The sequence below is a fragment of the Planktothrix sp. genome (genome assembly GCF_046067725.1).
Taxonomy (GTDB): domain Bacteria; phylum Cyanobacteriota; class Cyanobacteriia; order Cyanobacteriales; family Microcoleaceae; genus Planktothrix.
In genome coordinates this window covers 1-41,522 of record NZ_JBJUDF010000326.1, presented here as the reverse complement: position 1 = coordinate 41,522, position 41,522 = coordinate 1, and the positions used below count along the sequence as shown (strand labels likewise).

The window sequence follows — 41,522 nt, the reverse complement described above, 5'->3', positions numbered from 1 at the left end:
GGTGGCCCTGCTAAGTCCCAACTCGTCCATGAAGTCGATGCTTTGGGGGGGGAAATTGGCAAAATGGCCGACCGTACCTATTTGCAAAAACGGGTACTGAATATTTCTCGTGGCCCTGCGGTGTGGGCTTTACGGGCTCAAACGGATAAACGGGAATACGCCGCCGTGATGAAAAATATTATTGAAAATCAGGATAATTTGACTGTCCGAGAAGGGATGGTAACGGATTTAATTTTAGGTAAAAATGATGAAATTATTGGGGTACAAACTTATTTTGGAGTTGCCTTTAAATGCAAAGCGGTTATTTTAACAACGGGTACATTTTTAGGCGGAATAATTTGGGTTGGGAATAAATCGATGGCGGCGGGACGAGCGGGAGAATTTGCGGCTATTGGGTTAACAGAAACCCTCAACCGTTTAGGGTTTGAAACAGGACGATTAAAAACTGGAACTCCGGCGCGAGTCGATAAACGGTCTGTAGATTATTCAAAATTAGAACCGCAACCCGGAGATACAGAAGTGCGCTGGTTTAGTTTCGACCCAGAAGTACAAATTGAACGGGAACAAATGTGTTGTCATTTGACTCGAACGACGCCAGAAACTCACCGAATTATTCGAGAAAATTTGCATTTATCTCCCGTTTATGGCGGTTGGGTGGATGCGAAGGGCCCCCGTTATTGTCCGAGTATTGAAGATAAAATTGTGCGGTTTGCGGATAAGGAAAGTCATCAAATTTTTATTGAACCGGAAGGTCGAGATATTCCTGAGTTGTATATTCAAGGATTTTCGACGGGTTTACCAGAAACATTACAATTACAAATGTTACGAAGTCTTCCGGGGTTAGAACATTGTACGATGTTGCGTCCAGCCTATGCGGTGGAATACGATTATTTACCTGCAACTCAATGTTATCCTACGTTGATGACGAAGAAAATTGAGGGGCTATTTTGTGCCGGACAAATTAATGGCACAACGGGCTATGAAGAAGCGGCAGCGCAAGGTTTTATTGCGGGTATTAATGCGGTGAGATTGGTTAAACATCAAGAAATGATTGTATTTCCCCGTGAACAAAGTTATATCGGAACCTTAATTGATGATTTGTGTACCAAAGATTTACGAGAACCTTATCGAATGTTAACCAGTCGGTCGGAATATCGGTTATTATTACGGTCTGATAATGCCGATGAACGGTTAACGCCTTTGGGTCGAGAAATTGGGTTAATTGATGACCGTCGCTGGGAATTATTCCAACGGAAACAAGAAAATATTATTGCTGAAAAAGAACGGTTATATTCGACTCGAATTAAAGAAAATGATGAGGTAGGAATTTCGATTACGAATGATACCCAACAAAAAATTAAAGGGTCGATTACCTTAGCAGATTTGTTGCGTCGTCCAGGGTTTCATTACGTTGATTTAGAACGGTATAATTTAGGCAACTCTAACCTCAACCCAATCGAAAAAGAAGGTGCAGAAATTGAGATTAAATATTCAGGATATCTGCAACGCCAACAAAACCAAATTGACCAAATAAGTCGCCAATCCAATCGAGCGTTACCGGAAGATTTGGACTACATGAAAATTGAAACGTTGTCGATGGAAGCACGAGAAAAGTTAATGAAAGTTAAACCCTTAACACTAGGTCAAGCGTCGAGAATTGGTGGGGTTAATCCGGCTGATATTAATGCGTTGTTGATTTATTTAGAAGTCCGAAATCGTCAGCAACCTATGATAGTAGGGAACACTTCGACAGGCTCAGTGCTGCGCAGGGAATAGGGAGGAAAAAAGTTCTCTTTTAGCATCAATCTATGTTCTAACTGCTGGGCGTGGTTGCTATAATTCTTAGTGAAACTGAGGAATAAAAAAGAGATAAAAAAATGAACCCTGAAGGGTTCACTTGCCTTTAGGCGAGAAACCTGACGGGGTTCACAACGAAATTTTAACGGCGTCTTCTGCTTCCTGTTCCAAAGGAGGAACGACTGCGGGAACCTGTACCAAAACTGGGTTTGCGTTGTTGAGTTGAACCTTTATTGGGGTTGGAACGCAAATCCGTTGCTCCAAAGCCTGAACCCGTTGAGCGACTGGAATTCGGGGATGTACGGCGATTAACGGAGGAATTCGGGTTGGAGCGGATATTTCCGGTGGTGCGTAAGGTGGTGCGATTTTTTACCGCCGGAGGAGTGGTATTGTAACGGGTACGATATTGATTAACCGCTTGGTCATAACTGGAACCATAACCACCATAGCCGACTAACGCGCTTCCGGGTTGATACACCGGAGGCACATAATAACGGGGAGCAAATAAACTATTGGCAATGGCACTACCCGCAAAGGAAGCCGCAAAGGGTGTCCAGAAACTTGATTCTTGACGGACAACAATGGTTTGGGGTTGACCTGTGGCGGGGTCGGGTTGAGTTTCTGTTACATTATGAACGTATTCAATGCGGAAATCCGGCGTTAAATACAAAATAGGTTGACTATTACTAATATTTAACTGGCTTTTTTCTCCCGCTTTGATTTGCTCATCAGTTAACTGCGCCATCTGTAAATTTGTGGTTTGATAGGTGGAAGATTTACCCGCAGGAGTATTTAACAACATTAGGGTATATGACCCATCCACATCATTATATTGCGCTTGTTGAACGGGATATTGACCCTCTGTAACTTGATTTTTGGGTGCTGATACCACTGACGTTGATTGTTGTGACATGGAGGAAGTGGTGGAACTTCCACAAGCAACGGTTGTCCAACAAAAGGTGAAGGAAATCAACAGAATTAAAACTTTTTTCCACATAAATTGATTCGCTTTTGTCAACATGAATTTGCTCCAGTTTTTGTTAAACACCGTGTTGTCATGACTGCTATAATCGTTAGGAAAACCGATCTTATTGTTTACAGGGGAACCAATTCAGGAAAATTCTGTAACAATTGATCTCCGTTTAATTCATCCCCTAAACGAGCCGGGGAAAAATGAACTTGAATGCCTCTGAGTCTATGTTGATAGTGAAGATTAATGATCGCTTTTAACCCTTCCTTCATGGCTTCAACACTAGATAAATCTGTTTCTAAATCGGGAACTTCCCCTTCTGCTACTATTGTAATCATGACCACTAAATTTCGAGTCATGGGTAACGATAAAGGTTGATGCTCATCGACCGAGTGAGAGAAATCCGGTTGACTCAAATAGCGTTGGCCAGAGTCGGTGAACAGTTCGTTAAAATACTCCGCCGCTTCTCCCTCATTCCAAATCACATCTCCTTCATTGGAAGCGGACAGCCAGTAAATGTCATACTGAAGCAGACTTTGGCAAATATCCACTAAGGCTTCCCCAGTCACTTCCAAGTCTCCCTCTGCGTCAATGGCAGTCCTAGCGGCTTGGTTGAGTACCCCCAATAGAGGTGCGACCTCTGCACCGCCTAAATGCAGAAATACACGACAGACGACAAATCGGGTTTTTCCGATCATGCGATTAAAGCGATCGCCTAAAGCAGCCATAATTGGATCACTCCCAAATCATTCTTGCTATTAATTAGGATATCGTTTTAGGCTATCCTGTTGTCAGCCATCGGTTCTGGATTGAAAGATGGCAATCATCTTTGATATTAATTTTTATGCACTCAAGCCCTTCTTCAACGCTTCCCCCGCCTAAAAAACTGAATTTTTGGACAAAATTAGCCTTTGGTGCAGGAGATTTAGGCCCCGCAATTACGGCAAATATTTCTGTGTTTTTTGTTCTGGTTTTTCTGACGAATGTTGCGGGTTTACCTGCGGGATTAGCAGGAAGTGTATTAATGGTGGGGAAAATTTGGGATGCAATTAATGATCCAATTGTTGGGGTTTTAAGCGATCGCACGGTTCACCCTTGGGGACGTCGTTATCCTTGGATGGTTTTTGGGGCAATTCCCTTTGGAATTTTATTTTTTTTACAATGGATTGTTCCAGGTAATAACACCTCATTTCTATTTTGGTATTATGTGATCATTGCCATTCTTTTTAATACGGCTTACACCGTTGTTAATTTACCTTATACCGCTTTAACCCCTGAATTAACCACAGATTATAACGAACGAACCAGCCTCAATAGTTTTCGATTTGCTTTCTCCATCGGGGGGAGTATTTTTTCTTTAATATTAGCTCAAATTATTTTTAGTTTTTTTCCCAATAATCCCTATGAACGCTATGGAGTTTTAGGTGCTATTTGTGGGATTTTATCTGTTATTCCGCTTTTTTGGTGTTTTTTAGGAACTCGTCATCAAGTTTTATCTGGGCAGTCTGGAGAGGTTGATGAGGATGATTCCGTTAATTTACCCGTTGCTGAACAAATTAAAATCGCTTTTAGTAATCGACCGTTTCTATTAGTAATTGGAATTTATCTTTGTTCCTGGTTAGGCGTTCAATTAACCGCTTCTATTTTGCCGTATTTTGTGGTGAATTGGATGCAACTTCCTGAAGCGACTTTTCCCCAAGTGGCGATCGCGGTTCAAGGAACAGCGTTAGTGATGTTATTTGTCTGGAATTTAGTGAGTCAACGCTATGGAAAAAAAGTAGTTTATTTTATGGGAATGGGGTTATGGATTATTACCCAAGCCGGTTTATTTTTCCTACAACCCGGACAAATTAGTTTAATGTATATTCTAGCAATTTTAGCTGGATGTGGCGTAGCAACGGCTTACTTAGTGCCTTGGTCAATGATTCCTGATGTAATTGATTTAGATGAATTAAATACTGGACAACGACGAGAAGGTGTTTTTTATTCGTTTATGGTGTTATTACAAAAAATTGGATTAGCCATTGGTTTATTTCTTGTGGGACAAGCATTAGAAATGGCTGGGTTTATTTCCACTATTCCAGGTCAACCCGCACCCATACAACCCGACTCCGCTTTGTTCGCCATTCGGTTGGCGATTGGCCCTTTACCCACTCTTGTGCTGATGATTGGGATGGTTTTTGCCTATTTATATCCTATTACTCAAGAAGTTCATGCAGATATTTTGTTGAGACTCACGGAGCGAGAAAACAACGAGAACTTGGATGAGAATCCGTAATTAGTTATCAGTTATTAATCTGAATTTAAGAACTGATAAGTTTAGGATATAGATCTTGATCTAGTTATATTTTTTTATTAGATTCAAGACTTGCTCAGGGATCATTGTTTTAAATTTATTAAACAATATGGTAATATAGTAAAAAAGTTGTATCAACATCGCCATTGAGTTCCCACAATGACAAACACCACTTTAAAATCCGTGCAACCGACTTCAAACTGCGACTATTTACAGTTATCTCCAGCCGCCTTAGCGTTAATGGCAGATTTTTTTAAAGTGTTATCGGAAGTCAGCCGATTACAAATTGTTTGTTGTTTAAAATCTGGAGCTAAAAATGTCACCCAAATTATTGAAGCCACCGGGTTAGGACAGGCAAATGTGTCTAAACATTTAAAAGTATTAGCTCAAGCTGGAATTGTAACCCGGACTCAACAAGGGGTTAGCGTTTATTATGAAATTACAAATCCTTTTTTATTTGAAGTCTGTGATTTAGTCTGTGAATCTTTAGTGGCTCAAATGCAGCAACAAAATCAACAGTTAGAACAACTCCGAGCGTTAAAAACTGCTGTTTAGCGTTGGTTATTACCCCTTGTACTTAATATTATTATGAATGTCGATGAATTTCTCCGAAGATATGCAGCCGCCGAACGCAACTTTCCTGATATTGATTTATCGTCCGTTGATTTACAAGAAGCCAATTTAGTCAATTTGAATCTGAGCCGAGCTAATTTGAGTTATGCGGATTTACGAGAAGCTAGATTAGGGAAAGCCAAGCTAACTAAAGCGAATCTATTTCGAGCCAATTTAAGTGAAACCATTCTCTGGGGTGCCGATTTAAGCGAAGCGAATTTACATCAAGCTGAGTTACGAGAAGCGGATTTAACAGGTGCAAAACTGATTAAAGCGTCGTTAGAAGAAAGCCAATTAATGAAAGCTTGTTTATCAGGATGTAATTTAAAAAATGCCAATCTTTCCCAAGCTATTCTATTTGAGGCTAATTTGCGTCCGAATCATAATCAACAAACGGATTTAAGCTATGCAATTCTAACCCAAGCCGATTTAAGTTATGCTAATTTTAGCGGGGCGATTTTACATCAAGCCAATTTAGAAAAAGCAAAGCTCTGTCACGCCATTTTTGGAGTTTCAGGTTTAGGACTTTTAAGCTCTGAACAAAGCTATCATACGACCTTGATTGAAGCTAATTTAAAAGGGGCTGATTTGAGTTATGCGGATTTAAGTGGAGCTAATTTATGCAATGCTGATTTGCGTGGAGCCGATTTAACCCGCACGATTTTAACAGATGCCAATCTCAATGGAGCAATTATGCCCGATGGGACAATTCATGATTAATTGTTGTTGAGCCTATCTTAAAAATTTAAAGGTTTATTATTAGGCTTTATCCCGATTTTCAAGACTCAAGCTTAACCCTAAATCCTTTGAGAAAACCCAACTCAAGATCACAGGGTAAAACTTCTGATGTTGTTTTTTATCTCAGGAGTTATATAAAACCCCCAATTTTTGCTAGATATTCTTCGTGGAGGAACTTAGGGAAGAATATCTGTAGCATCGATAATTAGATTTCATATTAGAAATCAGGGGAGCCAAATCAAAGCCATCATTGATAACCTAATTTTGACTTCAATTGCTATCAATCAACATCAGAAGTTTTTCAGTTTGTTAAATGTCTCGGAAAGCCACATCAAGAGATTGATTCTCTCACCATCAAATTCAACCTAATTAGGGTTAAAACTTAACTTAATGCCAGTTTAGCCAAACGTTGATTTCGCTCTTTAAAAAGGTTGAAAGCCTGACGCGCAGAAGGGTTAAGTTGACGATTAACCATTTCCAAGGAAAAATTAGGCATTTCTTGATGGCAAGAAGGACAGTACCAATAGACTCGGTTATGTTCAATATGACGTAGCATTGAAGAAGAGCAGCAAGGGCAGTCATTCATGGATATCATTCTCCTTATGAAAAAATTAAACAAGATGAACTCAAGATTACAGAGCAGAGATATAAACAAAGTCTTTTAAACAGGTTTTTGGATTCAACAATTAAGTCCTTACCGAGAAATCTGGAACAGATTGCATTGATGTTGTGATCAAAATTTGTGATTTGCTTAGTTCAATTGGTTCATTCTCGATTTGAATCAAGAGCATTTTCAACATTTCAGAAACTTTGAGTTTAAATTTAAGGCGAAAGATCAAGACTGAAGAAATTCTGAAGCCAACCTTAACGTTTTAAATTGATCCGGTCTTCATCATCCAACTTCAGCATTAAGCTTGACCTCCCGTTTTAGCTTCCATGATAAATTTTCTTCACTTGAGAGGCAAATTACATCTTCCTTTTGGGAGGTATTCGTAAACTTAGATCAGTTTATGAGTTAATCAGTCTGAACTTAGCTGACTTTCTTAAGTATTGTAACAATTTAGAATTCTCAACAGTTGAGTTGTGCCTACCTGATTTAAAAGAGATTTGGCACTTTCAACCTGAACTGAGACAATGAAGAAATCCATTGAAGATTCAAATCCATGAGACCTAAAATTAAAGATCAAATGGCTTGGCAGCAAGCTGAACTACTGATGCAGCCTGCTTTTATTCGTCTTCTTGACAACATCCGTCAACAATTAGATGAATCGAGTTGGACAGGAACCTATGAAGAAATCCAAGATCCCTTCCCAGGATATCGACTCAACCTACAGCATAATGGTCAACAAGTGAGTCTGGATATTTGGGAATTGTGTTATCAAATTTGTTTTCAAAACTATCAACCGACTCATGGGTCTCAAGAAAGTTTTGAAGTTGAAATTGATACCCACTTAATTGTTCAAGAAACCGGGGATGTTCATTGGCAAAATCTCGAATCTAAAACTCGTCAAATTATTGAAAATTTATTTGCAAACTTGCCCGATGCAGCCACCCATTTTCCCGCTTAATTGACTATAATCATCAATGTTGAAACCCTTTTAATCATCAAATGCAAACCATGACTTCAGACTTACAAAATTTACAAGCCGAGATGGGTGCTATTTTGGAAACCTCCAGTCTAGGCTCAGTCATTCCGATGAGTTTTAAAAATGATCCTGAAGCCATTGAAGCCACTCAAAAAAGTGTTGCTATCTATGATCGATCTCATTGGGGACTGTTAAAAATTTCTGGGGAAGACCGACTGCGATTTTTACATAATCAAAGTACCAATTCTATTCAGATTCTCAAACCCGGACAAGGTTGCGATACAGTATTTGTAACTTCAACGGCGAGAACCCTCGACCTAGCAACAGTATTAATCACAGAAGATACTATTCTGGTGTTAATTTCACCCAACCGTCATCAGCAGTTAATCCAGTGGTTAGATCGTTATATTTTTCCGATGGATCAAATCCAATTGCAGGATATTAGCAGCGATTATGCTATTTTTAATATTTTAGGCCCCAATAGTTCCAACCTTCTGAATCAGTTGGGTGTACAAGACCTTCAACAACAACCCTACGGCTGTCATCAAATATTAGAAATAGCGGGTTCATCCCTCCTTGTGGCGGTAGGAAGTGGTTTATCAACTGAGGGTTATACCTTGATTATTCCTACTTCTATTGCTGCATCGGTCTGGAAAATTTTAACTGAGAAAGGTGCTGTACCCTTGGGTGAAATTGTTTGGCAACATTTACGCATTCGCCAAGGTCGTCCCGTACCTGATGCGGAATTAACAGAAGATTACAATCCTTTGGAAGCGGGTTTATGGCAAACCCTATCCTTTGATAAAGGGTGTTACATTGGTCAAGAAACCATTGCTCGTCTTAATACTTATAAAGGGGTAAAACAACTGCTTTGGGGGTTGCGTTTAAGTGGGTCAGTTTCACCCGAAACACCGATTTATATTGATGAGGCTAAAGCTGGAAAATTAACCAGTTATACGAACCTCGATGGAGAACATTTTGGCTTAGGTTATATTCGCAAAAAAGCGGGTGGATTAGGTTCAAAAGTTAAGGTGGGTGACATAGAGGCAGAAGTGGTTAATGTTCCTTTTTTAAATCATCCGCCTCTATAGGATTGTGTTAAAAGGAAACAGTCTGACGGGGTACTTTCCCCGTTGAAATTTTGATCAAATCAAGGCTATATTTTTGATTTTAGTAGAGTGATAAGATTTGTGATCAAGCTCTAAAAAATGTTAGAATAAAAACAAGCAAGTTCTATAATAAAAATAAGTAATTCTGCCATGAAAACGTTAGCAAAATGGTCTGTAGAGGATTATCACCAGATGATTGATGCTGGAATTTTGCGTGATCGAAACGTTGAACTATTAACAGGTGAGATTGTTGAAATGAGCCCTGAAACTCCCATTCATTATTATACTGCTGAGGAAGGTACAGAATACTTACAAACTTTGTTAGCAAATCAAGCTCATGTTCGGTTTAATGGCCCCATTACCCTTTCTGACTCGGAACCTGAACCGGATATTGCCATTGTCCGACTTCCGAAGTCTATGTATAAAGATCATCATCCCTATGCTGAGGATATTTTTTGGATCATAGAAGTCGCTAAAAGTAGTTTAAAAAAAGATTTAGAATTAAAATTATCAATTTACGCTCAAGCTCAAATTCAAGAATATTGGGTTTTAGATTTATCCCAAAAACAATTAATCATCTTTCGAGAACCTGAAAATAACAGTTATTTGACTCAACAGACCTTAAATCAAGGGAACGTCAACCCTCTGGCTTTTCCCAATATTGAGATATCTGTTGAACGATTACTCAATTAAAGATTATAATAAGCTCTGATACAAAATGATTGGCACTGTCATTCTGAATAAAGTGATAGCGGAATGAAGAATCTGGTCATTATCAGTCGGCAACTTATTTTTTTTTACTGCTTATTAATAGCGGTTTTCTTCTTTTTTTAAAGATAAATTTATAAAAATAAAAGAACCACAATTTAATGAATGTGGCTCTTTTATTTAGGTTATCTTTACTTTATTAATAGTTGATTAATATTAGCTGACTAGCTAACAACTTGTTGTGTGTTTCTTTGGCGATGTAAGGCATAAAGTTGGAAGAAGATAATCATCCCTAAAACAAAACAACCGACAACGGCAATGGTTGTGTTAACTGGTAAATTATTTTTGAAGACCGCCAGCAACACAATCATTAATAAAAGAACCGTTGGAACTTCATTTAATCCTCGGAATTGTTGACTGGTGAACATAATTTTATTGGTGGCTAATTGTCGCATAATCCAACCACAATAAAAATGATAAGCAACTAAAAGCGCAACTAATCCTAACTTCAGATGCAGCCAGATATCTTTTAATAGACTGGGTTCTGTAATTAAAAGTGCGATCGCCATTGTTACAGTTACCACCATTCCTGGGGTTGTAATAATCCCATAAAGGCGTTTTTCCATCAATTGATATTGTTCTTTTAAAATGCTGCGAGCGGGTTCAGGTTTATCTTCAGCTTCAGCATGATAGACAAATAATCGCACCAGATAAAATAAACCCGCAAACCAGACAACAATTCCGATCAAATGAAAGGATTTAAACCAAAAATAAGCCATAGATCCAATGACAACCTAAAAATAAAGGTGGGCATAACCCACCTTAGCGGATTCTGGACAATCTGGCAATTAAATCGCCCTGGATAATCGTTGTTGCTGTTGAGCAGCAGTATGGGTATCAAACAAAAAGGCAATATTTCTTACTAACAGTCTGCCTAAGTTTGTCACTACAATCGAATCATAATTGGATTGAACTAACCCATCTGCAATTAATGGACTCATCCGCATTAATTCTTCAGCAAAGTAGGTATCAAAATCGAGATGATATTTAGATTCAATTTGAGATTTGTCTAAGTAGAAATTAGACATAATTTGCATAATCACATCTCGTCTGAGAACATCATCTCGGCTTAATTTAAACCCTTTGCTAACAGGTAAAATCCCTTGATCAATTGCTTGATAATACTCTTTTAAGCGTTTATAGTTTTGAGCATAGGTATCTTCTAACATACTAATAGAAGTTAACCCAAATCCATACAGTTCAGCTTCGGGTTTGGTTGTATAGCCTTGAAAATTCCGTTTTAAGGCTGAATTTTGTTGAGCGATCGCTAATTCATCATTAGGTTTTGCAAAGTGATCCATGCCAATAAATACATAACCTTGTTCGGTTAATTCTTGAATAGACATTTGCCAAATTTCTAATTTTTCATGGGGTTTCGGTAAAGCAAATTCAGGAATATTTTTCTGGACAGGTTTCATCCAGGGAACATAAGCAAAATTAAAAATTGCAATCCGAGCTGGATCGAGTTTAATCGTTTTTTGAATCGTTTCTTTAAAACTATGCAGCGTTTGAAAAGGTAAACCATAAATTAAGTCCACATTCACACTTTCAAACCCCGCATCTTTAATCCATTCCATCACATTAAACAGTAAAGATTCCGGTTGCACCCGATTCACTGCTTCTTGAACTTGAGGATTAAAATCTTGAATGCCAAAACTAATCCGATTAAACCCAATCTCTTTCAAGAAAAAGATATAGTTTTTATCAACATATCGAGGATTAATCTCAATAGAAATTTCGGCTTTATCAGCAAACTTAAAATGCTGGTTAATGTTTTCCCATAAGGAATCTACCTGTTCTAAAGATAAGTAATTCGGTGTTCCTCCGCCCCAGTGCAGTTGCGTTACTGGGCGACGAGTATCAATAAATTGGGAGGTAAAATCAATTTCTTTTGACAAATAATCAATATAGCTTTTTGCTGCATTTTTACTATTAGTAACAATCACATTACAGCCACAGAAATAACAAGCACTTTGACAAAAGGGGATATGGAAATAAAGCGATAAGGGCGATTGACGTTGATTGGATTCAGTGATAGCAAATTCCCAATCTAAGGAACTAAAGTCATCTTTTAATTCCGTTGCTGGGGGATAGCTTGTATAACGAGGAACTGCATTATCATATTTCTGAATTAAATCAAAATCAAACGCCACATTCGCTACCGAAAAAACCATTGATAGAGTCTCCTAAATCAGTTGTAATTGCAGATTATAAAAAAATGAATTAAACGGTTACTGGACTTTGGGTTTGTCCTAAATCTCTCAACATAGCAATATTGAGGGTAAAAGCGTTATTGGCTTCTACTACAATTTGATCTTGTAGTTCTTCATTCAAGATTAATTCATTTAATTTTTGACGATATTGGGTTTTAAATTCATTCACATCAGGAATTTGATCAAATTCATAGAAACAAATGCCTTGATGTTCTTCTAAATGAAAAATAGATTGGGCAATTTTCTTTAAGCTTTGACCCCCAGATAAATCACCCATGTAGCGAGTATAAGCATGAGCAATTAATAAAACGGGTTCGGTGGCAGACAGTTCACGCAGTCGGGAAACATAAGCTTGTGCGGCTGGAGACGGAGCAATATTATTTTGCCAATGATCTCCATAATAAAAGGTTAAGTCTTTTTCTAAATTGGCTTTGCGATTTAGTTCTGGACAATAAATTTTGCTAATAATGGGATGGGTTTGATGGCATTGCAATTCGGATTCTAATTGACGATAAACAAAGTATAAATTACTTAACAGTTGACAAAAAGAATCTCGACTCACACCCCCTGATAAAAAGTTTTTCATAAATCCGGTATGTTCCGCATTACTATGGGATTGTTGGGTTCCGAGTTTGAGTTTTTCAGCTAAGTTTGTCATGGTTTTATCAAGGGATTTAAGATGAAACTTCTCTGAAGACTTAACCCATTCCCAACAGAGGAAAACAAGGTTTTGTCTTCACTACTCGAATGAGTATATCACTATATCGCTGATTGGTTATATATTCTTTACAATTCTTTACAGGCAAAAAAAATAACCCAGGGTACTAGACAAAACCGGAGTCATATAGTTTAATAACTAATCAGTAATATTTAAGGACTCGCAGCGATGGTGAATACTGTCCAAAACCCCGGAACTCAAGAACTGCGCCCCGGTATTAAAAATCCTGTTAAAGAAACATTGCTAACTCCCCGCTTCTACACCACAGATTTTGAAGCGATGGCGAACCTAGACTTATCCGCCTATGAGGAAGAATTTTCAGCCGTTTTACAGGAATTACGGTCAGACTATAACCGTCATCATTTTGTTCGGGATGAAGAATTTGAACAAAGTTGGGAACAAATTGATGAGAGAACAAGGCTGGCATTTGTTGACTTTTTAGAACGGTCTTGTACGTCTGAATTTTCTGGATTTTTATTATTTAAAGAGTTATCCCGTCAACTTAAAGATCGCAATCCTGTGTTAGCAGAAGCCTTTCATTTATTAGCCAGAGATGAAGCGCGTCATGCTGGATTTATTAATAAAGCCATGTCGGATTTTAACTTATCCTTAGATTTAGGATATTTAACCAAAAACCGGACGTATACTTTCTTTAAACCGGAGTGGATTATTTATGCAGTTTATTTGTCCGAAAAAATTGGCTATTGGCGTTATATTACGGTTTTTCGCCATTTAGAAACTCATCCCGAACATCAATATTATCCCCTATTTCGTTATTTTGAAAGTTGGTGTCAAGATGAGAACCGACATGGAGATTTCTTTAAGGTTTTATTACGTTCTCAACCTCAAATGTGGCAAGGTTGGCAAGGCAGATTATGGGCTCGATTTTTCCTGTTAACCGTGTTTGCAACCCATACCTTAACCGTTGATGAACGGGCGGATTTCTATGAAACTTTAGGGTTAGATGCAAAAGAATATAATCGTCATGTTGTTCGCAAAACGAATGAAACCTCGTTAAGAGCATTTCCAGAAGTATTAGATACAGAACATCCCGAATTTTTCCGTAGACTAGAAAAATGTTCTGAGAATAATATGAAAAACCAAAAAATTGATGCCAGAAACCAACCGAAATGGGTTAAATTCTTATTGAAATTACCCTCTAACTGTTCAACGTTATGGAATTTATTTAGAATTTATATCACCAAACCCATTGATGCAGAAGCATTACGGGGAGAAGTCCATTAAGTTAAGCTTCTCAAGCGTTGTTCTTGGGTGAATCTAATATGAAATCCTGAAAAGAATGCTACAAAAGGCAATGGGGAATTACAAATTACGAATTACGAATTACGAATAGGGAAGCGGCACTTTTGCAATGGGCAATTTTTCTGCTTCACGCGCTCTCTAATTATCTGTAGCAAAGATTTAAGGATTTCATATAACCAATTATTCTTCCACGTCGTGATTAAACAGGTGATGTTCCTTGCTCTCTCTTGATTTCAAAAGGTGATCATCTGCTTTCGCTTCATCGTGGCGATAGATAAAGGGGATGGTGAGTTCCATACCCTAAAATAACCTTCTATGACCCTACTCGGTAAAATATTCCTAGTAGGGTTTTATAGTAGGAAGCAGAAGCCAGAACTCAGGAGATAGAAACACCCTGCTTGAAAATTGAGGCTTAAAGCGATGATTAATATCCTAACGTTCTGGGTAACTGCCGTAAAATGAACTGAATCAACTATCAATTTGATATAATGTTAGAACTATCCGCCTTGGGGCTATTACAGCGAGAACCTTTACATGGTTATCGACTGAAACAGCGACTGGAGTTGTTTCTCAGTAGTTCTATGAGTGTCAACTATGGAGCGATTTATCCTTTACTCAAACGTTTAGAAGATCGGGGTCACATCCAGGTCTTGCTAGAAGAGTCTGGGGATGCGGGAGTGAGTCGCAGAATTTATGCCATTACTCCGAGTGGCTGCATTCGTTGGCGGGAGAAAATGTTAGAACATCCTCAAGAAAGTTGGGTGAAAAGTCGCTCTCGATTTTTAGTCAAATATTTCTTTTTTGGGGATTTAGAGTCTTCAGAACGAATACAACTCATTGAAAATCGCTTAAGAGTTTGTCATCAACGACAAGCTTATTTAGAGAGTCAAGAAATGGGTAATTTGGTGACAGACTCTTTTCAAGCTGCTAGTTGGGAACGTGCAAAATCGATGCTTCAATCTGAAATGGAGTGGTTGTATCAATGTTTGGAAAAAGAAACGTTTTCTCATTGTACCTCTACCTCTGGAAAGATGTTGGGTGAATTTAACAAATTGTAACGTTTAGTTAAATTCTGAATTTATCTTCATTTTCTCATGATTCTGCTCCGTAAAAAAGACCTCAATTTTGGTTGAACCATGTCTTATTCGCAATTCCCTAAATCTACCACAAAAGAGCAGGATAAAGAGTGGACTGGGCAGGAAAATCCTGCCATCAAAACCGATCTCCATCCTCAAGCTTTACCTTTAAAAACGGCTACAGAACCTGCCAGTTCTAAACAAAGTGGATTACAAATACTCCTAGTTACCTTAATAGCATTAGGTCTAGGTTTTGTCGGAGGACAATGGTGGCAAGCAACCCCAAAAAATGAGCAAAATCCAATGGCAGACACATCCAAGACTCGCCGAGGAAATGCTGTTAGAATTGCTGCGGTAGAAACGGAAAATTTGTCAGAAACCTCAGAATTTGTCGGAACATTAGAGGCAAAACGGGCAGTCGATATTAAACCCGAAATTGAAGGGCGAATTACTCAAATCTTAGTTGAATCTGGGCAGATGATTCAACAGGGAGATGCGATCGCTCGCTTAAAAAGTGATAATGTTGAAGCCAGTTTAACGCAAACCAAAGCAAATTTAGTTCGCGCTCAAGCTCGTTTAGCAGAATTACAAGCTGGAAGTCGCCCAGAAGAAATTGCTCAGGGACGGGCAAAATTAGCCGAAGCAAAAGCGAGATTAGCAGATGCAGAATCGGGGAGTTTATTAGCAGAAATTAATCAAGCTAAATCTCAAATAGATTCCATTCAAGCTGAAGCAGAATTAGCTCAAAACCGAGTGAATCGATTTGAAGAATTAAGCCGTTCTGGGGCAATTTCTCAAGATGAATTTGATGCTTTAATCTCTCAAAAAAATAGTTCTGATGCCAATTTACAAGCGGCTCAACGTCGTTTAGAACAATTACAAAAAAACCGAAAATCAGAAATTAATTTACGTCGGGCGGTTGTAGAACAGGAAGAACAAGCATTAAGACAATTAGAAAACGGAACTCGGATTCAAGAAATTCAACAAGCGGAAGCTCAAGTCGCAGAAGCCGCCGCACAAGTTCGCAGTATTGAAGTTCAATTGCAAGAAACCGCCATTTTAGCCCCCTTTACTGGCATTGTTGGAGATGTGGATATTAAAGTCGGAGATTATGTCGGTAAAGGGGATATTCTCACCCGTTTAACCACCAATGATCAATTAGAATTACGTTTACCGATTTCCTTAGAACACAAAGCCGATTTAAAAATAGGATTACCCGTGCAAATGGTTGATGCTCAGGGAAAAGTTTTAGCAACCGGACGAATGAGTTTTATTTCGCCGTCAGTTAATCAAGACTCTCAAACGATTTTAGCTAAAGCAACCTTTGATAATCGCCAAGGATTATTTAAAGATGGTCAATTTGTTACGGCTCAAGTAGTTTGGAATCAGAAACAAAATGCCGTTGTCATTCCGATGACCGCCGTTAGATTTCAAGGCGATCAACGCTTTGTCTTTCTTGCAGAAGGACAAGACAAATTAACCGCTAAAAGACAACCGGTTAAATTAGGTTTAATTCAAGGCGATCGCGCTGAAATTTTAGAAGGACTTCAACCCGGACAACAACTCATTATTTCCGGTACACAAAAATTATCCGATGGTGTAGCCATTAATATTTTATCTCCTAATTCTGCACCCAATTCCACAGGTCAACGTTAGAAAGTAGTGATCACTGATAACTCATAACTGATATTATGTTTACAAACTTTTTCATCAAAAGACCTGTTTTTGCGTCCGTTTGTTCCTTGCTAATTATTATTTTAGGAGTGGTGGGTTATACTCGCCTTCCGGTGCAGGAATATCCTAAAATTGATCCCCCTATTGTAACCGTCAGTACCAGTTATCCAGGGGCTAGTCCCCTGGTAGTAGAAACGGAAGTTACAGAAATTTTAGAAGCTCAAATTAATGGAATTGCTGGCATCAAAACCTTAACCTCAAATAGTCGAGAAGGAAGCAGTTCTATTTCTGTACAATTTGAATTAAATCGAGATTTAGAAGTCGCCGCCCAAGAAGTGAGAAGTCGGGTAGCCAGAGGGGCGAGAAGCTTACCCAATGAAGTCGATGAACCCATTGTAGAAAAACGTTCTGGAGATGATGAAAGAATTTTATGGGTTGCCTTATTTTCTGACAATTTATCTCCGTTAGAATTAAGCAATTATGCCGATATTTATATTAAAAATGCTTTAGAAACTGTTGATGGTGTGAATAGTATTTTTATTGCGGGAGAACGCCGTTATGCCATGCGATTATGGTTAGATCCGGTGAAAATGGCAGCCCGTCAAATTACCGCCTTAGATGTTGAACAAGCCTTAAGAAGACAAAACGTTGAAATTCCTAGTGGTCGCATTGAAGGAAAAGAAACAGAATATCCCGTCCGCACCTTGGGAAGATTACAAACCCCCCAAGATTATGAAGACTTAATCATTAAACGCAATGACAATGGAGCGCAAGTTAAAATTAGAGATATTGGACGGGCAGAAATTGGGGCAGAAAATGATCGAGTCATTGCCCGTTTTAAAGGAACTCCTGCGGTTTCATTAGGAATTAGTAAACTTGCAGATGCTAATTTAATTGAAGTTGCGAATGGAATTAAATCTAAATTAGCAGAACTTAAAAAAAGTTTTCCTGAAGGAGTTAGCTATCAAATCGCCGTTGATTATTCCGAGTTTGTCAAACTGGCGATTGAAGAAGTCTGGATCAGCTTGTTAATTTCGATTGGGTTGGTCGTCTTAATTATCTTTTTATTCCTAAGAAATTGGAGAGCCACTTTAATTCCAGCCATTACCATTCCCATTTCTTTAATTGGGGCATTTAGTGTCATGTTTTTTATGGGATTTTCCATTAATACCTTAACCCTATTTGCCTTAACCTTAGCAACTGGTTTAGTCGTGGATGATACGATTGTGGTCTTAGAAAATATCATCCGTTATATGGAAGAAAAACGCCTAGATGCGTTTCCAGCGACGTTTGCCGCCGTGGGAGAAGTTGTTTTTGCCGTGATTGCAACCACAGTGGTTTTAGTTGCGGTATTTGTTCCCGTTGCCTTTGCTGGAGGAGCAACCGGACGATTATTTAATGAATTTTCCTTAACCTTAGCGGGTTCAGTCGTATTTTCCACGATTGTTGCTTTAACTTTAGCTCCGCCTCTTTCTGCTCGTTTATTGCGTCATGAAACCCAGCCCAAGGGATTGATGAAACTGTTATCTTTTCCTTTGGATGTATTTGAATGGGTTTTAAATAAAATTACTAGCATTTATGCTTGGACGCTCCAGATCTTAATGGAAATTAAGCCGGTATTAATCTTAGGATTTATTGCGGCTTTAGGCTTAACATTTTGGTTATTCTTACAATTACCCCAAGGATTTTTACCAACGGAAGATCGAGGACGAATTTTTACTCCGATTTCCGCTCCTGAAGGAGTGAGTTTAAACTATACAAATCGGGTGGTGGAGCAGGTTGAGAAAATTTTCAGTCAAGTTCCAGAAATTGAAAGTTATTTTGCTATTGCAGGTTCTAGTCGGGGAGTATCTCAAGCCAATTCAGGGTTTTCTTTTGCCCGTTTAATTCCCTGGTCTGAACGAACCCAACCCGAACAATCTCAACAATCGATTGTCAAAAAATTATTAGGGAAATTTTCAAGCATTACTGATGCTTTAGTTTTCCCAACCAATCCAGGGGGATTACCTGGCGGCGGTCAAGGTCAACCCATACAATTTGTTTTACAAGGGAATGATTTAGAACAATTGGCCCAAGTTTCTCAAGATTTTGTGATTCGGGCTAGAGATTTACCCGAATTAGTGAATATTGATACTAATTTAAAATTGAATAAACCGGAATTAACCCTTAGCGTTGATCGTTCTCAAGCTGGTAATTTAGGGGTTTCAGTCCAAGATATTGCCCGAACTTTACAAATTTTAGTCGGAGGGCAAGAAATTACTAACTTTAATCAAGGAAATCAACGTTATGAAGTCATCGTTCGGGCTGATGAAAAATATCGAGCCAATCCTGAAGATTTAAAAGAATTATATGTGCGTTCTCAACAGGGAGAAATGATTCCATTGAGTAATTTAGTCACCATTTCCACATCAACAACCCCGCCCCAAATTAATCATTTTAATCGCTTTCGGTCTGCAACGTTAGAAGGAAGTCCAGCACCCGGTGTCAGTTTAGGACAAGCGTTAAAAGCATTAGAAAATCTAGCTCAAGAAATTTTACCGCCTGAAATGCGAACGTCTTACTCTGGAGAATCTTTAGAATTTCGAGAAGCCGGTCAAGCGACTAACTTTATTTTTGCTCTCGCTCTCATCTTTATTTTCCTCACCTTAGCTGCCCAATTTGAAAGTTATATTGACCCGATTATTATTTTATTAGCAGTTCCTCTGTCTTTATTAGGAGCCTTCGGTGCTTTGTGGTTAGCACAACTTGACTTAAATGCTTATAGTCGGATTGGGTTAATTATGTTAATCGGGTTAGCCACGAAAAACTCAATTTTAATTGTAGAGTTTGCCAACCAATTACGAGAACAAGGATTATCGATTCAACAGGCAGCCTTAGAAGCCTGTCGATTAAGATTTCGACCGATTATGATGACCGCATTATCAACGATTTTAGGGGTTTTACCCTTGGCTGTTGCTACAGGTGCAGGGGCTGCGAGTCGGGTCGCCATTGGGATGGCGGTCATGGGGGGAATGTTTGTTTCCACGTTCTTGAGTCTCTATATTATTCCGGTTTTTTATGTAATTGCCACCCGTCTTCAATCCGGTTTGATGAGACATGATTCTCAACCGAAAGATTTAGAAAATGTTGCGCTGTATACAGACAACCACTTTTATTCTCAGGGGAATGGAAAGAGTAATGGTAAGGTTAAGGTTCAGGAGACTCTATCCTATGGAGATTCGTCTACAAAGCCTACACACAGTGCTGATAAAAGCAAAAGTTTATAAAGGAATCTTGTTGACGATTCTGACAACTTTTCCGTTGTTGCAACTCAATTAATAAGTGTATAATTTAGTTAACATAACTTAATTCATAAATGGTTAAGTTATGATGATTCTATAACATCATCAGATTAACAATTCTAATCAGGGTTGCACCGAATCATCGGGAGGAGTCTATCTCATGTCAGTCAAAATAAATACCATTTTCGATTTTTAATCGATGTCTGGGATCTGTCTCCTTGACCTGCATCTTAGCTAAATCGTTAATCTTTTTCACAACTGTCCTTTAAAACTTCACTTTAATAAACCATCATGCAAACCGTCAATTTACCTGTAGAGTCAACTAAGACTGAAATTTTATGCAGTTATAAGAATCCCACCAAACAGGTGCAAGTTCTTCGGATGGAAAGTACCGTTCGCGGATATTTTGAACGGGTTGTTTTTCCAGGAGAATATTGTTTATTTGTTGGAGAGTCTAATGCCGATTTAGAGGTTTATTCCAGTGGAGATCCTACCCGCATTGAGTTAGAAAAAATTCCTTGTGATACGTTGAAAGTTGAAGAAACTGAATAATTTTCTAACTTTGTTGTTAGGAGTTGACACCTTAATTCCCTAATTTCATCATTAGACTCAATCCGGTTCTTCGAGTTTCGTCGCTGAAATTCTTAATCAAAGAACCGGATTTAAAATATTTTCAGATTTTCCCCCATGCTAATATGAAATCTTTGAAATGTTTGCTAAGCATCCGTTCCTTGTAGAGACGTTGCATGCAACGTCTCTACAGGAGGTTTAGGGTTATTAATCTGTAGCATCGATTTCAGGATTTCATATAATCCCTCTTTTATAACTACAGGAAGAGTAAAAGAGGAAATCATACCCTCGCATAGCCAGAGTACCAATAACCGATTATCCTATAGCTATTGCCTATTGCCTATTGCCTAATGTTAAGAAAATTGTAGATAGAGTTGATCAATGTTCGCTGTGAGTATATACTGATTAGCGTCAAAAGTTTAGATAAATTTGGCAATGTACACCATCATATAGAGATTTCAAACTTAATCATAAAGAAATCTCTCTGATGCGTTGTATTAAAAGCTTTTAGAGATTTATCTATAACTAGGGAGTAGACCTGATTACCGCAAGTTGGAGGTTTTAAGGGATTCAGTATAGCGACTCCAAACGCACCAACACGATTAAAACAGTGTTGACTCAAGTTACACTTGAAAACTCTGAGTAGGGGTGGGTCAAAAACTATCCCTCTATAGTGCAACAATTAGCTTTCATAAACTTGAAAAAAGCTTTTGATACAGGCATGAATCCTCATCCAAAAGCTCATTCCGTGACACCGAAATGACCGATACAGCACCGCTTCCACAAACAGAAAATGATATCTAAAGATCGTGCTGATGTGGTTTTATCATGCTGACAATCAAGTCTTTAATTCATTACTAAGGGTCATCACATTTCTCCCTGGTTTTTTCTCTATGAGCTCATGACTGATAATGCACCTAAGTTGAGGATTTTATGCAATGAGTCTGAGAGGCTTAATATTCAATAAAAACCAACTAAAATTCTTAGTCATTCTATGGGTGACGCTTTTGAGCGTTCACAGTGTAGTATGGGCTGATGAAGCAGTACCCAAACTAGAGGGTTATGGAGCAGATTTAAGTCAAACCTCTGTCTCTGGTCTGTCCTCTGGTGGCTTCATGACGGCTCAATTCCATGTTGCTTATTCAGATCGACTGGTTGGAGCAGGTATAATCGCAGGTGGGCCGTTTTATTGTGTCGGTTCCTACGAGACAAATCCAAGTAAATTTTTGCAACAGGCTACCGCAACTTGTAATACTCCTGCAACGGCTTTTGTGGCGCCAGACGGTAAAGGATTATTTAAAAAAGCCTCTCAGTTTGCAGCAGACAAGAAAATTGCTGATCTCAACAACTTAAAAGATGATCGAGTCTACATCTTTACGGGTTCAAAGGATCAAGTGGTTAAAACCGAAGTTGTTGACCAAGTTGCAAAATTTTATCAAGCTGCGGGATTAAAACCCGAACAAATCAAATATGATCGTGATTCGGTTAATGCTGGTCATGCGATTATTGTTCAACAGGGATCAGTGGGTTGTTCAGATACGAACACACCCTATATTAATGACTGCGATTTCATGCAATCTCAGCGAGTTTTGGAACAGATTTATGGAAAATTAAATCCACCGGCTGATCAACCAACGGGTAAGATTATTAAGTTTGATCAGAGCGAGTTTATTCAGGCTAAAAATACAAGTATGAGTAAGGAAGCTTATGCTTATGTGCCAAAAGTCTGTGAAACAGAAAGCTGCAAAGTTCATGTTGCGATTCATGGCTGTGAACAAGGAGCTAAACTAATTGGTAACAATTACTATAGCCTTACGGGTTATAATGAAATAGCCGACACAAATAACATGATCGTTCTATATCCACAGGTTGAGCCTTCAAATGCAACTCCCTATAATCCTAAAGGATGTTGGGATTTTTGGGGATATTCTAGTGCAGATCCGGCTAATCCTGTTTTCTATACCAGAGAATCTCCTCAGATGAAAGCGATTATTGGAATGATCGATCGCCTCGGTGAATCCCGTTCTAAATAACTCAAAAATTTCCTGTGAGATTATTTGTCAGTTGCTAGTTATCAGTTTTTAATTCCAACTCAATGAGGAAAAATTATGGCTACGCAAAATCCTTTCATTCAACAATGGATAGAATTTAACAAGTTAGCAATAGATTCTTTTAAGCAGGTTGCTAACGCCAATGTAGAAGGGACGAATCAAGCCTTAACCAGTGTGATCGATCCCAGTGGAGCCGCCGAACTGACCCAGAGTTATATCACACTGTTTAAAGATCTAGGACAGGTTTACACCGATAGTATTAATAATATCTTCAGAACTCAGGTGGAAGTTATGAATTTACAAACTACATCTGAAGCTTATCAGAATTTCTGGGATATTTATTTGTCTTCGATGAAAGATCTAGGAGAAAAACAAGTAGAATTGATGCAGTTGTACATCAATGCGACCAGTAGTTACTTGAATCAAGTCAATAATGCTAAAAAAGTAGAGGATCTCGGTGCTGTACAAACCAGTGTCTTAACAGAATTTCAAGACAACGCGAAGAAAAATATGGAAGCAACCCTCGGTGTTTTGAATGCTTTGAATCAAGGAATAGAAGTTTGGACAACAAAAAGCCTCAATGCTATGGTAGAGGGTAATAATTAATTCAGTTCCTCGATTTCCATCTAGGGGCGAGGTTCCCTCGCCCTTACGATAATTTGGGAATCAAAACAGTTGTACAATTGATTGAGACTGACTATATAAGGTTTTGTAACCATTAACTCTTTTCTAGGGTTAATATTTTCTGACAATATTGATAGGTAGAATAAGCTAAAGTTACCACTCCGGTGAGAATTGCAGATTCATCAATTTCAAATTTTGGATGATGTAAAGGATAATTTTGTTTGTTTTTGTGTCCCACACCTAAACGAAACATCATTCCGGGTGCATAATCTAAATAAACAGAAAAATCTTCTGCTCCTAAAGACGGTTCAGGTAAATTCACAATTGCTTCAGCACCAAAAGCTTCTCGCACTGTTTCTTCTACAATTTGAGTTAATATGGGATCATTTTGCACTGAAGGCACACCCCGACGATAATTTAACTCATAATTTGCCCCATACATTTGACAGACATTAGCCACAATTTGTTCAATCCAATTAGGTAAAGCTTCGTAGGTTTCAGGATGAAGCGATCGCACCGTTCCTAATAATTTAACTTGATCGGCAATAATATTAGGAGCCCGTCCCCCCATAATTTGACCAATGGATAAAACCACAGGTCTTAACGGATTTTGAGTCCGACTAATCGCCTGTTGTAACATGGTAATTACCTGCGCTGCGATCCAAATAGCATCCTTAGCTTCATGGGGTCGTGCTCCATGACCCGACTCCCCAATAATGGTTAATTCCAAATCATCCGCCGCCGCCGTTAACGCTCCCTGTCGCACGCCCACACACCCGGCTGGAATACTGGGGAATACATGAACCCCCAAAATCGCCGCCACATCCTCCATGACGTTATCATGTACCATCCAGGTCGCCCCTTTAGCAATTTCCTCCGCAGGTTGGAATAAAAACCTCACTTTTCCAGTAAAATCCTGATCTAACTGAGATAGCACCATCGCTGTTCCGAGTCCCAAGGTGGTGTGCAGGTCATGTCCACAGGCGTGCATGACTCCCATCTGTCGAGAAGCATACTCTAACCCGGTTAATTCGGTCATGGGTAAAGCGTCCATATCGGTACGAATAGCAAACCAACGGGACGCCGTAGTCTTTCCCTTGAGTTCTCCGATAACTCCCGTTTTTCCCACCCCTTCTTGAACTTTAATTCCACAGGAAGACAAAACCCCAGCGACATAAGCAGAGGTTTGATATTCTTGACCACTGAGTTCTGGATGAGCATGAATGTGGCGACGAATTTCAATTAACCGAGGTGCTAAAGCAGTCGCAATCTCTTTAATTTTTTCCAGGATAGATGGGGAAGTCTGGGTCATAGGATGCAATGAAATTACCAAATATTTAATTAAAGTCAATTCTTTATTATAGGGTAATTTTCTAATCTCAGGGCATGGTATTTCCATACCCTGACATTGCATTTCTATCCCTGAAGCTCCCTAAGAATTAGCTAAAATTAACCCTTGACGAGGAGGCAAATACACCTCTAATTCTGTTCGATCTTCTTCTTGTTTCCAACTGAATTTACCTTCGCCATAAATCAACCGATTCGGACAGGTTTTCAACTGGGTCACTTTAAAATTAATATGGGCTGGTTCCGTTCCCGAATTGACAAAAATGATCAATTCTTCGTTTTCTAAACATCGAGCAAATCCATAAACAATGCCCTTCGCATATAAGATTTTGTAGGAACCGATGCGTAAAGCTGCATAATGATGACGAATAGCAATCAGTTTTTTATGATAGTCTAAAACATCTTGATGCCAAGACTCTTTCATCGGGAAAGCACGACGACAATCTGGATCAAGCTGTCCTTCTAACCCGACTTCATCTCCATAATAAATACTGGGGGCACCTGGAAACGTAAATAATAATAAGGTCGCTAATTGAACCGTAGCTTTATCGCCACCAGCAATACTAATTAATCGGGCGGTATCATGACTGTCGAGTAAATTCAATTGGGTTAGTTGAATTTCCCAAGGATATAACTCTAATAAGGCTTGAATTTTTTCTCCATATTCTTTAGCGAATAAAGGCGGATAAGGAAAATAAGAAGGGCTTTCGACTAATTCCATTTTAACACGATCGCCTGCGGTAAACGCAATAGTTGGGCCAGCAAATAAATAATTCATTACCCCATCAAATTGAGTTCCATCTAACCATTCTCTGGAATCCCCCCACACTTCTCCCACAATATAAGCTTCTGGATTAATAGCTTTAACTCGCTCTCGAAATTCCTTCCAAAACCCCGGAGTTTTCACTTCAAATGGCACATCTAAACGCCAACCATCAATGCCAAAATCAACCCAATATTCGGCAATTTCCATGATATATTCCCTAACTTCAGGATGATCATGATTAAATTGAGGTAACGCTCGAATTCCAGCCCAACCCACATAATTTGCTGGTTTACTCCCATCATAAGCTGATAACGGCCAGCCTTCAATTTTAAACCAATCTAACCAAGGAGAATGGGGGCCATTTTCTAAAATATCATGAAACTGAAAAAAGCCCCGACTAGCATGATTAAATACCCCATCCAACACAACTTTAATATTGCGTTGATGAGCCGCTTTTAGCATTTCTTCAAACGCCGGATTTCCGCCTAATATGGGGTCAATCTGATAATAATCATGGGTATGGTAACGATGATTAGAAGCCGATTGAAAAATGGGGGTAAAATAAATCGCATTAATCCCTAAATCTTGTAAATAATCTAATTGTTCAATTACGCCCCATAAATTACCTTCTTTATATCCTTGTAAACTCGGTGGTAAATCCCATTGTTCCCAGCGATCAGAACTTAACAATTTTTTGCGCGGAATGGCAGCTTGAGCAAAGCGATCGGGAAAAATTTGATAAAATACCGCGTGTTTGACCCAATCAGGCGTTTGTACAATCATAGAATCCTTATCACTCATCCAAAATACAGTAAAAGCCTCTATCCTATTTAACCTCTGACTTTAGATCTAAATTTTGGCAGCAATTCTAAAGTTAAGCAAAATTTCACAAAATTACTTCATTTAACTTAACGAAACTGAGCCGGGACATTTGTAAGTTTAGCTCTAGTTATTGTTACTTAAAAAGATCAAGCCCTCATCAAATATTGAATTTTCCTTAAGGCATCCTAAATTTCTCACTTATCCATGATAGGTTAAAAACCAATCATTGGATTTGCACCCAGAGGGATGAATGACTTAAATAGTAAATTACCATCCATTGTGTATGCGGAAGTGTCCGTCCATTCCCAAGGCGGGGTTTCCCTATTCCAATCCTCAGAACAAATTACCCATGAGAATATTAGTCAATTTTATTCTCATCCTCAACAGGTTAATTTAGCGATTCAGCGTCTACAAGCAGAAGGATTTGAAGTTTTAGAAACCGGACGAGTTACTCTCAGTATTGCAGGTTCTATTGACCTGTATGAGCGGGTTTTTAAAACAAAAATTGTTGCTAAAGACCAAACCGTTATCAAAGGAGGAGGATTAGAAAGTATCGGTACATTTTTCGATACTCCCGATACTGGTATGCTCGGTTTTGTTGATCCGTCTTCTAGTCCTTTATCCGATTTAATTGAAGGAATTGCCTTAAATGAACCTGTTTATTATACCGATGTCGGTTTACCTTCAGAATCTCCTCCAAGTCCGTCCTATTGGCATTTAATCCCCCAAGATATTGCCCATAAACTCAATGCAGTAACGGCTCATCAACAAGGAATTAAAGGTCAAGGCATTAACGTTGTCATGGTCGATTCTGGATGGTATCGTCATCCTTTTTTTGCCCGGAATGGATATCAAGGTAAAGTTATTTTAGGGGCCGGATGTATTAATCCCGAAGTTGATGAAAATGGACATGGAACTGGAGAATCTGCTAATCTATTTTCTGTGGCTCCTGAAATCAATTTTACGATGATCAAATGGAACTTCAAAAATTCCATTGCTGCCTTTAAAAAAGCGGTTGCTTTGCGTCCTGATGTTATTTCTTGTAGTTGGGGAAGTAGCAAACAATATGCGCCTTTATCCGCCTATGATATTGCCTTAACTGCTAATATTGCCGATGCAGTTTATCAGGGAATTATTGTTGTTTTTTCCGCCGGAAATGGACATTGGGGATTTCCCTCTCAACACCCAGATGTCATTGCGGCTGGAGGCGTTTATATCAATTCCGAGGGCAAATTAGAAGCGAGTAATTATGCCAGTGGTTTTAGCAGTAACATCTATTCGGGGCGAACTGTTCCTGATATTTGTGGGTTAGTGGGAAAGAAACCCAGGGCGGCTTATATTGTCTTACCTGTTCCCCCAGGAAGCACGTTAGATGCAGCTTTTGGTATACCCGGCATTCAACATCCTGACGCGGATGAAACGTCTTCAGAAGATGGTTGGGCAGCTTTTAGTGGAACATCCGCCGCAGCGCCCCAAGTGGCGGGAATTTGTGCGTTAATGAAGCAAGTTAATCCGCAATTATCGCCCCAACAAGCGAAAGAAATTTTGCAACAAACCGCCATTGATGTAATTGCAGGAAATTGCAATTCTGCAACGGGAGGACATTCGGCTAAACCCGGATTTGATTGGGCAACGGGAAGCGGTTTAGTTAATGGGTTTGAGGCGGTAAAAACAGCACAAAAATTAGCAAGAGGAGAAATAAAAAGACAAAATCAAAATTTTCAAGTTCGAGATGCACACCCAGTTTCAAAACATAAAAATATTAAACCAGTGGAGGGATTTATGAATTTTTCTGTTGATATTCAGTCTAACGAACAGCTTACCCAAAAATTGAATAAATTAGATATTAAGTGGCAACTTGACCAAAAACTGCAAGAGCTTCTAAAGGCTGCTCGCCAGAAGGATGCCGATATCCCTTATCTGGAAATTGATCAAATCAGCTTTACCATACGCTCTCCAAAAACTAATGTTGTTGCTGCACTGAAACAAGAAATTGAAGAAGTGAAAAATAGCATGAAAAATGTAGGAAAAATCAACATTCCTCTGTCGGCTTTAGTCGCGGCTGAAAGTCTATTAAAGATGGGTCAAGCCGATGATTTTGTAATTGAGTTTCTGACAGAAGTATTGGAAAAAGCTGATCGCCCAATAGCAAGATCCCGTGCAATTAAAGCGTTAGGAGAACTGAGTTCCTGTGGTTGTGGTTCAAAATCCAGTAATCCTAATGAGGATGATGAACTGATGGTACGATGCAGTGACGGTACATCTGCGGAGTGTAATATAAAAGAAAATGGAATTTGGAATGCGCGTTGCGGACGAACGCTCATTCCATGTACCCCACCCAATAGATAGAGAAAAACTTAAATCTTTGAGTTGGAGCCTGAACTTGTTCTCGTATCAAGTTCTAATAATACAAACTCAGGGATTTTTGCAGCTTTATCGTTAGCTAAACAACAATCTAGCACTGCTAATAGCAATCCTTTAATCATTTCCGGCGTACCTTGTTGTATATCGGCTTGAGCAAAAAATTCATGCCATAACTGCTCATTATTACCGCAATGTTCTACAACAAACATAGCCGCTAGGTACTCAGCTAAAGGATCAAGCACAAAGCGAATTTCAGTGTAACTAGGAGGAATAGTTTGGATGATGCAGAGACGATTTTCTAAATATTTGAGACGGACTTCTGCATCATCACTCCCTAACGCTTTAACAACAGTCTCTTTTAACGCTGTTGTCGGTCGATACGTTTGTTTTAGACATTCCCAAGCAATAATTTTAACATCCTGATGAATCTTAGAGTTTTCTGGATGATCACCTGATATATTCCCATTAATTCGATTTAAGTATTCTAAGATTAAATCAGGGATGTTTTGAGGAAATTCATCAATATTTCCTCCCGTTTTAACTGAAATAATCTGTTCAATAAAAAGTTTAGCTAACAGCACTGTAACATCTCTTTTATCGGCAATCATCAACAGTCGATCACGGGCATTAACTAATTCTTGATCTTTAAAGATATCGTGTTTTCCCCGTTGAGTAATATAAGCTTGCATAAAAGGTAATAGGCGATCTCGCTCAACTCGCATCGGTTGAAGTATCGTTTTATTCACTCCACCTAATGATTCCTCCATCCGTGATGTTACAATCAAAGCATTAACAGGAAATCCGGGTAATTCAGGACGAATTTGTTCGCGGGTTGGTGAACTCATTTCTGAGAAGTGATCCACAATTACCAGTAAACGTTGTTGAATCAGAAGTTGTTCTAAAAATTCTTCAGAAACCGGCTTCTGAGCATCGACTAAATTTTTCAATAAACCTCGGATAACCTCAAGAAAAACCTGTTTTCCTTCAGCAACTTTAACATCAAGTTCCTGTTCAACTAATATTGGCAGCATCCGATGTTTACACAGCCGTTTTTCAGGAACATCTGACATAGCCCAGCGTGCAATTTGACAGGCAAGACTTGTTTTTCCTGAACCCCCTTCACCCCAAATTAAAAGACATTCTTGTTGTTCACTAAATTTAGCTTGCAATTCCTTCGCTGTCAATTCCGCTATATCAATACCATCTAAAATGACTGGGATGGGAACATAAATACTACGCTCTTTAACCGTTGTTTTTTTGTCAAATTCTTTACGAGCTTTACCTAAATTATCTTTAACCCATGCGTCTAGTACCCTGGGGTGGTAACAAGACCGAAATAAAAGCAACCTTAATAAATCTGAAATTTTGAGATTTCCTAGAAAACTTGGTAAGGGAATATCGGTATAGCGCTGTAGAATATCATTACACCTTAACAGCCACAAAGGACGTAACCACAGAGACATTAAAACAAAATATAGCCAAGATATAATGATTAATATTGGCACGGATTCTTGAGGTTTACTGACTATCCAATCCAGTATAATTTTAGGTTCTACCGAGTCGGGTATATTATCAATATTATTGATGGCATAATTTAAAGAGTCTTTGGCTTGGGTGATATTTGATCTTGATTTTTGATCTTCACTACTATAGTTTTGATTCAAATAATCTAAAGCATCTTCCAAACCTTCTTTAGCATTGGACTTTTCTTCTTTTGTTAAGTTAGATGATTTTATTGATAATTCATCTCCTGCATAACGCAATAACGTAATTACCTCTTGTGTTATTTCTTGATCTTGTTGGTCTAATAATTGTTTAAAGGTGGTAATTGCGGTTTTAACGTCTCGACCACTACTTGCAAGAGCATAAGCAGCACCTAGTCGTACTTGCCAATCATTGCTTTTAGTTAATGCAACTGATCTCACGTCTACTAGAGCCTGTTGTAAATCTGAAGAATCAATTTTACGAAGTAGAAAATAGATAGCGCCAGCAGCGCGATAACGAACACCTTTGTTATTATCTTTCAGGGTATTTAATAAAATTTTAAGTGTCTTCTGTATTTTCTCTTGCGGTGCAATCTTGCTCAAAACATCAATAGCATAAACACGCACTAACTGATCAGGGTGACTGAGCAACTTATGATCAATGATTAAATTAGTAATATAATCAGTTTGTTGAGGCAGAATTTTAGTAGTTTGTGCAATTTCTGATAAGGCTTGGAGTACAGAGGCAATAACTTCAGGATTGTTATTATTTTCTAATTCTTGAATTAAAGTATTAACAACATCAGGAATTTTGCTTAATTGGCTAATAGCTTCTTGATCATTATCAGTATTATCATCCATCAACATCTCAATCGGCTCTTTAATTCTCGGATCAACCTGAATAGCTTCTTGCTTAACGTTCTGTTCCGCCAACCCTGCACTCGACAACAATAAAGGTAAAGAAACCCCGACTACAGCCACTTTAATTGCCTGAGAAACCTTATGCCAATATGGGTGCATCATAAATCCTCTGTTCTGAATCAAAATTGATTCTGTTTATTCTGGTATAACCTTAATTATTCAAAACAATTCCCGATTAATCCAGCAAAAAAATATAAAGAATTATCAACAACGATGCAAGTAGAAACGATTCAATTCTCAAAATTCAATCCCCGTTGAACAATTCCTTGGTCATTGTTATTCCGTCCTGTTAACTTACCCCTAACCCAAACTTAAGACAGGTTTTGCTTCTCCCCCCTTGTCAAGAGTACCGTACAGTCGGACACTGGACTTGGGAAGACTATTGGCAGTTGAGAGGTAATTTTTTGTGAAACGAGTTTTAGCAATCATTCTCGGTGGCGGTGCGGGTAGCCGCCTGTATCCTTTAACCAAAATGCGGGCCAAACCTGCGGTGCCCATTGCGGGGAAATATCGGTTAATCGACATCCCCATTAGTAACTGTATTAACTCCGAAATCCTCAAAATCTACGTTTTAACCCAGTTTAACTCAGCATCCTTAAACCGTCATATTGCTCGTGCGTATAACTTCTCTGGCTTTGATGATAGCTTTACGGAAGTGTTAGCCGCCCAACAAACCGCCCAAAATCCTAACTGGTTCCAAGGAACAGCAGATGCGGTGCGTCAATATTTGTGGCTGTTTAAAGAATGGGACGTTGATCAATATCTGATTTTATCCGGTGATCATCTTTACCGCATGGACTATCGACAATTTGTCCAACGTCATTTAGACACCAATGCAGATATTACCCTTTCGGTATTACCCATTGACGAAAAACGCGCCTCTGATTTTGGGTTAATGAAACTCGATCACTCAGGACGGGTGGTGAGTTTTAGCGAAAAACCCAAAGGAGACGCCCTCAAACAAATGCAGGTTGATACCTCCATGTTGGGTTTATCGGCTGAACAGGCGAAAGAAAATCCTTATATTGCTTCGATGGGGATTTATGTCTTTAACAAAGATGTCTTGATTAAGTTGTTAACTGATAATCCTGAACAGACCGATTTTGGTAAAGAAATTATTCCCAGCGCCTCTGGTGATCATAATGTTCAAGCCTTTTTATTTAAAGACTATTGGGAAGATATTGGAACCATTGAAGCCTTTTATAATGCCAATATTGGTTTAACTCAACAACCACAACCTCCCTTTAGTTTTTATGATGAAACGGCTCCCATTTACACCCGTTCTCGTTACTTACCTCCGACAAAAATCTTAGATTGTCACATTACTGAATCCATTGTTGCTGAGGGTTGTATTCTCAAAGAATGTCGCATTGATCATTCAGTTTTGGGGTTACGTTCCCGCGTGGAAGCTGGATGTGTGATTGAAGATACCCTGCTCATGGGTTCAGACTTTTATCAACCGTTCTCAGAACGTCAATCCGGCTTACAGGAAGGCCAAGTGCCGTTAGGTATTGGGGCTAATACTTTAATTCGTCGAGCCATTGTTGATAAAAATGCTCGCATTGGTCGCAATGTTAAAATTATCAACAAAGACAATATCCAAGAAGCAGAACGAGAAGATTTAGGATTTTATATCCGCAGTGGGATTGTTGTTGTTCTTAAAAATGCAGTGATTCCTGATGATACCGTGATTTAAGGCTGCTACGAAAATAAAACTTAACCCATTGTATTCAGAGGACTTCCTGAAAATCAGGAGTCCTTTCTTGTATAGATTCCTGTTCAAAATTGGCTGACGGCAATGACAATGCTCTACAATCAAAACAGTTTTTTTAGATAATTTTATTCTGTTGTGTTGACAACTTTTCCATCTGAATTCTTATTTGCCCTTGCGGAAGCGATGCCTTTACTGGGAAATGTTGGGCTAGATATTCTGGTTCTGGCATTCATGCTGGTTCTCTCTGCCTTTTTCTCCGGTTCCGAAACCGCTATTACCGCTCTTGATAATTTAAAACTGCGAGCTTTAATTAAAGAACAAGGTGATCCGAATGGAATGTATACCTTGGTTTTAGAAAAACGGGCAAGATTTATCACAACGCTGTTAGTCGGAAACAACTTGGTGAATAATTTCTCTGCCATTCTCACCAGTAATTTATTTGCCATCTGGTTAGGGAATGCAGGAATTGGAATTGCAACGGCTGTTGTTACCTTTTTAGTGCTAATTTTTGGAGAAATTACACCTAAATCCTTTGCGATTAACAGCGTTTTACCTATTTTTAAAGCGGTTGTTCGGCCGATTTATTGGTTATCGATTGTTATGTCTCCAGTGATTGTTTTATTAGAAACAATTACTCAAAGTATTATCCGTCTGTTTAGCCCAGGTGGAACCCAGCAGGGATTATCGGTGCAAGATTTACGACTGATGATTGAAATTTTAGGCGGTCGAGGTCAGTTAGACTGGCAAAAACATCAACTCTTGAATAAAGCCTTGATGATGGATTATTTAATGGCGCGAGAAGTCGTTAAACCGCGAATTGAGATGCGAACGATTTCCCATCAAGCCACTTTACCCGAAGTGATTGAGTTATGTTTAGAAACCGGATATTCGCGGATTCCTGTTCAGGGAGAATCCAAGGATGAAATTGTGGGGATTGTCCATCTGAAACGGGCGTTACAATTAGCCCATACCCATGAGGAGGAACGCAACAGCATTTCTGTCACCGAAGCCATGAGTCCTCCGGTTTACGTTCCCGAAACCAAACGAGTCGGGGATTTACTCAAGGAAATGCTACAACAGCGCATCCATCTTGCCATCGTGGTTGATGAATATGGCGGAACGGTGGGGTTAGTCACGTTAGAGGATATTTTAGAGGAGTTAGTGGGGGAAATTTATGATGAAAGCGATTTCCCTAGCCGCACTCAACGTCCTCGCACGGCGTCTCCTCGTTCGAGCCGAACAATAGAACAATCCCGCAGATTCCCTAACCGTCAGCGTTTTGAGCCTCCGTCTTCCTGATGAAAAAAAATTTTTCCAAAACCCCTAGACATTTTTTGAGATTGTGCTACTATATAAAATTGTTGAATAAATGGGTCGATGCCCGAGCGGTTAATGGGGGCGGACTGTAAATCCGCTGGCTACGCCTACGCTGGTTCAAATCCAGCTCGGCCCACCTCTAAAATTAACACTTAGAGATTAGGAACTCTTAAATCTTAAGGTTCAGTTCTTAATTTTTTTTGCCCGTGTAACTCAGTGGTAGAGTACCTCCTTGGTAAGGAGGAAGTCACGAGTTCAATCCTCGTCACGGGCTTTTTATAAATATTGATTACATTTTTTACTATAGCACTACTTTAACAGGGAACAGGGAACAGTAAGAAGTGAAAGGGTTTGCTGGATTCAAAAATGTCCTAACCCATCATGCGTAGCGCTATATATTAAGCTTTAGTTATACTTAAAATCCCAGTTCTGCACTCAGTTCATGACAGATGTTTTATGTTGCCAGATCGGATTCTCTCTTTATTATTAGAAAAATTAGCCAATGGAATTTATCTTTTATATAAGAAAAGTTATGAACCTGAAAGATTATCAGGTAACACTTTAGCCATATTTAAACAATTTAAAAGTGCTTATGACTCCAAAAATATCAATAGTTTTAAAAGTCTAATTTCAAATAATTATACAGGCAATTTTGGATACAACAAAGCAGAACTGTTGATTTTAATGGATCAATTCTTCCAAAGCTTTCCGCCATTGCTTAATCCTAACTTAACAATATATATCTTTCAAATTATAGAAGATAGTAATAGTATCTTTAAAGCTGTAATTCAATTCAAAACCCATTTATCCTTTACAATTGTACCTATTCGTTCCCTTGAGTTGGGCGAAGCCTATATTGAAATTACCCCAGAAATACCTTATGGAATTTGGAAAATTTCTAAAATAGAGATTCTTGAACATCAGTTGAAATAATTTTAGGGTGGGTATGCTTACCTGATTCTAGTGGATGGAAAAAGCCATTATTGTGATGAAGAATCTTATTCAAAAATCTTGAAAGAAGATCGAGATTTACGCAAAAAAGAATGGGAAGTCTTCAGAATAAGTCACTGGGATATAGAAAAGCGAGTTAACGATCTTTTAGAAGAGTTAATAGAGGCAGAGCCTCAGTATAGTATTCCCAGGCGGGAGCCTGAGAACCAGAAAATAGCAAAACTTAAGCCAGAAATCCGGTTCATTGGAGGGGTTGGTGGGGTTTTAAAGCCTCAAAAATAACCGATAACAGACGTTTCTGAATGGCGGGAGTTCTCAACACTTTTTTGTCCGCAGAAAACGGCTGCAACCCTAGCAAAACGACATCATATTTAGTTCCAATCTCCAACCCACTCGCCTCAAAAATCGGTTCGTATTCAGCAGGAACTGGGATATTTTCAATCCAATATTCACCGTGAATGGTTTGACTGTCAAAAAACGCGATGCCGAGATTACCTTCTTTGTAGCGAAAAAACTTAATTTTTCGGACTTGGCGTTCCTTGGCTCCGACCAAATCTGATACCAGATCGGCGGCTCCGAATATTTTATTCAGATCGAACATAAGTTAAACCCTCTATAGTCGTCGGTTAATACTAAGTAGCGATCGCATACTGCTATAATAATAGCAGTATTCGTTAATCCAAATTTTGTAAACTCTAGCAAAAGTATCTATTTATATTTTATCACATCCACAAATTAGCAGGATTATCTTGATCTTCATTCCATTTGGCAGGATTATTAACAATATATTCCTGAATCTTAGCTAATGATTGTTCATCTCGAATGATATGATCATAAAATCGAGGTTGCCATGCAAAATTATCGTAACCATTTTTACGGCACCAACGGGTTACAGAAGATTTATAAGCATTAATAATAGCTTGTAAGGAACCTGGTTTTAAGGGTGCAAATTTGTTAGATTCATCCGTCCCTTGTAGAGACGTGCCATGGCGCGTCTCTCCGTATTCTTCGTTCTGCGATCGCTCAATAACAATAATCCCATGTACATGATTAGGCATAATAATATAAGCATCTAGGTAAACATCCTGAAAATGATTCGGAATGTCTGACCAAAATTTATTGGCAATTTCACCAATAGCAGAAAATTGAATATTACCGGAAACGATATCACCAAAAAACCACAGTTTATCCTTTGTGCAAATGGTAACAAAATACCAGCCATTGGCAGCATAATTATGATGAGGTAATCGTGTAGATTCAATCCGATATTTATTTTTATATAATGTCATCGTTGTCCATCCTACATTTATTCTTACCCTACATCACGGCTATATTTCCTAAACCTAGTAGAGACGAGCCACGGCGCGTCTCTCTCTTAAATTAATATTTATATCAGATCACGGTGGTGTTCCCTAGATCTCGTAGAGACGAGTCACGGCGCGTCTCTCTCTTAAATTAATATTTATATCAGATCACAGTAGTGTTCCCTAGATCTCGTAGAGACGCGCCATGGCGCGTCTCTACAGGGGGTTATAGATTGTTTAAAGGGTTTTATTCAATCCCTTCAATCCGGTCTTCAACTTCTTGGTATAACTCGCGCAGACGATCTAAATTCTCTTCGCTAGTTTCCCAATAGCCACGACCATTCACCTCTAACAACGTACTGACAATCTTACGGAAAGAATGGGGATTTAAGTTCATCAAACGTTTCTGCATTTCTGCATCTTCAATAAACGTTGTATTTACATCCTCATAAACCCAATTATCAACCGCACCCGCCGTTGCACTCCATCCCATTGTATTAACAAGGCGCTTAGAAAGTTCCCGCACCCCTTCATACCCATGAGATAACATTCCTTCATACCATTTCGGGTTTAATAACTTGGTACGAGCATCCAAACGAACGGTTTCTGATAACGTCCGAACTTGAGCATTTGCTGTTGTTGTATCCGCAATATAAGAGGCTGGTTTTTTGCCATCCTTGCGTAAACTAGAGATTAATTTGGTTGGGTCAGAATCGAAATAATGGGACACATCCGTTAAACTAATTTCCGAAGAATCTAAGTTTTGGAACGTTACTTCTGCGGTTTTTAACGCCGACTCAAAGATATTTCGATCTTGTTCCATTGTCCCCGGATTATCAGAATTAAAAGCAAAAGATTTGCGTTTCAAATACATTTCTTGTAATTCTGATTCCTGTTCCCAACTGCTATTTTCAACGGCTAAATTCACGTTAGACGAATAGGAACCCGACGCATTTGTAAACACCCGTGTTGCCGCTTGTCGGACAGAAACCCCTAATTCTTTCGCTTGTTCTAAAGCGTGTTTGCGAACAAAATTCATTTCTAAGGGTTCATCTGCTTCTGCTGCCATTTTCACGGCTTTATCTAACAGCGCCATTTGGTTAATAAATAAGTCGCGGAACACCCCAGAACAGTTGATCACCACATCAATACGCGGACGTCCTAACTCTTCTAAGGATAGTAACTCCAACTTATTCACCCGTCCTAACGCATCGGGTACGGGTTTAACCCCCACCATCCACATGACTTGGGCGAGAGACTCCCCATAAGTTTTGATGTTATCGGTTCCCCAGAGGACGACGGAGATGGTTTCCGGGTAATTTCCACCATTTTCGATCTTTTGCCGTTCTAACAGCCGTTCTACGACGATTTGGGCGGACTTGACGGCGGCGGCGGTGGGGATAGACTGGGGATCGAGGGCGTGCATATTTTTGCCCGTCGGTAACACATCCGGGTTACGGATGGGGTCGCCTCCTGGGCCGGGTAAGATGTATTCCCCTTCTAAGGCGCGCAGCAGGGAACCTAACTCGTTATCGGCGCAAACCTGTTGTAAGCAGAACTCCAAATACTCAAATAACGGTTTAATGGGTTCGGGGTCAATTTTGGTGTAACCCAACTGATACAACACTTCAACCCAGGGCTCTTTTTTGCCCATATTGAAGAAATTGAGTTTGGAAACTAACGATACCCGTCCTTCGGCGTCGGTTTGTTCATGAACTAACGCACTCACCGCCGCGCGGGTGGCTTCGGTGATTTTCTGCAATAAGTCCACATCCCCTAACACGCCTAAGTTGCTATTGCGATACAGTTCTTCAATATCGCGGTTAAGGCTATTGGCAATAATGCGGGGTAAACTTTTTAAGCCTTCTTCTTCTCGGTCAATACTGGCGATATTAACTAAGGTGGCGATCGCTTCTTCAGCCGTTGGCGGTTTACCGATGACGTGCAACCCGCAAGGTAACAACCGCGACTCAATTTCCATTAACCGCCGATACACTTGTCCGACAATAGTATCTCGTTCTTCTGCGGTTAATTCCGAGGCATCTTTTTCAGGTAAAGTGACATCTTGGTCTAAATTCACCAAACGGCACTTATCCACAATGGTATTCACAATTGCCACACCCCGTCCGCTATCTTTTAAGGTTTGATAAGACCCAATTAATTCATTGAGTTCTTGCAATCCTTTATATAAGCCAGCGTTCTCCGCAGCCGGAGTTAAATAAGAAATGGTTTCGGCATAACTGCGACGTTTGGCGATGGTGGCTTCGCTGGGGTTATTGGCGGCGTAGTAATACAAGTTAGGAATACTACCGATTAAATTATCGGGGTAGCACTCTCCCGACATCCCCATTTGTTTTCCGGGCATGAATTCTAATGATCCGTGCGTGCCGAAGTGTAACACCGCGTCCGCTTGCCACACTTGTTCTAAATAGGTATAGTAGGCGGCGAAGCCATGATGGGGACTGGCTGACCGAGAGAACAATAACCGCATCGGGTCGCCTTCATAGCCGAAGGTGGGTTGAACGCCGATGAACACATTCCCGAACTGTTTTCCGAAAATCAATAAATTCTCGCCATCGCTGTTTAACGTTCCAGGTGGGGGCCCCCAATTTTCATTTAAGCGATCATAATAGGGGGTTAACCGTTCATATTCAGCCACGGACATCCGATAGGCAATATTCAGTTCGGGGCTTTGATATTGGGCGGTGGCGTCGTGGATAACTTCCTGCATCAGTTTCTCGGCGGACTCTGGCAGGTCTTGAACGTCGTAGCCATTCCCTTTTAAGGCTTTGAGCACTTCATAAATAGATCCGAACACATCCAAATAAGCCGCTGTCCCGACGTTTCCTTTATCCGGGGGGAAACTAAAAACGGTAATAGCAACTTTTTTGTCTAATTTGGGTTTTTTCCGCAGATTTGCCCATTTTAACGCTCTTTGAGCGATCGCTTCAATTCTATCTTGTAAGGCAATAGCTTTTCCCGTTGCTCCATCCCGTCCTGAAATAATAATCGGTTCAATAGCACCATCCAGTTCAGGAATAGCAATTTGCAGCGCCACTTGGATCGGATGTAACCCTAAATCGCTTTCTTCCCATTCTTCAGTGGTTTGGAAGACTAGAGGTAAGGCCACCATATAGGGACGGTTTAACCGTTTTAATGAGTCTATCGCTTTTGGGTGATCTTGTCGAGCGGGGCCTCCGACTAACGCAAACCCGGTTAAGGAGACAATAGTATCGACAATAGGTTGGGGTTGAATACCTTTGGGGGGGTTATCCCAGAAATATTCATCAATGGGTTTAGAAAAGTCTAACCCTCCTGCAAACACGGGTAACACTCGTGCTCCTAACGCTTCGAGTTCCTGTACCATTGCTACATAATGGGCATCATCTCCGGTGACGAGGTGTGTCCGTTGCAGCACTAAGCCGACACAGGGGGCGAGAGGATCTTTTTGGTCGTTGGAAATATCGTCGCGGCTATTATACCACTGAATATAATCTTTAGCATCCTCGAACATTTTCGGGGCCAGGGGATGCCAAATACCCATATCGGGATAGGTTACGGGGTCAGCAAATTGCAGTTTTTCTTTACCCGTAAACACATATTTTGACCCTAACATCAGCAGGAAGTTTTCCAAGTTTTCGGAAGATCCTCCTAACCAATATTGGAAGGATAACATAAAGTTGCGAGCGTCCTGGGCTTTGTCCATCGGTAGATATTTCAGGACTTTGGGTAAAGTTTGCAGCAACTTCAGCATCGCATCTTGGAAAGATCCCCCAGACTGTTCTTTCCGTTTTTTCATAAACTGGGCGATGGCACTTTTGCTTTGTCCCAGTTGCGCCATGGAGAATGTCCCCATTTTGTTGAGGCGCATGACTTGAGGCATGGAGGGGAAGACCACCGCCACATCGAGTTGATCTCGATAGGGGGTTACAGCCTCAACCAGTTTATCGGCTAAATCTTCAATAAAAATCAAGGAGGCGATAAAAATATTCGCGCTTGATAAATCTTGTTTAAAACTTTCGTAATTTTCGGCAGATCGTAATTCTTCGATCAAATAACCGCTAATTTCGATCGCCACATTGGGGTTATTGGCGTTAATGGACTGAACTGCCGCTGATAGGGCGCTTTGATATTGCGCTTCTAGCACCACATAAACGACTTTCATCAGTTGTCGCCCGTTCAGGTTCTCTGGCTTGATGTGTCTAATCGTGGGTTTTACATAAGTAAACATATTTTAATCGGTTCCTTTTTCGTCTGCTCTCTCTTCAGGTGATCGGCTATGGGCATCGCCAGATCATTAGGGCTTACCTTTGAGTATTGTTACCAGAAAATGGGCGTTCTGGGCAAATTTGCCCCCCATTTGCAACAATTCGACAAGAAAAATGTAATTTTTTTTCATATTTCTTGACTTTTTGCACGTTTTAATTCTCAGAAAAGATTATCAATAAGCTAGGGGAATTCATGTTTTTTTGGGATTCCTTCAAAAATCAGGAGCCACAGCACCCAGAACCACTTCTCCTCGTTTTTCTTTTTCGGCGCATTCCTGATTTAACTCTAAGAGTTTTTCTAAGAGATTATCTTCTTGTTTAAAATCATAAGCTTCCCTAACCAACTGATCGAGTTTTTGATGCAATTTATATAATTTAGAGGCAGGTTCAGGGTAATATTGATTATACAGTTGAGTTATTCCCCAGCCTTTTTTCTGCATTTCTTGACTCCGATATTCCTGTAAGTCAATCGCTGTTTTTCTAATTTTTTCTACTATCTTTTGATCCGGGTTTTGAGGAAAGGGAAAGGTTTCAAAACAAGTTGTATTAGTATACCTTGTCCGATCTTCTAATGTAGAACTTTGTGCCTTTACCCAAATTCTATGAAGGTTTGATGTTAATATTCCTAAAATATAATAATCATCTGATGCTACTATCATAATAGAATTGTTGGATAAATATTTACATAAAACAGGCATAAAAATAAACCATTTTGAATGTGCTGGAATAGCCAAATAAAAAGATTTATTATTGATAGCTTTTCTCATTTCGGGACGTTTTTCACCAAACTTCCACCAATTTAATTTAGTTGTTTTTCTTCTATTTTTATCTCTTTCTGGTTTCACATTAATTTTAATATGTTCCAAAGGTAATTGATAATTACTGGCATCCTCTAAACTCATATCATTAAAATCAATA

At 39.3% G+C, this 41,522-nt stretch carries 31 protein-coding genes and 2 tRNA genes; 20 read left to right on the top strand and 13 right to left on the bottom strand.

The features are described from left to right. Positions 1-1,776, top strand: a 1,776-nt coding sequence (gene mnmG, locus ACKPEB_RS20230; protein WP_408966797.1) for a tRNA uridine-5-carboxymethylaminomethyl(34) synthesis enzyme MnmG, incomplete at its 5' end; no start/stop codon positions are given. 163 nt (positions 1,777-1,939) lie between these two features. Here the strand turns inward: mnmG and ACKPEB_RS20225 are convergent. Beyond that, positions 1,940-2,818, bottom strand: a complete 879-nt coding sequence (locus tag ACKPEB_RS20225; protein ID WP_408966796.1) for a hypothetical protein — start codon at positions 2,816-2,818, stop codon at positions 1,940-1,942. Between the two features lie 74 nt (positions 2,819-2,892). Continuing rightward, a complete protein-coding gene (locus ACKPEB_RS20220; protein ID WP_408966795.1) occupies positions 2,893-3,495 on the bottom strand; it encodes a DUF1517 domain-containing protein in 603 nt (200 codons plus the stop codon). Between the two features lie 116 nt (positions 3,496-3,611). On the opposite strand from ACKPEB_RS20220, the gene ACKPEB_RS20215 reads away from it, so the two are divergent. From ACKPEB_RS20215 to hetL, 3 genes are all read left to right on the top strand, one after another. Beyond that, positions 3,612-5,045, top strand: a complete 1,434-nt coding sequence (locus ACKPEB_RS20215) for an MFS transporter (protein WP_408966794.1) — start codon at positions 3,612-3,614, stop codon at positions 5,043-5,045. A gap of 177 nt (positions 5,046-5,222) precedes the next feature. Beyond that, positions 5,223-5,618, top strand: coding sequence for an ArsR/SmtB family transcription factor (locus tag ACKPEB_RS20210; RefSeq protein ID WP_408966793.1), 396 nt, complete (start codon positions 5,223-5,225; stop codon positions 5,616-5,618). A gap of 33 nt (positions 5,619-5,651) precedes the next feature. After that, a complete protein-coding gene (gene hetL / locus ACKPEB_RS20205; RefSeq protein WP_408966792.1) occupies positions 5,652-6,395 on the top strand; it encodes a heterocyst differentiation pentapeptide repeat protein HetL in 744 nt (247 codons plus the stop codon). A gap of 400 nt (positions 6,396-6,795) precedes the next feature. Here hetL and ACKPEB_RS20200 read toward each other — a convergent pair whose 3' ends face one another. Continuing rightward, the gene (locus tag ACKPEB_RS20200) at positions 6,796-6,999 is read right to left on the bottom strand and encodes a hypothetical protein (RefSeq protein WP_408966791.1); all 204 of its coding nucleotides are present in this window, start codon (positions 6,997-6,999) and stop codon (positions 6,796-6,798) included. 577 nt (positions 7,000-7,576) lie between these two features. On the opposite strand from ACKPEB_RS20200, the gene ACKPEB_RS20195 reads away from it, so the two are divergent. The 3 genes from ACKPEB_RS20195 (at position 7,577) to ACKPEB_RS20185 (ending at position 9,801) form a co-directional block, all read left to right on the top strand. Continuing rightward, the gene (locus ACKPEB_RS20195) at positions 7,577-7,981 is read left to right on the top strand and encodes a hypothetical protein (protein WP_408966790.1); all 405 of its coding nucleotides are present in this window, start codon (positions 7,577-7,579) and stop codon (positions 7,979-7,981) included. 50 nt (positions 7,982-8,031) lie between these two features. Continuing rightward, entirely contained in the window at positions 8,032-9,090 is a 1,059-nt protein-coding gene (locus tag ACKPEB_RS20190; protein ID WP_408966789.1) for a YgfZ/GcvT domain-containing protein, read from the top strand. Positions 9,091-9,258: 168 nt separating this feature from the next. After that, the gene (locus ACKPEB_RS20185) at positions 9,259-9,801 is read left to right on the top strand and encodes a Uma2 family endonuclease (protein WP_408966788.1); all 543 of its coding nucleotides are present in this window, start codon (positions 9,259-9,261) and stop codon (positions 9,799-9,801) included. A gap of 239 nt (positions 9,802-10,040) precedes the next feature. Here the strand turns inward: ACKPEB_RS20185 and hemJ are convergent, their stop codons facing one another. The 3 genes from hemJ to ACKPEB_RS20170 all read right to left on the bottom strand — a co-directional run bounded on the left by hemJ (position 10,041) and on the right by ACKPEB_RS20170 (position 12,747). Continuing rightward, a complete protein-coding gene (gene hemJ / locus ACKPEB_RS20180) occupies positions 10,041-10,595 on the bottom strand; it encodes a protoporphyrinogen oxidase HemJ (protein ID WP_408966787.1) in 555 nt (184 codons plus the stop codon). Between the two features lie 69 nt (positions 10,596-10,664). Next, a complete protein-coding gene (gene hemN / locus ACKPEB_RS20175) occupies positions 10,665-12,050 on the bottom strand; it encodes an oxygen-independent coproporphyrinogen III oxidase (protein ID WP_408966786.1) in 1,386 nt (461 codons plus the stop codon). Positions 12,051-12,099: 49 nt separating this feature from the next. After that, complete coding sequence (locus tag ACKPEB_RS20170) at positions 12,100-12,747, bottom strand: heme oxygenase (biliverdin-producing) (protein ID WP_408966785.1); 648 nt, start codon at positions 12,745-12,747, stop codon at positions 12,100-12,102. A 228-nt stretch (positions 12,748-12,975) separates the two neighbouring features. Here ACKPEB_RS20170 and acsF point away from each other — a divergent pair, with 228 nt between their 5' ends. The 7 genes from acsF (at position 12,976) to ACKPEB_RS20135 (ending at position 23,328) form a co-directional block, all read left to right on the top strand. Continuing rightward, the gene (gene acsF / locus ACKPEB_RS20165; RefSeq protein WP_408966784.1) at positions 12,976-14,052 is read left to right on the top strand and encodes a magnesium-protoporphyrin IX monomethyl ester (oxidative) cyclase; all 1,077 of its coding nucleotides are present in this window, start codon (positions 12,976-12,978) and stop codon (positions 14,050-14,052) included. Positions 14,053-14,558: 506 nt separating this feature from the next. Continuing rightward, the gene (locus ACKPEB_RS20160; RefSeq protein ID WP_408966783.1) at positions 14,559-15,128 is read left to right on the top strand and encodes a PadR family transcriptional regulator; all 570 of its coding nucleotides are present in this window, start codon (positions 14,559-14,561) and stop codon (positions 15,126-15,128) included. A 78-nt stretch (positions 15,129-15,206) separates the two neighbouring features. Then, a complete protein-coding gene (locus tag ACKPEB_RS20155) occupies positions 15,207-16,802 on the top strand; it encodes an efflux RND transporter periplasmic adaptor subunit (protein ID WP_408966782.1) in 1,596 nt (531 codons plus the stop codon). 35 nt (positions 16,803-16,837) lie between these two features. After that, positions 16,838-20,086: an efflux RND transporter permease subunit gene (locus ACKPEB_RS20150; protein ID WP_408966781.1), complete on the top strand. Its 3,249-nt coding sequence runs from the start codon at positions 16,838-16,840 to the stop codon at positions 20,084-20,086. 306 nt (positions 20,087-20,392) lie between these two features. Further along, positions 20,393-20,653, top strand: a complete 261-nt coding sequence (locus tag ACKPEB_RS20145; protein ID WP_408966780.1) for a DUF1830 domain-containing protein — start codon at positions 20,393-20,395, stop codon at positions 20,651-20,653. Between the two features lie 956 nt (positions 20,654-21,609). Beyond that, positions 21,610-22,704, top strand: coding sequence for a hypothetical protein (locus tag ACKPEB_RS20140; RefSeq protein WP_408966779.1), 1,095 nt, complete (start codon positions 21,610-21,612; stop codon positions 22,702-22,704). A gap of 75 nt (positions 22,705-22,779) precedes the next feature. Then, positions 22,780-23,328 carry a phasin family protein gene (locus tag ACKPEB_RS20135; RefSeq protein WP_408966778.1) on the top strand — a complete coding sequence of 183 codons (549 nt, stop codon included), beginning with the start codon at positions 22,780-22,782 and terminating at the stop codon, positions 23,326-23,328. Positions 23,329-23,440: 112 nt separating this feature from the next. Here ACKPEB_RS20135 and ACKPEB_RS20130 read toward each other — a convergent pair whose 3' ends face one another. Together ACKPEB_RS20130 and ACKPEB_RS20125 are read right to left on the bottom strand one after the other, a co-directional pair. Further along, complete coding sequence (locus ACKPEB_RS20130; RefSeq protein WP_408966799.1) at positions 23,441-24,637, bottom strand: M20 family metallopeptidase; 1,197 nt, start codon at positions 24,635-24,637, stop codon at positions 23,441-23,443. A 141-nt stretch (positions 24,638-24,778) separates the two neighbouring features. After that, positions 24,779-26,242, bottom strand: coding sequence for a glycoside hydrolase family 13 protein (locus ACKPEB_RS20125; protein WP_408966777.1), 1,464 nt, complete (start codon positions 26,240-26,242; stop codon positions 24,779-24,781). Positions 26,243-26,527: 285 nt separating this feature from the next. On the opposite strand from ACKPEB_RS20125, the gene ACKPEB_RS20120 reads away from it, so the two are divergent. After that, entirely contained in the window at positions 26,528-28,630 is a 2,103-nt protein-coding gene (locus ACKPEB_RS20120; protein WP_408966776.1) for a S8 family serine peptidase, read from the top strand. A gap of 8 nt (positions 28,631-28,638) precedes the next feature. Here ACKPEB_RS20120 and ACKPEB_RS20115 read toward each other — a convergent pair whose 3' ends face one another. Continuing rightward, positions 28,639-31,152, bottom strand: coding sequence for an NACHT domain-containing protein (locus tag ACKPEB_RS20115; RefSeq protein WP_408966775.1), 2,514 nt, complete (start codon positions 31,150-31,152; stop codon positions 28,639-28,641). Between the two features lie 304 nt (positions 31,153-31,456). Here ACKPEB_RS20115 and ACKPEB_RS20110 point away from each other — a divergent pair, with 304 nt between their 5' ends. The 5 genes from ACKPEB_RS20110 (at position 31,457) to ACKPEB_RS20090 (ending at position 35,014) form a co-directional block, all read left to right on the top strand. Next, complete coding sequence (locus tag ACKPEB_RS20110) at positions 31,457-32,746, top strand: glucose-1-phosphate adenylyltransferase (protein ID WP_408966774.1); 1,290 nt, start codon at positions 31,457-31,459, stop codon at positions 32,744-32,746. A gap of 201 nt (positions 32,747-32,947) precedes the next feature. Continuing rightward, positions 32,948-34,063 (top strand): hemolysin family protein, encoded by a 1,116-nt coding sequence (locus ACKPEB_RS20105; protein ID WP_408966798.1) that lies wholly within the window; start codon positions 32,948-32,950, stop codon positions 34,061-34,063. Positions 34,064-34,135: 72 nt separating this feature from the next. Continuing rightward, positions 34,136-34,217, top strand: a tRNA-Tyr gene (locus ACKPEB_RS20100). A gap of 66 nt (positions 34,218-34,283) precedes the next feature. After that, a tRNA-Thr gene (locus ACKPEB_RS20095) sits at positions 34,284-34,355 on the top strand. Between the two features lie 182 nt (positions 34,356-34,537). Beyond that, positions 34,538-35,014: a hypothetical protein gene (locus ACKPEB_RS20090; protein WP_408966773.1), complete on the top strand. Its 477-nt coding sequence runs from the start codon at positions 34,538-34,540 to the stop codon at positions 35,012-35,014. 259 nt (positions 35,015-35,273) lie between these two features. Here ACKPEB_RS20090 and ACKPEB_RS20085 read toward each other — a convergent pair whose 3' ends face one another. From ACKPEB_RS20085 to ACKPEB_RS20070, 4 genes are all read right to left on the bottom strand, one after another. After that, complete coding sequence (locus ACKPEB_RS20085; RefSeq protein ID WP_408966771.1) at positions 35,274-35,633, bottom strand: hypothetical protein; 360 nt, start codon at positions 35,631-35,633, stop codon at positions 35,274-35,276. A gap of 121 nt (positions 35,634-35,754) precedes the next feature. Beyond that, positions 35,755-36,321, bottom strand: coding sequence for a transposase (locus ACKPEB_RS20080; RefSeq protein ID WP_408966770.1), 567 nt, complete (start codon positions 36,319-36,321; stop codon positions 35,755-35,757). Positions 36,322-36,583: 262 nt separating this feature from the next. Continuing rightward, positions 36,584-40,567 carry a magnesium chelatase subunit H gene (locus tag ACKPEB_RS20075; RefSeq protein WP_408966769.1) on the bottom strand — a complete coding sequence of 1,328 codons (3,984 nt, stop codon included), beginning with the start codon at positions 40,565-40,567 and terminating at the stop codon, positions 36,584-36,586. A 249-nt stretch (positions 40,568-40,816) separates the two neighbouring features. After that, positions 40,817-41,522 (bottom strand): type IIL restriction-modification enzyme MmeI (locus ACKPEB_RS20070; protein WP_408966768.1); only part of this gene is annotated, 706 nt, incomplete at its 5' end.

Excerpts from the sequence above, each read along its gene's own strand:
- ACKPEB_RS20225 (WP_408966796.1), bottom strand. The coding sequence starts at position 2,818 with ATGTTGACAAAAGCGAATCAATTTATGTGGAAAAAAGTTTTAATTCTG.
- ACKPEB_RS20220 (WP_408966795.1), bottom strand. The coding sequence starts at position 3,495 with ATGGCTGCTTTAGGCGATCGCTTTAATCGCATGATCGGAAAAACCCGA.
- ACKPEB_RS20215 (WP_408966794.1), top strand. The coding sequence starts at position 3,612 with ATGCACTCAAGCCCTTCTTCAACGCTTCCCCCGCCTAAAAAACTGAAT.
- ACKPEB_RS20210 (WP_408966793.1), top strand. The coding sequence starts at position 5,223 with ATGACAAACACCACTTTAAAATCCGTGCAACCGACTTCAAACTGCGAC.
- hetL (WP_408966792.1), top strand. The coding sequence starts at position 5,652 with ATGAATGTCGATGAATTTCTCCGAAGATATGCAGCCGCCGAACGCAAC.
- ACKPEB_RS20200 (WP_408966791.1), bottom strand. The coding sequence starts at position 6,999 with ATGAATGACTGCCCTTGCTGCTCTTCTTCAATGCTACGTCATATTGAA.
- ACKPEB_RS20195 (WP_408966790.1), top strand. The coding sequence starts at position 7,577 with ATGAGACCTAAAATTAAAGATCAAATGGCTTGGCAGCAAGCTGAACTA.
- ACKPEB_RS20190 (WP_408966789.1), top strand. The coding sequence starts at position 8,032 with ATGACTTCAGACTTACAAAATTTACAAGCCGAGATGGGTGCTATTTTG.
- ACKPEB_RS20185 (WP_408966788.1), top strand. The coding sequence starts at position 9,259 with ATGAAAACGTTAGCAAAATGGTCTGTAGAGGATTATCACCAGATGATT.
- hemJ (WP_408966787.1), bottom strand. The coding sequence starts at position 10,595 with ATGGCTTATTTTTGGTTTAAATCCTTTCATTTGATCGGAATTGTTGTC.
- hemN (WP_408966786.1), bottom strand. The coding sequence starts at position 12,050 with ATGGTTTTTTCGGTAGCGAATGTGGCGTTTGATTTTGATTTAATTCAG.
- ACKPEB_RS20170 (WP_408966785.1), bottom strand. The coding sequence starts at position 12,747 with ATGACAAACTTAGCTGAAAAACTCAAACTCGGAACCCAACAATCCCAT.
- acsF (WP_408966784.1), top strand. The coding sequence starts at position 12,976 with ATGGTGAATACTGTCCAAAACCCCGGAACTCAAGAACTGCGCCCCGGT.
- ACKPEB_RS20160 (WP_408966783.1), top strand. The coding sequence starts at position 14,559 with ATGTTAGAACTATCCGCCTTGGGGCTATTACAGCGAGAACCTTTACAT.
- ACKPEB_RS20155 (WP_408966782.1), top strand. The coding sequence starts at position 15,207 with ATGTCTTATTCGCAATTCCCTAAATCTACCACAAAAGAGCAGGATAAA.
- ACKPEB_RS20150 (WP_408966781.1), top strand. The coding sequence starts at position 16,838 with ATGTTTACAAACTTTTTCATCAAAAGACCTGTTTTTGCGTCCGTTTGT.
- ACKPEB_RS20145 (WP_408966780.1), top strand. The coding sequence starts at position 20,393 with ATGCAAACCGTCAATTTACCTGTAGAGTCAACTAAGACTGAAATTTTA.
- ACKPEB_RS20140 (WP_408966779.1), top strand. The coding sequence starts at position 21,610 with ATGAGTCTGAGAGGCTTAATATTCAATAAAAACCAACTAAAATTCTTA.
- ACKPEB_RS20135 (WP_408966778.1), top strand. The coding sequence starts at position 22,780 with ATGGCTACGCAAAATCCTTTCATTCAACAATGGATAGAATTTAACAAG.
- ACKPEB_RS20125 (WP_408966777.1), bottom strand. The coding sequence starts at position 26,242 with ATGATTGTACAAACGCCTGATTGGGTCAAACACGCGGTATTTTATCAA.
- ACKPEB_RS20120 (WP_408966776.1), top strand. The coding sequence starts at position 26,528 with ATGAATGACTTAAATAGTAAATTACCATCCATTGTGTATGCGGAAGTG.
- ACKPEB_RS20115 (WP_408966775.1), bottom strand. The coding sequence starts at position 31,152 with ATGATGCACCCATATTGGCATAAGGTTTCTCAGGCAATTAAAGTGGCT.
- ACKPEB_RS20105 (WP_408966798.1), top strand. The coding sequence starts at position 32,948 with ATGCCTTTACTGGGAAATGTTGGGCTAGATATTCTGGTTCTGGCATTC.
- ACKPEB_RS20090 (WP_408966773.1), top strand. The coding sequence starts at position 34,538 with ATGTTGCCAGATCGGATTCTCTCTTTATTATTAGAAAAATTAGCCAAT.
- ACKPEB_RS20085 (WP_408966771.1), bottom strand. The coding sequence starts at position 35,633 with ATGTTCGATCTGAATAAAATATTCGGAGCCGCCGATCTGGTATCAGAT.
- ACKPEB_RS20080 (WP_408966770.1), bottom strand. The coding sequence starts at position 36,321 with ATGACATTATATAAAAATAAATATCGGATTGAATCTACACGATTACCT.
- ACKPEB_RS20075 (WP_408966769.1), bottom strand. The coding sequence starts at position 40,567 with ATGTTTACTTATGTAAAACCCACGATTAGACACATCAAGCCAGAGAAC.